The 42,510-nt window shown below is 37.9% G+C and carries 35 protein-coding genes and 1 riboswitch; of the genes, 32 read left to right on the top strand and 3 right to left on the bottom strand.

Annotated elements, in window-relative coordinates:
• The first annotated feature begins 234 nt into the window (after positions 1-234).
• The 10 genes from V7147_RS04870 (at position 235) to V7147_RS04825 (ending at position 11,005) form a co-directional block, all read left to right on the top strand.
• Positions 235-1,803, top strand: coding sequence for a glutathione ABC transporter substrate-binding protein (locus V7147_RS04870; RefSeq protein ID WP_335366736.1), 1,569 nt, complete (start codon positions 235-237; stop codon positions 1,801-1,803).
• Positions 1,804-1,886: 83 nt separating this feature from the next.
• Positions 1,887-2,810 (top strand): nickel ABC transporter permease, encoded by a 924-nt coding sequence (nikB, locus tag V7147_RS04865; RefSeq protein ID WP_335366735.1) that lies wholly within the window; start codon positions 1,887-1,889, stop codon positions 2,808-2,810.
• A gap of 12 nt (positions 2,811-2,822) precedes the next feature.
• Positions 2,823-3,719, top strand: coding sequence for an ABC transporter permease (locus V7147_RS04860; protein WP_335366734.1), 897 nt, complete (start codon positions 2,823-2,825; stop codon positions 3,717-3,719).
• A 14-nt stretch (positions 3,720-3,733) separates the two neighbouring features.
• Positions 3,734-4,723: an ABC transporter ATP-binding protein gene (locus V7147_RS04855; RefSeq protein WP_335366733.1), complete on the top strand. Its 990-nt coding sequence runs from the start codon at positions 3,734-3,736 to the stop codon at positions 4,721-4,723.
• The gene (locus tag V7147_RS04850; protein WP_335366732.1) at positions 4,716-5,684 is read left to right on the top strand and encodes an ABC transporter ATP-binding protein; all 969 of its coding nucleotides are present in this window, start codon (positions 4,716-4,718) and stop codon (positions 5,682-5,684) included. Before V7147_RS04855 ends, V7147_RS04850 begins: the two co-directional genes overlap by 8 nt.
• A gap of 90 nt (positions 5,685-5,774) precedes the next feature.
• The gene (locus tag V7147_RS04845) at positions 5,775-6,650 is read left to right on the top strand and encodes a sugar phosphate isomerase/epimerase family protein (RefSeq protein WP_335366731.1); all 876 of its coding nucleotides are present in this window, start codon (positions 5,775-5,777) and stop codon (positions 6,648-6,650) included.
• Between the two features lie 35 nt (positions 6,651-6,685).
• A complete protein-coding gene (locus tag V7147_RS04840) occupies positions 6,686-7,747 on the top strand; it encodes a Gfo/Idh/MocA family protein (RefSeq protein ID WP_335366738.1) in 1,062 nt (353 codons plus the stop codon).
• Positions 7,748-8,635 (top strand): sugar phosphate isomerase/epimerase family protein, encoded by an 888-nt coding sequence (locus tag V7147_RS04835; protein ID WP_335366730.1) that lies wholly within the window; start codon positions 7,748-7,750, stop codon positions 8,633-8,635.
• A 164-nt stretch (positions 8,636-8,799) separates the two neighbouring features.
• Complete coding sequence (locus V7147_RS04830) at positions 8,800-9,954, top strand: ROK family transcriptional regulator (protein WP_335366729.1); 1,155 nt, start codon at positions 8,800-8,802, stop codon at positions 9,952-9,954.
• 31 nt (positions 9,955-9,985) lie between these two features.
• A complete protein-coding gene (locus V7147_RS04825) occupies positions 9,986-11,005 on the top strand; it encodes an asparaginase (RefSeq protein ID WP_438824547.1) in 1,020 nt (339 codons plus the stop codon).
• A 66-nt stretch (positions 11,006-11,071) separates the two neighbouring features.
• Here V7147_RS04825 and V7147_RS04820 read toward each other — a convergent pair whose 3' ends face one another.
• Positions 11,072-11,308, bottom strand: a complete 237-nt coding sequence (locus tag V7147_RS04820; RefSeq protein ID WP_335366727.1) for an IDEAL domain-containing protein — start codon at positions 11,306-11,308, stop codon at positions 11,072-11,074.
• 136 nt (positions 11,309-11,444) lie between these two features.
• Here V7147_RS04820 and V7147_RS04815 point away from each other — a divergent pair, with 136 nt between their 5' ends.
• Together V7147_RS04815 and V7147_RS04810 are read left to right on the top strand one after the other, a co-directional pair.
• The gene (locus tag V7147_RS04815; protein ID WP_335366739.1) at positions 11,445-11,657 is read left to right on the top strand and encodes a hypothetical protein; all 213 of its coding nucleotides are present in this window, start codon (positions 11,445-11,447) and stop codon (positions 11,655-11,657) included.
• A 185-nt stretch (positions 11,658-11,842) separates the two neighbouring features.
• Positions 11,843-12,394: a competence protein ComK gene (locus tag V7147_RS04810; RefSeq protein WP_335366726.1), complete on the top strand. Its 552-nt coding sequence runs from the start codon at positions 11,843-11,845 to the stop codon at positions 12,392-12,394.
• A gap of 64 nt (positions 12,395-12,458) precedes the next feature.
• Here the strand turns inward: V7147_RS04810 and V7147_RS04805 are convergent, their stop codons facing one another.
• Positions 12,459-12,824, bottom strand: coding sequence for a hypothetical protein (locus tag V7147_RS04805; protein ID WP_335366725.1), 366 nt, complete (start codon positions 12,822-12,824; stop codon positions 12,459-12,461).
• A gap of 163 nt (positions 12,825-12,987) precedes the next feature.
• Between V7147_RS04805 and V7147_RS04800 the strand changes: the two genes are divergently transcribed.
• The 15 genes from V7147_RS04800 to V7147_RS04730 all read left to right on the top strand — a co-directional run bounded on the left by V7147_RS04800 (position 12,988) and on the right by V7147_RS04730 (position 30,111).
• The gene (locus V7147_RS04800; RefSeq protein WP_335366724.1) at positions 12,988-14,979 is read left to right on the top strand and encodes a S9 family peptidase; all 1,992 of its coding nucleotides are present in this window, start codon (positions 12,988-12,990) and stop codon (positions 14,977-14,979) included.
• 148 nt (positions 14,980-15,127) lie between these two features.
• A complete protein-coding gene (locus tag V7147_RS04795) occupies positions 15,128-15,748 on the top strand; it encodes a TVP38/TMEM64 family protein (RefSeq protein WP_335366723.1) in 621 nt (206 codons plus the stop codon).
• Between the two features lie 146 nt (positions 15,749-15,894).
• The gene (gene lepB, locus V7147_RS04790; protein ID WP_335366722.1) at positions 15,895-16,455 is read left to right on the top strand and encodes a signal peptidase I; all 561 of its coding nucleotides are present in this window, start codon (positions 15,895-15,897) and stop codon (positions 16,453-16,455) included.
• A gap of 150 nt (positions 16,456-16,605) precedes the next feature.
• On the top strand, positions 16,606-19,848 hold the full coding sequence (locus tag V7147_RS04785) for a BTAD domain-containing putative transcriptional regulator (RefSeq protein WP_335366721.1): 3,243 nt from the start codon (positions 16,606-16,608) through the stop codon (positions 19,846-19,848).
• A 432-nt stretch (positions 19,849-20,280) separates the two neighbouring features.
• Positions 20,281-21,486 (top strand): substrate-binding domain-containing protein, encoded by a 1,206-nt coding sequence (locus tag V7147_RS04780; RefSeq protein ID WP_438824546.1) that lies wholly within the window; start codon positions 20,281-20,283, stop codon positions 21,484-21,486.
• Positions 21,487-21,551: 65 nt separating this feature from the next.
• Positions 21,552-22,319 (top strand): ABC transporter ATP-binding protein, encoded by a 768-nt coding sequence (locus V7147_RS04775; protein WP_335366720.1) that lies wholly within the window; start codon positions 21,552-21,554, stop codon positions 22,317-22,319.
• Positions 22,303-23,010 (top strand): ABC transporter ATP-binding protein, encoded by a 708-nt coding sequence (locus V7147_RS04770; RefSeq protein WP_335366719.1) that lies wholly within the window; start codon positions 22,303-22,305, stop codon positions 23,008-23,010. Before V7147_RS04775 ends, V7147_RS04770 begins: the two co-directional genes overlap by 17 nt.
• A 48-nt stretch (positions 23,011-23,058) precedes the next feature.
• Complete coding sequence (locus V7147_RS04765) at positions 23,059-23,922, top strand: branched-chain amino acid ABC transporter permease (RefSeq protein ID WP_438824545.1); 864 nt, start codon at positions 23,059-23,061, stop codon at positions 23,920-23,922.
• A 4-nt stretch (positions 23,923-23,926) separates the two neighbouring features.
• Complete coding sequence (locus tag V7147_RS04760) at positions 23,927-24,934, top strand: branched-chain amino acid ABC transporter permease (protein WP_335366717.1); 1,008 nt, start codon at positions 23,927-23,929, stop codon at positions 24,932-24,934.
• A gap of 12 nt (positions 24,935-24,946) precedes the next feature.
• The gene (locus tag V7147_RS04755) at positions 24,947-25,126 is read left to right on the top strand and encodes a hypothetical protein (RefSeq protein ID WP_335366716.1); all 180 of its coding nucleotides are present in this window, start codon (positions 24,947-24,949) and stop codon (positions 25,124-25,126) included.
• A 6-nt stretch (positions 25,127-25,132) separates the two neighbouring features.
• Positions 25,133-26,146, top strand: coding sequence for a 3-oxoacyl-ACP synthase (locus V7147_RS04750; RefSeq protein ID WP_335366715.1), 1,014 nt, complete (start codon positions 25,133-25,135; stop codon positions 26,144-26,146).
• A complete protein-coding gene (gene phaZ / locus V7147_RS04745; protein ID WP_335366714.1) occupies positions 26,146-27,057 on the top strand; it encodes an intracellular short-chain-length polyhydroxyalkanoate depolymerase in 912 nt (303 codons plus the stop codon). The genes V7147_RS04750 and phaZ overlap by 1 nt, the downstream gene beginning before the upstream one ends.
• On the top strand, positions 27,054-27,791 hold the full coding sequence (gene fabG / locus V7147_RS04740) for a 3-oxoacyl-ACP reductase FabG (RefSeq protein ID WP_335366713.1): 738 nt from the start codon (positions 27,054-27,056) through the stop codon (positions 27,789-27,791). Before phaZ ends, fabG begins: the two co-directional genes overlap by 4 nt.
• A 160-nt stretch (positions 27,792-27,951) precedes the next feature.
• Positions 27,952-29,454, top strand: a complete 1,503-nt coding sequence (locus V7147_RS04735; protein WP_335366712.1) for an acyl-CoA synthetase — start codon at positions 27,952-27,954, stop codon at positions 29,452-29,454.
• Positions 29,455-29,571: 117 nt separating this feature from the next.
• A complete protein-coding gene (locus tag V7147_RS04730; protein ID WP_335366711.1) occupies positions 29,572-30,111 on the top strand; it encodes a GNAT family N-acetyltransferase in 540 nt (179 codons plus the stop codon).
• 43 nt (positions 30,112-30,154) lie between these two features.
• Here V7147_RS04730 and V7147_RS04725 read toward each other — a convergent pair whose 3' ends face one another.
• Positions 30,155-30,565, bottom strand: a complete 411-nt coding sequence (locus V7147_RS04725) for a VOC family protein (protein ID WP_335366710.1) — start codon at positions 30,563-30,565, stop codon at positions 30,155-30,157.
• 227 nt (positions 30,566-30,792) lie between these two features.
• A riboswitch (cobalamin riboswitch) is annotated at positions 30,793-30,988 on the top strand.
• A 144-nt stretch (positions 30,989-31,132) separates the two neighbouring features.
• On the opposite strand from V7147_RS04725, the gene V7147_RS04720 reads away from it, so the two are divergent.
• The 5 genes from V7147_RS04720 (at position 31,133) to addA (ending at position 42,322) form a co-directional block, all read left to right on the top strand.
• Positions 31,133-33,421 (top strand): ribonucleoside-diphosphate reductase subunit alpha, encoded by a 2,289-nt coding sequence (locus V7147_RS04720; RefSeq protein ID WP_335366709.1) that lies wholly within the window; start codon positions 31,133-31,135, stop codon positions 33,419-33,421.
• 15 nt (positions 33,422-33,436) lie between these two features.
• Positions 33,437-34,483 (top strand): ribonucleotide-diphosphate reductase subunit beta, encoded by a 1,047-nt coding sequence (locus V7147_RS04715; protein WP_335366708.1) that lies wholly within the window; start codon positions 33,437-33,439, stop codon positions 34,481-34,483.
• A 2-nt stretch (positions 34,484-34,485) separates the two neighbouring features.
• Positions 34,486-34,941 (top strand): flavodoxin domain-containing protein, encoded by a 456-nt coding sequence (locus V7147_RS04710; protein WP_335366707.1) that lies wholly within the window; start codon positions 34,486-34,488, stop codon positions 34,939-34,941.
• A 138-nt stretch (positions 34,942-35,079) separates the two neighbouring features.
• Complete coding sequence (gene addB, locus V7147_RS04705) at positions 35,080-38,568, top strand: helicase-exonuclease AddAB subunit AddB (protein WP_335366706.1); 3,489 nt, start codon at positions 35,080-35,082, stop codon at positions 38,566-38,568.
• On the top strand, positions 38,561-42,322 hold the full coding sequence (gene addA / locus V7147_RS04700; protein ID WP_335366705.1) for a helicase-exonuclease AddAB subunit AddA: 3,762 nt from the start codon (positions 38,561-38,563) through the stop codon (positions 42,320-42,322). The genes addB and addA overlap by 8 nt, the downstream gene beginning before the upstream one ends.
• Positions 42,323-42,510 lie beyond the last annotated feature (188 nt).

Raw genomic sequence — 42,510 nt, 5'->3', positions numbered from 1 at the left:
TAACAATTAATTTCACCAGTGGAGAAATTAATTGTTATTATAACTAATATTTCACCTATATATTAAATATTTTAGGCATTTATTAACCTGGTGAAAATAAATAGAGGTGGCATGTTTAATCGTATTAACTTATGAAGAGTTGATACGAGGAAATTTACCATATTTTATTCAGGGAACAAAATCAATAATTCTATCATGTAAAGTCCTGAAAAGAAAAATAAAGGGGGAAAATTAATGAGTAAATCAAAGTATTGGAAAGTATTGCTACTAGTAGTTTTGTCTGCAGTGTTATTTGTTGGATGTTCTAGTAAAGAAAGTGGGGGTGAAAAGGAGGAGAACGGTAAGAAGGTTGAGCAAGAATTGGTGATCGCGGTAAATGAAAACTTTATTTCTATGGATCCACATAATACAGGGGATACCAATTCTAACTCGGTGCAGTCAGCTATGCTTGAGGGATTACTAGGATCTGACGAGGAAGGAAAAATTATTAAACAACTCGCCGAGGATTACAGTATAAGTGATGACGCTTTAGTTTACACATTCAAGTTACGTCAAGGAGTAAAATTCCATGATGGTGAAGAATTTAATGCTGAGGATGTTAAAGCAAACTTCGAAAGAATCATAAATGATGATAGTCTTCGCCTTAATAGTCGGGGATTTAATCTCATTACGAATATTGAGATTTTAAGTGATTATGAAATAAAAGTAACTTTAAAAGAGCCTTATGCTGGTATGTTAACAAGGTTTGTCTCAGCAAAAATCCTTAGTCCTAAGGTTTTGGAGGCTGGAAGTGAGGAAATTGGAAAAAAACCCGTTGGTACTGGACCATTTAAATTTGTTGAATGGGTACAAGGGGACCATTTAACAGTTGAACGTTTCGATGAGTACTGGGATAAAAAAGACCGCGTAGAGAGAATTACATATAAGCCAGTTCCTGAGAATGGATCACGAGTAGCGATGTTAAAAACGGGGGAAGCCCATGTAATTTATCCATTACCAAGTCAAAATATTAAGGAATTAGAAGGTAATAAGGATGTAGAGGTTCAAAAAATACCATCTACAATTGCTCGTTATGTATCTATTAATACTATGAAAGAGCCTTTTGACGATGTTCGTGTTCGACAAGCTCTAAACTATGCGGTTAGTAAAGATGCATTTATAAGCGTAGTTAATGCAGGATTTGGGTTACCACTAGACTCCATTATTCCAAATAAAACACTTCATTATGAGAAACAAGAAGTATATGAACAAGATATTGAAAAGGCAAAGAAACTACTAAAAGAGGCTGGGTTAGAAGATGGCTTTAAAGCGGAAATCTGGGGTAATACAAATTCGGATACGATGAAAGGTATGCAGTTTATTCAACAACAGTTAAAAGAAATTGGTGTAGATGTTGAAATTAAATCAATGGAAGAAGGTACGCTTTCGGATGAGATTTACGGGGCACAAACACCTGAGGATACGAAGTTACAAATGTGGTACGTAAGCTGGTCTGCTTATCCTTCTGATACAACAAATGCTACGAAACCATTATTCTATGGCGGTTCATTCCCGCCGAATGGTGCAAATACTGCATATTACAAAAACGATCAAGTTGATAAATGGATTGAAGAAGTGAATACAACACCAGATGAAAGCAAACAAACAGCAATTTATAGTGATATTCAAGCAACAATCTATAATGATGCACCGTGGATTTTCCTAGGTGTAGATGAAATTTTAGCAGGAAAGAGAGCAAATGTAGAAGGTGTATTTATTTCACCAACAGGTGGAATTAACGTCCTAGACGCAAACCTAAAGTAAGTAGAAAACGTATGTCGTAAAAAAGAAGTGGAGGGATGCGAATCCCGAAGCTTCTTTCCTTCCTAAGAAAGGGGTTTTCAATAATGCTCCAGTATATCATTAAACGAATTTTTGAAATGATACCCATCTTATTCATTGTTTCAATATTAATCTTCTTTTTTACACATTTAATTCCGGGAGATCCAGCACGACTAGTTGCGGGAAAAGACGCTACTTTAGAAGAAGTTGAAATTATTAGAGCTGAGCTAGGGCTGGATAAGCCAATCTGGGAACAATATGTTACATATATGGGCAATCTATTCCAAGGTGATCTAGGAACATCCCTTAAAACAGGATTACCTGTAATGGATATGTTTGCAGATCGAATTATGCCATCTATTTATTTGACAATGTTTAGTATGGTATGGGCGTTAATTATAGGATTATTAATAGGTACTCTATCGGCTGTTTATAAAAATAAATGGCCAGATTATTTCGGTATGGTTACTGCTGTATCAGGTATTTCATTGCCAGGCTTTTGGTTGGGTTTACTCCTAATACAAATTTTTTCGGTAAAGCTAGGATGGCTCCCAACTGGTGGAATTGATGGATGGAAAAGCTATATTTTACCTTCGTTAACTCTCGGTGCGGGAATCATGTCGATGCTCGCACGTTTTACAAGATCCTCCTTGCTAGATACTTTAAAGGCAGACTTTATTCGAACTGGGCGGGCAAAAGGGTTAAAAGAATCTGTTGTCATTCCTAAGCACGCATTACGAAATTCATTAATTCCAGTTGTTACAATTGCTGGACTTCAATTTGGATTCTTATTAGGAGGTTCGGTAGTTGTAGAAACAGTATTTAGTTTTCCGGGTATGGGGCGGTTATTAATTGATTCGATTGCGTTTAGAGATTATCCGGTTATACAAGCTGAATTATTACTATTTTCAATTGAGTTTATTCTTGTAAATTTGTTAGTAGATATTCTTTATAGTTTTCTAAATCCCAAAATTCGCTATGTATCGTAAAGGAGGATCGGCATGGAAGTATCGAAAGAAGTACCTAATTTGATAACAGTCAGTAATGGAAAACAATATTCTCGAATTAAAGAGTTTTGGAAGAATTGGAAAAGGCAAAAGACTGCTCTCTGGGCAAGCTTCTTTATTCTACTATTAATTATTATTGCGATTATTGGTCCTTACATTGCACCTTACGATCCATATGAGCCAAATTATAATGAAGTTTTACAAGGACCTAGTATGGAACATATAGCAGGAACGGATGAATATGGACGCGATATTTTTAGTAGATTATTAGCGGGTGCCAGAATCTCATTAAGTGTAAGCTTTTCATCTGTATTGCTAGGTGCCATTGGTGGAACAATTTTAGGACTGATTAGTGGGTACTTTGGAGGTTGGTTAGACCGAATTATCATGAGGTCAAGTGATGTCCTTTTTGCTTTTCCGGATATATTGCTGGCTATTGCAATTATTGCTATCTTAGGTCCTGGATTAAAAAATGTGGTCATAGCAGTTGGTGTATTTAGTATTCCTTCTTTTGCAAGGTTAGTAAGGGGTTCTACCCTAGAAGGAAAAGAAACGCTTTTTGTTGAAGCGGCAAAATCAATTGGTGCCTCACATTTTAGAATTATGTTTAAACACATTTTTCCTGAAACCGCAGGTAGCTTAATTGTTTTTATCTCGATGAGAATTGGTACAGCGATTTTGGCAGCCTCAAGTTTAAGTTTTCTTGGTTTAGGGGCTAGTCCAGAAACACCAGATTGGGGAGCAATGCTAAGTCTCGGGCGTGATTATCTGGGTACATCCTCACATGTAGTCATGATGCCGGGAATAGCCATTTTTTTAACAGTTTTAGCCTTTAATCTTGTAGGTGATGGTCTAAGAGATGTGTTGGACCCAAAAACAAAGAATGAATAAGGAGTTTGAAGAGGATGGAAAAGCTGCTACAAGTCAAAAAACTTGAAACTGAATTTACAAAAGATAAACAAAAAATAAAAATTCTCCATGGGGTTACCTTTCACATAAATAAAGGAGAGGTTCTTGGGTTAGTTGGAGAGTCCGGTAGTGGCAAAAGCTTAACGTCATTATCCATCATGAAACTCTTTAAGGGTACTAGTGGAGGGATAAGCCAAGGAACCATTCAATTTCATGAAGAAGAATTAACAACCAAATCAGAAAGTGAAATGAGAAGGATTCGTGGAAAGCAAATAGCAATGATTTTTCAAGAACCGATGACCTCGTTAAACCCTGTAATGAAAATCGGGGAACAATTGTCAGAGCCCATACGTATTCATTTAGGATTAAATGATAAGCAGGCTAAAAAACATGCAATTTCGATTCTAAAAAAGGTAGGAATTCCACGTGCTGAAGAAATTCTGTATGAATATCCGCATCAATTATCAGGTGGAATGCGACAAAGAATCATGATTGCAATGGCCATCTCCTGTAACCCGGAACTTTTAATCGCAGATGAGCCGACAACCGCCCTTGATGTAACAATACAAGCGCAAATATTGGATTTAATAAAACAATTAAAGCAAAGAGAGAATATGTCTGTTTTATTAATTACCCACGACTTAGGTGTCGTTGCTGAAATGTGTGACCGTGTAGTTGTAATGTATTCGGGAAGGGTTGTTGAAGAGGCCGACGTTTTTGATTTATTTGAAAGTCCGAAGCATCCCTATACAAAAGGTTTAATTGGTTCAGTTCCTAAGATTGGTCAAAAAAAGGATAGGCTTGATTCAATAAAGGGGAATGTTCCTGATCCTAGCAATCTTCCAAAAGGGTGTAAATTTTCGCCAAGATGTAAAGATGCGATGCCGATTTGCTCTGAGAAAGAGCCACCAGAATTCATTTTAGAAAATGGCAGAACCTGTAGCTGTTGGCTATACAACGAGGAGAGGGGGGGCATTCGTGTCTAATACTCTTTTAAAAGTATCTGGATTGAAAAAGTCATTTTCTATTCCAGGTGGGATGTTTGAGAAAAAGAAGTCATTAAAAGCAGTTCATGATGTGTCGTTTATGATTCAAGAAGGAAAAACATTTAGTCTGGTAGGAGAAAGTGGATGTGGGAAGTCGACAACCGGAAGACTAATTTCACGATTAATTCAACCGAACAAGGGTGAAATTTGGATTGATGGGGAGGAAATCTCACAAAAAAAAGAAACACAATTAAAAGCAATCAGAAAAAAGGTTCAAATGATATTCCAAGATCCATATGCTTCGTTAAATCCAAGAATGAAGGTTCGTGACATTGTAGGAGAACCACTAGTCATTCATACAAAATTATCAAGGGTAGAACGAAACAAACTAGTTTCAGAAATGCTAGAAATCGTTGGATTAGGTGAATATCATGCAGATAGATATGCCCATGAGTTCAGTGGTGGACAACGGCAACGGATTGGAATTGCCCGAGCCCTTATTATGAGGCCAAAGCTAATTATTGCAGATGAGCCAGTCTCAGCATTAGATGTTTCAATCCAATCACAAATATTAAATCTATTAAAAGATTTACAACGGGAATTTCACTTAACATATTTGTTTATTTCCCATGATTTAAGTGTAGTTGAGCACATCAGTGATCATATTGGAGTTATGTATCTCGGGACGATTGTGGAGTCTGGCCCAAAAGAGACTATCTTTTCAAACCCACAGCATCCTTATACAAAGGCTCTACTGTCTTCTATCCCAATTCCGGATCCGAGGTTAAGAAGGGAACGGATTATATTACAGGGGGACTTACCAAGTCCCGTAAATCCTCCGTCAGGTTGTAGATTTCATACACGTTGTCCAATTGCAATGGATATTTGTAGAGTAACAGAGCCTCCTGCAAAAAATGGTGGTACGTCAGAACACTATGTTGCTTGTCATTTAGTAGAATAGCAAGGTTGTAAATTAGTTTTTTTGAAGAAACTTAAATTCTCAGATTATGCTGGGACTATTTTATCGATTAATATAATAGGAGTGATAACTATGAAGGTTGGATTAAGTACATATAGTTTAGTAAAAGAGCTTAGAGAAGGAACGATGACTGTTTTAGATGTCGTACAATGGGTAGCGGACAATGGTGGTGAGCACGTTGAATTAGTTCCATATGGATATACAGTAGTTGATAATATTGAATTAGCCGATCAAATTAAAGAAAAAGCAGCGTCCGTGGGAATTGAGTTATCAGCTTATTCTTTACCTGCAAATTTTGTTCAAGAAACTGAAGAAGCTTTTTTTGAGGAAGTGGAACGCCTTAAAAAGCATGTCGATATCGTTAATCGTTTAGGAATTAAAATTATGCGTCATGATGTAACAGCTTTTACCTTGCCGAAAGAGCATATGACCATTCATTATTTTGATGAACATTTTTCAAAATTAGTAAAAGGTAGCCAGTTGGTCGCTGATTATGCTGCACAATATGGCATTACGACAACAATAGAAAACCATGGCTTTAATGTTCAGTCCAGTGATCGTGTTCAGCGGGTGATTCACGCAGTAAATCGTGAAAATTTCAAGACAACACTTGATGTTGGCAACTTCCTTTGTATTGATGAGGAACCTCTTGTCGGAGTTAAGAAAAATATCAAATATGCTGCTACTGTTCATTTTAAAGATTTCTATATTCGTCCGTATTACGAAAATCCAGGTGATGGAGTTTGGTTTAGGACAGTGAATGAAAATTATTTGCGAGGTGCAATCGTCGGTCATGGTGACATAAATATTCGTGAGATTATTAAACTAGTTAAAAACTCGGGATATGATGGGTACCTAACGGTTGAATTTGAGGGAATGGAAGATTGTAAGGTTGGATCTAAAATTGGTATGGACAATGTGAGGAGATTATGGAACGAAGTACAATAAATGCTGGAAAACTGTCTGGAAAGGATGGAATAGATGTGGATAAATTACGAGTATGTGTGATTGGAACAGGATCAATTTCTGATATGCATTTACAAGCTTATGCGAATAACTCTAACGCAATTCTATACGGTGTATATGACTATTCAAAAGAAAGAGCCGAAGCAAAGGCAGAACAATATGGTATAAATCGTGTTTTTAGTAGCCTTGAGGAAGTGTTTCATGATCCCGAAGTTGATGCTATCAGCATTTGTACGTGGAATAATACTCACGCAGATATTTCAATTGGCGCCCTCAAAGGTGGTAAACACGTACTAGTAGAAAAACCTTTATCAATGAATGTGGAAGAGGCATTAAAGGTAGAAGAAGCAGTTCGACAATCAAATAAAATTTTGCAAGTAGGGTTTGTACGAAGGTTCGCGACAAATACAAAGGTATTGAAATCCTTTATTGATAATGGCAAATTAGGAGAAATTTATTATGCTAAAGCATCATGTTTACGTCGTTTAGGAAATCCTGGTGGATGGTTTGCAGATAAAGAACGCTCAGGGGGTGGGCCGTTGATTGACCTTGGTGTTCATATTATTGATATTTGTTGGTATTTAATGGGGCGTCCTAAGGTGAAGTCAATATCCGGGCATACCTATCATATGCTAGGTAATCGCGGTAATATTGAAGGGTTAAGCTTTTATAAAGCCGCCGACTATGATAAAGATAAGAATACGGTTGAAGATATGGCTAACGCACTTATTACATTTGAAAATGGTGCTTCTTTAATGGTCGACGTTTCCTTTACGCTTCATGCGAAAAAGGATGAAATTCAAGTAAAGCTGTTCGGTACAAAAGGTGGAGCAGAACTAGAGCCTGAGTTAATGTTGGTAAGTGAAGAAAATAATACAATGGTAAATATTCACCCGCAAATCGATCATTTAACATTTGATTTTAAAAATTCTTTCCAAAATGAAATTGATTCCTTTGTAACAAGCTGTTTATTAGGAACAAAACCAGTTGCCCCTGTAGAGGATGGTGTTGAAATTATGAAAATCCTTGCAGGTATTTATGAAGCTTCAGAAAAGAAAAGTGTGGTGAAATTTTCATAAATGGAGCAGGTAAAAATAACTAACAAAGTCGGAATCATTGTGGATAGTTTGAGATTACCACTTTGGGAAGGGCTAAAAGTTGCAAAAGATATGGGTGCTAACGGTGTCCAAATCTATGCAGTTGATGGAGAAATGGCGCCTGAAAATCTAAGTTCCTCAGCTCGAAAGGAACTGAAAGCTTATATTTCATCATTAGGATTGGAGATATCCGCATTATGTGGTGACTTAGGTGGACACGGTTTTCAAGACCACCAGCAAAATTCGAAAAAAATTGAAAAATCAAAGCGGATATTAGACCTTGCAGTTGAATTGGGTACAAATATTGTTACAACACACATCGGTATTGTACCTGAAAACAAGGACAGCAGTATTTATGAAGCGATGCAAAAAGCCTGCGATGAACTGGGGATTTATGCAAAGAGTATGAACGCATATTTCGCAATTGAAACAGGACCAGAAACATCTGTTAGATTAAAATCTTTTCTAGACAGCTTAAGTACAAATGGAGTTTCTGTCAATTTTGACCCTGCTAATATGGTCATGGTGACAGGTGATGATCCAGTTGAAGGGGTGAAACTTTTAAAGGATTATATTGTCCACACCCACGTAAAGGATGGGATACAAATTAAACCTGTTGACCCGCGGGATGTATATGGTGCTCTTGGTTATGGGGAAGGTACAGATCATGAACAGATTGCCCTAATGGTTGCTTCTGGAGAGTTTTTTAAAGAAGTACAACTAGGTAAAGGTTCTGTTGACTTCCGGAAGTATTTTGAAGCATTAAATGAGATTGGATACAATGGTTATTTAACAATTGAACGTGAAGTGAAAACGAACCCTGTCAGGGATATCTCTATGGCAGTTGAGTTTATAAAAAGCTTTAAGTAATTTAAAAGACAGGCAAGAATTAATTTATTAAAGTACCCTAATGTTGAGTTGTTTTACAATTCAACATTGGGCCCACATTTAACAAATGATGTTTGTTCTTCCACTGGGAGTATAAACATGATTTCTTAAATGATTATTAAATAAGATAAAAAGAGGGTTAAAAGATGGAAAAACAAGACCAGCTATTAATGAAAAAACAAAATAAGAATTTAGTTCTTGAAATCATAAAAAACCAATCTCCGATTTCAAGAATGGAAATTGCCAAAATAACTGGGATGAGTCCCACTACAATTACAAGAATTGTAAGCGAGTTACATATACAAGGGTTTGTAAGAGAGACAGAACTTGTTACTTCGGGGGTAGGAAGGAGAGCAACACTACTTGAAATATGTGGTGATGTTTTATACACAATTGGGATAGAGCTGGATAAAGCAATTATTAAAATTGGCATTGTGAACTTTAATGGGGAAATTGTTGCTTGGGAAAGTGTTTCAAGGGAGGAATCAGAAAAATATGAGGAAACAATGGAAAAGGTTATATTTTTTATGAAAGACCTTATTAGCCAACATCAAATTCCATTAGAAAAGTTTATTGGAGTAGCTGTCGGTCTTCCAGGTTTAATAGATTACCAAAATGGTGTCGTAAAAGTGTCAGATCAGCTTAAATGGAAAAATGTAAGTTTGGCATCGGACCTAAGTGAAAATACTGGCTTTGATGTGATCATTGACAATGAATTGAAAATGAAAATTGTGGCTGAAAATTATGTTGGAAAGGCAAAAGATTCACAAAATGCTGTTCTAGTGGGAATAGGTTCAGGTATTGGTTCAGCCATTATTTTAAATGGCCAAATACATAGGGGAGAGTCTAATAATGCCGGAGAGATTGGTCATACAGTATTGGATCCAACTGGTAATGTGTGCAAATGTGGGAAGATTGGCTGCTTAGCAACCTATATATCAGAAGGGGCAATTGTGTCAGATGCAAGAAAAGTAAAGGACATAACAAGTATAGAAGATGTGTTTAACTCTTATCGTCATGGTGAATCATGGGCAGTTAATATCATGGATAGAACCACAACATATATCGCACTTGCGATAAGCAACATATTATGCCTATATGATCCAGAGGTGATCGTTTTAAGTGGGAGTACCATTCAAAAATTCCCAGAAATAAAAGAAGCGATTGTAAAGAAATTGAACTTATTTATTTGGGAGCCTATAAAAGAAAAAGTAAGAATTGTCTACTCTGAGTTGAGTGATCGTGGAGTAGTGTTGGGGGCAGCTATCCAAGCACAGCATATGCTTCTAAATCTAGAATAGTTGATGAAAATCAATGGATACTGAGAAAGGAATGAAGACCGTGAATTTTAACATATTGGTTGAAGAGACAAGGGCTGGATTACTAGAAAATGTACATATCGGAATGGTTTGTGGTGTAAATAAAAAAATGAATGTCGAGTATCTATTGGGGGATTCAGAGCATTATACTTACTTTAGATCTTCAGCAAAGCCAATACAAGCATTACCAGTATTTCTTTCAAATATAATTACCAAATATGGCTTAACTAACGAAGAGACGGCAATGTTTTCAGCTTCTCATCGTGGAGAGTCGTATCATATTAATGCTCTCGAATCAATGTTACAGAAATTACCTATAAAAGAGGAAGAACTGTATTGTCCTCCCTCATATCCATTAAATACAGAACCAAGAGAAGAAATGCTAAGAAAAGGAATGGAGAAAAGAAGGATTTATCATAATTGCACAGGAAAGCATATGGGTTTCCTAGCCGTATGTCGTGAAATGGGGTATTCAATTGGAGAGTATTGGAAAGTTGATCACCCACTTCAACAAAAAATACTACATATACTTTCACTCCTATCTGAGTTCCCAATATCGAAGATTAAAATAGGAATTGATGGATGCGGTGTTCCAGTATATGGAATCCCACTTAAAAATATGGCAATCACCTATCTCAAATTTGCCAATCCAGATTTAATCGATGACCCCAATTTACAAAAGGCTGTCATCGAAATGACAAACATAATGAATGAGTTTCCCAAAATGGTAGCGTCTAAGCGGTTTATTTGTACAACGTTGTTAGAAGATTACAATATCGTAGCAAAGGGTGGAGCTCAGGGTGTCTATTGCTTTGGACTAAAAAAAGAGGGACTAGGCTTTGCTTTAAAAGTAGCCAATGGTTCTGAAGATAATTGGCCCGTTATTGTAGCAACTATTCTCGAACAAATCGGTTATTCAAATAAACAAACAATCACTAGATTAAGAGATTTGAAGCCTTCAGTTATAAAAAATGATGCAGGGCTTGAAGTAGGTACGATTAAAGCCTCGTTTGAACTTCAGGCACTTTCTTAGGGTAACGAGATACTCATGAAAAAACTGGCTAACTTTTGTTAGTCAGTTTTTTTACGTAAAATAATTCTACATCGTTTTACTAAACAACTTCCGGTATTCTGCTGATGCTTTCATAAACAAACCTTCATTTCTGGCATCAATCGCTTCATTCACCTTTTTTTCCAAAAGCTCTTTTTTTCGCTTAAATAGGCTCTCATCAATAATCATTTGAATATATATGTCTAATACCGATTCCCTAGGTGATTTAATTGTTTTCTTATCTCGTGATTTCATGATCTCAGAGTTGGTTTTTCTATTTTTCATGAAAGCTCACCCCTAAACCTTTTTAATAGTATATTTAGGTGAGTAAAGATAATAAACCGAATTTTTTGACTCTTCAAAAATTTATTTGGAATACTCAACCTTTTTGTANNCATGATAGTAATGGAGGTGGAAAAAAATGAAAGGTTTAAATGAGCATTCAAACAACGATATCCCAATGAATACACCATTAAATCCAGTTTTTGGGATGTCAAACGCACTTGATACAAATAATCCTTTTCTTTCGGAATCTGTCTATGCGGGCAATTCGATTGATGAGCATACGACATTAGAACAAGCGAACGCATACTTAGCCGAAAAAGAACTTGGTCAAATTAATGAAAACTCATAGCAAACAGGGATGTGGAATTCTTTTAAAGATGCTCTTAGTAAAGAGCATTTTAAAAAGAATTCCATTTTTTTTGTGAACAATTTGTGGACGATTTGTGAAATTTATAGTTATAAATACCTATTAATGCTATTATGGAAATGCTTTCATTAATTTAAAAATTAAAATAATTTAAAGGGGATGAATAAATGAAAGTGAAGAATACAAATTATTTAGTGGAATATGAGATTAACCCAGATACAATGGCGGTACTCCCAATTGAAGTAGGAAATAATACCTGTTCAAGGATACTCGAAGTAGAAGGTGAATACGTAGTCGCCATGAAGCCTACTGAGATTGTCGACCGAAGCTGCCGTTATTTTGGAAGTTCACTTAAAGGCAGGCAAGAAGGAACGCGTGAAATTATGGGTGTGACACATAAGGCTCCGATCATTGTAGAGGCCTCCAATAAGATTTTTCTATTTCCGACCGCTTCTCCAACAAAACAAGACTGTGCGTGGCTTTCGCATAATTATGTTTCGGATTGCGAGTATAGTCTACACGAAAAAACAACCGTTATTTTTACAAATAAGCAAGCGATTCAACTGCAAATCTCGAAGGGCTCCTTCCAAAACCAACTCCATAGAACTGCACAGCTTCGGACGATTGTTACCAATCGAATGGATAAACCGAGCAAACGAATTAATTTTGTATTAAATCCTCAACCCAACGAAAGCTTACCTAATAAATCTGATATCTAACCCAAAAAATTAAAAAGGACTATTGAAAAATGATTGTTTTTCCCTGCCCTACATTTGTCATATGCTACTCACTGGCGCTTTTTTCGATAAAATAAGATTCAAGCAGCTGCTGAACTTCATTTCGAATCCGTGGGTTAAAGTAGTTATGCTCCTCCTCATAGCCTCGATACATGAATGAAAATAGAGTAAATGCCTCATCTCTCTGTTTTTCCCATATCTTCATATTTTTCTTTTTCATTTGTTGTTTGATTGAGTAGAGGTCTTTTTGAACTTTCTTCATTGTATGTTCAAGCAAATGAAGATACGGCTTTTTTAACTTAAGGCCAGCAGTTTCTATTGCTGAAAGATCACGATTAAGAATGGTAAGAACCATTGGTAAAAAGATGGCTTTTTCAAAAATATCACGGTCATCCTCAGGTATTCTTGTCATGATTATCCCTCTTTCAAGAACAAATGTTTGTATATATAATAAGATATTTTTTTAGAAGAATCAAGAATGGAGAAGGAAAAAGTATTTCTAGTGTCGAAATACTTTTAAGTGGAGTAGAAGTATCATTTTACTTTGACAATATTGTAATAAAGGCGGGAGAAGGATGACAGAGAAAAAGCGCAGAGGAATTGTTACAGAAGATTTGTATGAATTAAAAACGGTCAATGATCCACAATTTTCTCCAGATGGGCAAAGCTTTGTGTTTGTGGAAACAGAAATTAATAAAGAAAAGCATGAATATAACTCACACTTATATGTTGGAACTGTTGATGGAAAGGTCACACAGTGGACTTTTGGGGATGTTCGAGATGGATCACCACGTTGGTCTCCCGATGGAGAAACGGTCGCGTTTGTATCAAATCGTTCAGGAAAACAACAAATTTATATGATGAATGCAAACGGCGGTGAGCCGAAGCAAATTACATATTGTGTGAATGGTGCCAGAAATCCGATTTGGTCACCGGATGGCTCAAAAATCTTATTTGCAACTTCATTAGCTCCTGATGAAATTATTATGGATAAGGAAAAGAAGAAAACAGATGAAGATGAGAAGAAGCTTGAACCAATGGTTGTTGATCGAATTCGTTATAAATCCGATGCAGCAGGATTTTTAGATAATAAAAATCAACATCTTGCAGTACTTGACGTTGTTTCTGGTGAAATGGAGCAGTTGACATCAGGTGAACATGATTATACAGCAGGCGGTTGGTCACCGGATGGAACGAAAATCACATTCGTAGGTGATATTAGCGAGGATTCAGATTATAATTTAACCTCTGATGTATATGTGATGTCAGTAAAAGATAAAAGTTATCAAAAGATTACGGGCAGTACCGGTAACTTTGGCTTACCATCATGGTCACCAGATGGTAAATATATTGCGATTATCGGGCATGAACAGGAATTTTCAGGTGCAACATTGCCGAAAATCTGGCTACATACAGTTGATAGTTCCGAATTAACTTGCTTAACGGGCGAACTCGATGCTTATGTTGGAGATTGTGTTGCTGCAGATTTTCAATTAGGCGGTTCAAATCCCGGAGTTATCTGGAATGACGATAGTAGAAGTTTTTATTTCTTATTATCTAACCACGGCAGTACAGGAGTTTATTATGGCTCTGTTGAAGGCGAGGTATATCCGTCTTTATTTGAAAATCAACATGTATTCGCATTAACGGTAAAAAGTCATAAGGCAGTGGTTGGCATTAGTACACCAACTGAGCCTGGGGATCTCTATCACTTGGATTTAAGTACTGGTGAATTGAATCGAATAACAAATGTAAATGAAGCCTTTTTACAAGACATTGAATTATCTGAGGCAGAGAGCTTTACATTCAATGCTCCTGATGGCTGGGAAATTAATGGTTGGGTAATGAAGCCATTTGGCTATGAGGAAGGTAAAAAATATCCGACCATTATTGAAGTGCATGGTGGTCCTCATGCGATGTACGCAAATACATATTTTCATGAGTTTCAAGTGTTAACAGGCAAAGGTTTTGTTGTAGTCTTTACGAATCCCCGTGGAAGTCATGGTTATGGTCAGCAATTTGTTGATGCTGTTCGAGGTGACTATGGTGGAAAGGATTATTTAGATGTCATGGCAGCTACAGATTATGCAGTCGAGAATTTTGATTTTGTTGATGAAACAAAGCTTGGTGTCACCGGTGGTAGCTATGGTGGTTTCATGACAAATTGGATTGTTGGTCATACTAATCGATTTAAAGCTGCGGTCACTCAGCGTTCAATTTCGAATTGGCTTAGCTTTTATGGGGTTAGTGATATTGGATACTTCTTTACTGAATGGGAGCTAAAAGGGAATCTACTTGAACATGCCGAGAAACTATGGGATCATTCACCATTAAAATATGTGGGAAATGTGGAGACACCTTTATTGATTATCCATGGGGAGCGCGATTTCCGTTGTCCTATCGAACAGGCAGAACAGTTCTATGTGGCGCTGAAACATCAAAAGAAACCAACAAAATTTGTTCGTTTCCCAGGTAGCAATCATGAATTATCAAGAAGTGGGAATCCAAAATTAAGATTATCGCGTCTAAACCATATTAAAGACTGGTTTGTAGAATATTTAGTATAAGAATAAAAAGGCACTAGTAATCACTAGTGTCTTTTTCTATTCATTTTAAGTGAAAAATATTTTTGGTAGGAATGCCCATATGGGTGTACAATATGAAGTAAGATAAATTTACCGCATCCGCTAAGGGATTATTTTCGAGGAGATACCTATGGACATTGAAACGATCAAAGAACTTATTACATTGCAAAATATTGAAGAATTGTTAAGTGAATACCGATCATTTGGTCCATTGCCTGGAATTGTTCTTCCAATGCTAGAAGCGTTTCTCCCGTTTCTGCCTCTGGTTGCATTTGTTGTTGCCAATGCAAATGCGTTTGGACTTTGGCTTGGATTTTTATATTCATGGATAGGAGCCATTGGTGGATCTTTGCTTGTCTTCTTCCTAGTTCGTAAATACGGTCAAAAACGATTTTTTTCATTTATCAGTCGCCATAAAAAAGTAAAAAGTCTTATTAACTGGGTTGAAAGGCACGGATTTGGACCTTTGTTTCTCCTATTATGCTTTCCTTTCACCCCATCTGCGGCGATAAATTTAGTAGCGGGGCTATCGAGGGTAAGTACCCCTCAATTTGTTTTAGCTGTTTTAAGTGGAAAATTAGTAATGATATTCACCATTAGCTTCATAGGCTATGATATACGAGCTCTTTTTCAACAGCCAGTTCGAACCATTATTGTGGTTATCATTATATTCGTGCTTTGGATTGTCGGAAAAAGAGTAGAAGCATGGTTAAAGGTAAAGCCTACTCTCCTTAAGGAGGATGAGGCTTAACTTTATTCAGATTTGACTGAATAAAGTTAAGCCTCCGGCGGATGCCACAGATTTTCAAAGGAAACTTTTCGAGCAAGCTCGAAAAAATCTGGGCGCAAATACGCCAAGGCGTATTTGATTACCATAAGTTGAAGGGTGGAGTTGGAATGGAGGAAACCTCAGCGAAGAAGAAGCAAAACTTTTCTTTTATTAAATCTTTAGGAATCAGTCTCATCATTGTAGTATTTCTGAGAACCTTTTTTTTTACAAACTACATAGTTGAAGGCGAATCAATGATGCCAACCCTTGAGGACGGTAACCTTTTGATGGTTAACAAGATTGGGATGAAAATAGGGGAGCTTGAACGCTTTGATATCGTTGTATTTCATAAAAATAAAGAAGAGGATTTTGTAAAGCGAGTCATCGGATTGCCTGGGGATTATATTGAGTATCGGGATGACGTGCTTTATGTAAATGGGAAAAGTGTTCCTGAACCATACCTAGACAAATTTAAAGAAGAAATATTCTTTGGACAATTAACAGGCGACTTCACTCTTGAAGAAGTGGCAGGGGAATCGACCGTACCGGAAAATCATATTTTCGTTATTGGCGATAATCGCCTAGATAGCTGGGATAGCCGACATTTTGGGTTTGTAAAAATAGAACAGGTTGTTGGAAAGGTTAACATTAAATACTGGCCATTCGATAAAATGGAATTATTACTTTAAGTATAAAACTCGAAAATAAATAACATTGTCAAGGAACTCTACCGAAATTCGAGTTCTTTTTGGCTTGGATATGATAAAATAATAGCAATATTATGAATTAACTTGGTGTAAATACGAAGAGGCGCATTTCATACGAAGGGAGGTTATGGGATGGGGACTAAGATACAAGTTCTACAAACAAAAATAACTCCACCGAATATAAAGGACATCATCTTACGAAGACCTTCTTTAATGAAGAAAATGAAAACGATTCCAAAATATCCACTAACGATCCTGCATTCTGGAGCAGGTTACGGAAAAACCACTGCACTTGCATCCTTTATTCATGATCAGATAAATACGTCATGTTGGTATAGCGTAGGAATAAATGATGACGATATTATACCTTTTTTAACATATGTAGTCTATGCGATTCGAAAAAATCACCAGGGTTTCGGAACGGAACTACTTCTTTATGTTGAAAATATTGAACGGTATGTACGGGATGAAGAAATAAGAACACTTTGCTCGCTGTTTATCAATGAGATAACGGTACTTAATCAGACTGTTATGCTTGTCATTGATGATTATCATTTGATTCAGCATTCTTCCTCAATTGACCACTGGATGACATGGCTAATACAACATCTACCAATGAATTTAAATCTTGTTATCTCAAGTCGGTTAAAACCAAATTGGGATTTTCTAACTTCGATGATGCTGAAGGGAGAACTTCTTGAACTTAAACAGCGAGACCTCATGTTTTCGTTTGATGAAGTGGAAGTTCTCTTAAGTGATTTATATGAGGGGGATATACCTGATCAAGATATTAAGAAAATCTTTTCATTAACAGAAGGATGGATTATTGCGATTGGAATGATTCGAGGACAGCTTTCCTCTGATGGAGGGTTGGAGGCAATTCTCAATAATAAATCGAAATCACTGGATGAATTATTTCGCTTCCTGGCAATGGAAGTGTTTATGAAGCAACCGCCAATGATTCAACAATTTCTTGAGAATACCTGTATTTTCGATGAATTAAACGGAAAAGTATGTGATGAAGTTTTAGGAATTAGAAGCTCGGCTGAAATGTTAAAAGAGCTTTCTGATCATAATCTCTTTTTACTCTCAATTGGGGAAGGCCAATACCGCTACCATGCGTTGTTTAAGGAGTTTTTGGAGCAGCGCCTTTCCTCGACAAATGAACGGCATTTTTATAATCTTCATATTCAAACTGCTCGATATTATCAAAGATTAGGAGATTTTAATCAAGCAATCTACCATCTTGAGGCAACCCATGATTTTGAAAGAATAGCAGAAATCCTCCACCATTATGGGGAGAAAATGATTCAAAATGGGCAGCTTGAAGGTCTGCTTGATCGGATTAAATATATCCCTGAATTACTTATGAACCATTATTATCTACTATGGCTTTATAAAGGAGAAGCATTGAGATACCGTTGTTCCTATAAGGAGGCTGAGGAATGTTACATAAAAACCATTCACTTTGCTAAATCTGCAAGAGATCTAGTGGGATTAAGCAAAGCTTATGAGGGACAAGCGAAAATATATCTTGATACAATCCAGCCAGGTAAAGCTGAGCGATATTTATTAGAGGCGATTGAAGCACTTGAAGCAAATGAAGCTTCCTCAAGTGAAGACAAAAGTAGAGTATATCAATTAATGGCTGAAAATCTAGCCAATGCAGGACAGGCAAATAAAGCAAAAAAGTGGTTTGAAAAAGGACGCGAGGTCAATATTCCGCTTATAGATGGAAATTTAGAATCAAGATTATATTTGCGGACCGGAAAGCTAGTTGAAACGAAAAAAATTCTGTCCCAAAAGAAAGTAATTGAAAAAGATCATAAAACGGTCCATCTACAGCAATCCCACCGTGAAACAGATTTATTGTTATCGTTAATTGAGTCCTTTATGGGGAATGGGCAAGCCGCCAAAGAACTAGCTGAATCAGGAATTAAACAGGGAGTTCAATTTCAGGCACCATTTGTTGAAGCATGCGGCTGGATGCGCATGGGACATGCGGTGCAATTACTCGATAAATATGACGCCTCACTTGCAACAAAATGCTATGAAACGGCACTCGAAATTATGGATGAAATAAACGTTGCAAGAGGGAAGGCAGAGCCATTAATGGGTTTATGCATTCTATACGGAAACAGAGGCATATATGATCGTGCCATTGAATTTGGAAATAAGGCCTTGGAGGAAACAGAAAAGGTAAAGGATGCCTGGCTATCAGCACTTATTTTACTTTGTATGGGTATTTCTTCAGTTCATAATGAAAAATGGGAGGATGCGAATACATATTTAAAAAGATGTGAAGCCTTGTTTGAAGATTGTGGTGATCAATATGGGATTGTCTTAACACAGCTTTGGTTAGCATTTCTCCACTATCACCGGAAAGAAAAAGCCGCATTTAACGAAGCCATTGCTAGTTTTCTTAAAAAAATGCAGGTTGGAGGCTATGATTTTATTCTCACGAAACGCACTACTTTCGGTCCGTTAGATTTATATAATGTTGTTCCATTGTTACTCGATGCACAGAAGGAAGGAATTCATCTTCCATATGTAAATCAGCTTCTAAATAATTTGGGTTATTCAAATATTACGTCCCATCCTGGCTACACATTAAGAATCCAAACATTAGGTAGATTCCGAGTGTGGCTCGGCAGCCAAGAGGTGGAGGAGTCTGGTTGGCAGCGTGGAAAGGCTAAGGAATTACTTGAGTTTTTTGTTACAGTTCGAAATTCCATGGTTGCTCGAGAAGAAATATATGCTACCCTCTGGCCGGAACATGACGAGGCTGCTGCTGCAAGAGATTTTAAGGTAGCATTAAATGCCTTAAATAATGCATTAGAGCCAAACCGAGTAGCAAGATCTACACCGTTTTTTATAGGGCGGATTGGCTCTTCCTATGGACTTAATCAACAAGCCGGCTATCAGCTTGATATTATTGAGTTTGAAGAATGGGTACATGCAGGCTTGCATGAGAAGGATACAGAGCAGATTATTAAATGTTTAAGACGGGCATTGGAGTTTTATGAAGGGGATTATTTACCAAATCGTAGATATGAAGATTGGTGTTTAAGTGAAAGGGAGAGACTTCAAGTATTGTTTTTACGTGGTGCTGAACGGATCGCACAATGCTTTGTGCAAACGGAGAAGTTTGATGAAGCCATTTATTGGTGTGAACAAATTCTAGCTAAGGACCGAACATGGGAGGAAGCATATCGCTTGCTGATGTTCTGTTATTATCATAAAAACAACCGCCCTCAAGCTATCAAATGGTACAAAAAATGTGTATCAGCATTGGAAGACGAACTTGGTGTTGACCCGATGCAGCCAACAAAACAAATGTACGAAATGGTCCTTCAAACATCTAGAATTGAATAACTATCAAGGTTGAGATTACAGAAAAAGTGGTCTCAGCCTTTTTATTTGTCTAGCGCAAACAGCCTAGCCCCGCGAGGTCACAAGCCAATCGGTTCCGAAGGCAAAGAGCGCATTCTGTCAGCGCTCATTTTGTGCTTGTCGGACTTGCACAGGAAAAGGAAAGCTTCGACAGCATAATTATTGCACGAAGAAAATGCATGGCATTTTCGAGGAAGTGCTGACATCGACGTTTGCCACAGGACGTGGCAGTAGTTAGTCGATGTTCCTCTGTCAAGGCGCTTGCGCTTTTCTTAATATTGTAACTCAGTTGTAACTAGCCTCAAGTAGGATGAATGCACGGAGCTTTTACAGTTTCAAGATCAAAAGGGGGAAGGAAAATTGAAGAAATTCTCATTTCGTAAAATGCTTTTCTTAAGCCTGCTTGCCGTGCTAATGGTTGTTGCGGCAGCATGTAGTTCAGGATCTTCAACTACGGAAGAAGAGAAACCAAGCGCAGGTGATTCAGACAAACCAGCAGAAGAAACAAAAGCAAAGGATCCAATCAAAATCGGGGTACTTGCCTCATTAAGTGGTGGACTTGAATCATACGGTAAACAATCGACACAAGGGTTTGAACTAGGTCTTGAATATGCTACAGAAGGAACAATGAAAGTAAATGGACAAGAAATTCAATTTATTGTAGAGGACACTGAAACAAAACCTGAGGTTGCAATCCAAAAAGCAACTAAATTAATTGAAGAAGACGGAGTAGATTTCCTAGTCGGATCTTCAAGTTCAGCGGATACCTTGGCCGTTCTTCCGCTAGCAGAGGAATATGAAAAAATCATGATTGTTGAACCAGCTGCTGCAGATAGTATTACAGGTGCTGACTGGAACGAATACATTTTTAGAACGGCTCGTAACTCCTCACAGGATGCGGTTGCAGGAGCAGCGGCAATTGCAAAAGAAGGTGTGAAAATTGCAACACTCGCTCCTGATTATGCATTTGGTCGTGATGGAGTCGCTGCATTCAAAGAAGCCGCTGAAAAATTAGGTGCTGACATTATCCATGAGGAATATGCAGATCCAGCAGCAACTGACTTTACATCGAATATCCAAAAGATAATTGAAGCAAAACCTGATTATTTATTCGTTGTTTGGGCGGGTGCAAACTCACCATGGAACCAAATCGCAGATATGAAGGTTCAAGAAAATGGTATTAAAATCTCGACAGGTGCGCCAGATATCCCAGCACTTGCTACAATGGATGCGTTAGTTGGAATGGAAGGATTCACAGTTTACTATCATCAGCTTCCTAAAAACGAGATTAACGATTGGTTAGTTGAAAAACATAAAGAAAAATTCAAAGGAGAGGTTCCTGACCTATTTACTCCAGGTGGTATGACTGCTGCATTAGCGATAGTTGAAGCGATTAAAAAGACAAATGGCGACACGAATGCAGATAAGCTAATTGAAGCAATGGAAGGCATGAGCTTTGATACGCCAAAAGGCAAAATGACTTTCCGCGAAGATGATCATCAAGCACTTCAAACTTTATATGCGATTCGCCTAGAAAAGGTTGATGGTGTGGATTATCCAGTTCCAGTCTTAATGAGAGAGTTAAGTCCGGAGGAAACAGCTCCACCAGTTCGCAATTAACGTTATAAAAGGCTTCGGTAGGATTTCTACCGAAGCCTACTTTTAGAAAAAAGAGGTGAAGTTACGTGAATAATATTATTGAAACGAAGGATCTAACAATTGCATTTGGAGGTCATGTTGCTGTTGATAAGGTTAATTTTACAGTTCCTTCTAATCACTTCAAATCAATCATTGGACCAAATGGCGCAGGTAAAACAACCTTTTTCAATCTGTTAAGTGGCCAGCTTTCACCAACAAATGGTCAAGTTTTTTTAAAAGGTGAGGATATTACAAAGCTATCTCCAACTACACGTACACGAAAAGGAATCGGTCGTTCCTTTCAAATCACAAACGTTTTTCCAAATCTCACAGTATTAGAAAATGTTCGATTAGCCGTTCAATCCGTGGCAGGGGTTCGGTATCAAATGTTTAAGCACTTCCGTAAATATCGACAATTCGAAAAAAAAGCTTTACATATTTTATCGCTTGTTCTTCTTGATAATAAAGCAGATGCAATTGCAAAAAATCTGGCACATGGCGAAAAACGAAAGTTAGAAATTGCCATGCTTTTGGCATTGGAGACCGAGGTTCTATTACTTGATGAGCCAACTGCTGGAATGTCACTTGAGGAAGTTCCTGCAATCCTTGAGGTCATAAAAAAAATTAAAGCGGAAGGGAATCGAACAATCATTTTAATTGAACACAAAATGGATATGATCCTCGACCTTTCTGATAGTGTAATGGTTTTATTTAACGGTAGATTGCTAGCCGATGGAACACCTGAAGAAATTATGAATAATGAAACGGTCCAATCGGCGTATTTGGGAGGTTTGCACGATGACACTGCATCTTAAAGTAGAGGGAATTGAAACGTATATTGACCAATTTCATATTTTACAAGGCGTTTCGTTTGAAGCGAAAAAAGGAGAGGTTACTGTCCTTTTAGGAAGAAATGGTGCAGGTAAAACAACTACTCTGAGGTCAATCATGGGACTCGATCCCCCTGCAAAAGGAACAATCGAATTTAATGGGGAAAACATTGCAGGCCATGCAACCTATCATATTGCTGCAAAAGGGATTGGCTATGTACCAGAGGACCAAGGAATTTTTGGAGAGTTGACAGTTGAAGAAAATATGAAGGTTGCCATTAAAAAGGAAAACGATGAAACAAAGGAGCGACTCGATTACATTTTGAATTTATTCCCTGACTTAAAGAAGTTTTGGAAAAGAAAAGGCGGTAACCTGAGCGGTGGGCAAAAGCAAATGCTCTCTATCGCAAGGGCATATGTCAATAATAATGATTTACTTCTGATTGATGAACCAAGTAAGGGGCTAGCCCCAATTGTGGTAGAAAAAGTGATGGAGTCCATCCAAGAAATAAAGTCAAAGACATCGATTGTACTTGTTGAACAAAACTTTTTTATGGCAAGTACAATTGGAGACCGATTTTTCATCATTGACGATGGAAGAACCGTTCATCATGGCGAAATGAAGGAATTAAAGGAAAATGAACAACTTCGTAGACAATATTTAGGAATTGCCTAACAGGTTAGTAAGTACATACTAAGCGCTGTTCTTTTGAGAGGAGGAGAAATGGTGGATGCAATCATAAATTTAACAATCAATGGACTTGCTACAGGCATGTTGATTTTCCTACTTGCAGCAGGGTTAACCTTAATTTTTGGACTTATGGATGTCTTGAATTTTGCTCATGGTGGTTTATTTGCCTGGGGAGCATATGCTGGTGTTTGGTCTTATGGGCAAACTGGCAGTTTCATCGTTGGAATTATTACAGCACTTATTACCGGTCTAATCTTAGGCCTACTAATGGAAAAATTCATCGTCACCCCGGTTTACGGAAATCATATCCAACAAATTTTAATAACACTTGGGGTAATGATTGTCCTTTCTGAAATGCTAAAGGTCGTTTGGGGACCAAACCAATTAAGTGCAAAAACCCCTTCCTATTTAAGTGGGAGCTGGGAGTTTGGTGGAGTTATTATTATCAAGTATCGCTTGTTTATCATTTTAGTTGGGTTCTTAGTTTTCTTCCTTATTTATTACATTCTAAAAAATACAAAGATCGGTTTAATTGTTCGGGCCGGTGTAATTAACAAGGAAATGGTCCAATCGCTGGGCATCAATATAAAAAAGATTTTTATGCTTGTTTTTATGGTGGGTGCAGCAATGGCCGCACTTGGTGGCGTATTACTTGGACCATATTCCGGGCAAATTTATGCGGAGATGGGAATGGAATTCGCAATTCTCGCATTTATTGTTGTTGTCATTGGTGGAATGGGAAGTATTACAGGGTCACTATTCGCAGCGATTTTAGTTGGGCTTTCGGGTGCTTTCATGGCATATTATGTCCCTGATTTATCACTAGCAGTTAATATGCTGTTGATGGCTGTTGTATTAATTTTTAGACCACAAGGATTATTTGGGGCAAAGGGGTGAGGAAATGAAGCTTCTTACTAATTCTTCAAAAGCGAACATCATATACATTGCGGCAGCAGTATTTCTTCTCTGCTATCCGTTTATTAATGATACAAGAAGTATTTTAATTTTGTTTACACAAATTTTTATCTTTGCTGTCTTTGCTATGAGCTATGATATTTTACTAGGTTTTACAGGAATTGTTTCTTTCGGGCATGCGATGTTTTTTGGAATCGGCGCCTATTCGACAGGTATTCTTATGAAACGATTTGAACCAACATTAATGGTATTTATCCTTTCAATTTTAGTTGGAATGATACTTGCTGCCATTTTAAGTTATCTTGTTGGCCTGCTCTCACTACGGTTAAAGAGCCACTTCTATGCCATGCTAACATTAGCATTTTCAGGTTTGTTTTTAGTTGCCGCGGAGAAATGGAGGTCATTAACACGAGGCAATGACGGATTTACCTTCCGTACACCTGATCTATTAAAAGACCGAATGACTCTTTACTTTGTTACATTGATCCTTATGATTCTCGTGTTTTTAGTGTTAAAAAGATTCACGGAATCCCCTCTAGGAAGGGTTCTCCAGGCCATTCGTGAAAATGAACCCCGAACAGAGTCACTTGGTTATAATGTCATTCATTACAAAATCATCGCGAGTATTGTAGCAGGGGTAATCGCAAGCGTTTCTGGCTCAATGTATGTATTAACACTACGATTTGTAAATACATCGGTATTTACCCTCGATGTGACCCTTGATGCACTTCTTATGACGATTATTGGTGGGGTCGGAACGCTAGTCGGTGCTATCATAGGAGCAGGTCTTATCGAATTTGCTCACCACTGGCTAACGGGACTGGCAAAGGTTCACTGGATTTTTGAGAGATGGATGATCTTCTTTGGCATTTTATATATATTAGCCGTTATGTTCTTCCCAATGGGAATCGTTGGAACTGTTAAGTCATGGGTTTATAAAAGAAAAGGGACGAATAAAACGGAAACTGCGAAAAAAGAAAAAATAGCTGGCTAAGGAGAGAGGACCATGAACGATAATCAAACCATTACTTCTTTCGTTGTCCGTTGTGCACTGGTTGATGTAGATAACAAGACAATGAAAAAGCAATGGCGTATAAAGGTTAGCCATGTACAGGGGGAAGATGAAGTAGTTGTGACAGATTTAGATGATGCCGTTCAGTTTATGAAACGTGTAATAGAGGAGTGACCGACTTTGCAATCAGTTGGAATTTTAAGTACGGGGATATACATTCCAAAAGATATTTTTACTTCGGAAGACATTTCAACAAAGAGTGGGATTCCAAAGGAAATCGTTGAAAAAAAGCTAGGAATTTTGAAAAAGCCAATTCCTGGACCTGGTGACCATACTTGCGAAATGGGAATAAAGGCAGCAAAAGAAGCAATTAACAAAGCAAAAATCGATCCGCTAGACATTGATTTAATCATTTATATTGGTGAAGAACATAAGGAATATCCATTATGGACAGCTGCAATTAAAATGCAACAGGAACTCGGTGCACAGAATGCATGGGGATATGATGTTGCCATGCGCTGTGGTACAACAATAATGGCTTTAAAGGTTGCAAAAGATATGATGAGATCAGATGACTCCATAAACACGGTATTACTAGCGGGTGGCTATCGAAATGTGGATTTTATTGATTACGAGAATCCTAGAACTCGCTTTATGTATAATTTAGGTGCCGGTGGCGGCGCTATTTTGTTACAAAAAGGGATAACGAAAAATCATATCCTTGAAAGTCAATTGATAACAGATGGCGCATTTTCTGAAGATGTCGTTGTGGTTGCAGGAGGAACTAAGAACCCGATAACAAAGGAAGCGATTGACCAAAAATTAAATATGCTCGATGTTCTTGATCCTGAAGGGATGAAACAGCGGCTAGAAGAAAAGTCGATGCAAAATTTTCTTAAGGTGATTCGGGAGGCAGTTAAAAAAAGTGGGTATACCGAAGCAGACATTGACTATTTAGGTATTCTCCACATGAAAAAATCAGCCCATGATTATGTACTTAATGAGTTAGGACTTTCGCAGGAACAATCCATTTATCTTAATGAATACGGCCATATTGGTCAAATTGATCAGATACTTTCTTTGGAATTAGCGGAAAAAAACGGTAAAATAAAAGAAGGGGATCTTGTTGTTTTAGTAAGTGCTGGTATAGGATATGCGTGGGGTGCCACTGCAATAAAATGGGGGGATTGTTAATGTCAGCAATTGAACTAAAAACGGTTAATCTTGCAAATGGAGAAACACTTGGCTACAGGGAACGTGAAGGGGGAGAAAAAATAGTTCTTCTCATTCATGGGAACATGTCTTCATCGAAACATTGGGATGTTGTGATTGATAATCTTGACAGCGGTTACAAGGTATATGCGGTTGACATGAGAGGCTATGGTATTTCAACATATCACAAACGAGTGCAATCTATTAAGGATTTCTCGGATGATATTAAACTATTTGTTGACGAATTAGGCTTAACTGATTTTATAATAGCCGGTTGGTCAACAGGTGGAGCTGTAGGAATGCAGTTTGTTGCTGACCATCCGGGTCTTTGTTCAAAACTAGTGTTAGTGGCATCAGCATCAACAAGAGGTTATCCGTTCTTTGGCTTAGGTGCCGATGGACAGATGGATTTTTCAAATCGATTGATGACGATGGATGATATTCAAAAAGATTTAGCACGTACGATCCCAATTCAAACCGCCTATGACAATCGAGATAAAGAGACATTAAAAGCAATCTGGAATGCTGCCATATACACAAAAATTCAACCGGAAGAAGCTCATTACGACGAGTATCTTGACGATATGATAACGCAACGAAATCTTGCTGATGTTTATTATTCATTAAATACGTTTAATATAAGCCATCTTCATAATGGGTTAACAGAAGGAACTGGTCAGGTTGATGATATTAATATCCCAGTCTTGGTATTGCGTGGGGATCGGGATTATGTTGTTTTAGAAAATATGGCAACTGAAATTATGGAGGATTTAGGAGAGAACGCCACTTTTGTTGAACTAGAGGACTGTGGACATTCTCCGTTGATCGATAACCTGGATTTGTTGTTAAGTGAAATGCATAAATTTATGAAGCAAAAGGAGCCAGCAAAATGAGATTAAGGGATAAGGTGGCAATCATCACTGGAGCTGCAAATGGACTTGGCCTAGAAGCAGCTATTACATTTGTACGTGAAGGTGCGAAAGTAGCATTAGCAGACTATGACACTACAGGTGCTGAAAGAGCAAAAGAACTGAAAGAGCAAGGTGCAGATGTTGAATTTTTTCAAGTTGATGTAGCAAGCAGAGTGAGTGTTGATAAAACAGTTTCCGCTGTTATGGAGCGATTTGGAAAGATTGATATATTAATAAATAATGCAGGGATTACTCGCGATGCGATGCTGACGAAGCTTTCTCAAGAGGATTTTCAAAAAGTTATTGACGTAAACTTAACAGGTGTCTTTAATTTTACCCAAGCTGTCGTGCCGCATATGATTTCGAACGGAAAAGGAAAAATCGTTAGTACATCATCTGTAACTGGTGTATATGGGAATGTTGGTCAAACCAATTATGCGGCTTCGAAGGCAGCGGTAGTCGGAATGACGAAAACGTGGGCTAAAGAACTCGGAAGAAAAGGGATAAATGTAAATGCAGTTGTCCCAGGATTTATTGAAACCGGGATGGTTGCAGCAGTACCCGAAAAGGTGATCAATCAAATGAAACAAATGATTCCTCTGCAAAGACTAGGGAAGCCTTCAGACATTGCGAACGCATACCTATTTTTATCATCCGATGAATCAGATTACGTGAACGGAACAACCTTACATGTTGATGGTGGAATAATGATGTAATTCGATTAGGAGCTGATTTTGCAGCTCCTGATTTTTTTTACCTAAACCTAGATTTATATTCATAAACCAATCCTCACATCAAATCTGATTATGTAACTTCCATGTAACTCCTGTCTTCTATAGTAAGAATAGAATTAAGATGACGTAAGGAGAGATAGTTGTGAGGTGGGAACTGGATTGGATCGCAAATCGGGCTCGACTATCACCTGATTCGATTGCTGTTGTAGACGGGGAAACGGGCATCCGTTTTACTTTTCAAGAATTAAATAAACGAGCGGAAAATATCGCCTCCTATTTCAAAACAATCGGAATCAATAAGGGAGATCGGATAGCACTACTATCTCCAAATGATATTTGTTATTTCGATCTGCTTTTTGCCTGTGGAAAAATTGGAGCAATCTTTGTACCGCTAAATTGGCGTTTATCAAGTGAGGAAATAGATTATATCCTTTCAAATTCATCACCAAGGATAATTGCATTATCAAGTAATTTGGAGCGTTTATTGCAGGATAAAACATCTAGGAAAATAGTGAAAATTGATTCAGAAGAGTATCATCGAATTGCGAATGAATCTAGTAACTCTTATGTTCAAGTGGAATTTATCCAAGAAGATGACCCATTAGCAATCATTTATACAGGCGGAACAACAGGTAAACCAAAGGGAGTGGTCCTTTCCCATCAATCCATGATGTGGAATGGGTTAAATACTATCGTGAGCTGGAATTTGACAGCGAAAGATGTGACTTCGACATATATGCCGATGTTCCATACCGGTGGGCTTAATGCCTTATCAATTCCAATTTTAATGATGGGGGGCAAAGTTGTAATAGCTAAAAACTTTGAGCCTAATCGAGCAATTGAGATTATCAATCAAGAGGGATGTACAGTCGTTTTACTTGTTCCAACGATGTATCACATGATGGTTAACACTTCATCCTTTAAAGATGTAAAGTTTCCAACAATGCATACATTCTTATCAGGGGGAGCACCATGTCCGTTAGAAATTTACCAAGCGTTTGAAGAAAAGGGTTTGTCTTTTAAAGAAGGATATGGCCTAACCGAGGCTGGTCCAAACAATTTCTTTATCGATCCCAAGATATCAAGATTTCGGAGAGGGTCTGTTGGTAAGGCGATGTTTTATAATGATGTGAAAATCATTGCTTCAGATGGAAGAGATGCTAAGGCTGGGGAAGTAGGAGAGCTTTTAATTCGTGGAAAGCATGTATTCCATCATTACTGGAATAATCCAAAAGCGACAAAGGAAGCATACCATGATGGCTGGCTTCATACCGGAGATTTAGCAAGATGTGATGAGGAAGGCTATCACTATATTGTTGGTCGAAAGAAAGAAATGATCATTACTGGCGGGGAAAATGTCTACCCATTAGAGGTGGAACAATGCATTAGTAAGCATCCTGCTATTAATGAGGTTGCCGTTATTGGTGTGCCTCATCAAAAATGGGGAGAAATGGTGATTGCTGTAGTTTCCTTGATGCCGGACCACCATGTCTCAAAGTTGGAGCTAAAAGAGTACTGTCAAGCAAAAATCGGTAAATACAAAGTTCCAAAAGAGTTTATCTATGTAGAGGACATACCAAAAACACATGTTGGAAAGATGGATAAAAACCAATTGCAAAAAACATACAAAGATTTAGTTGGATAAGCAAGGCCCGAAAACGTGGTCTTGTTTATTTATTTTTTGAAGGAAAATAGATTGCTAAAGGGATTTTAGATAAAAAGTTGAATTACTTTAATTAGAAAAAATAAGGGAGTAGTTCAAGTGATTACGTATAATCTTCTAAAAGGAAAAAGAGTTCAACTTGTAAGATTTAAGGATGAGGATGTTCCTACAATTGTAAGTTGGTATGAAGATCAGGAGTTTCTAAGAAATTTAGATACTTTGCCATCCTTTCCAAAACATCCGTCTGATTTCAAAGAATGGGTCGAACAGAAAAATGAGAAAGCATTTGTTTTTGGAATTAAAGAGAGTGCAACTGAAAAATTAGTTGGCTTTGTTGATATTGATAGTATTATTTGGCCACATCGAAATGCATGGCTCGCAATCGCGATCGGTGGTGATGGCAACAGAAAACGGGGTCTTGGGTATGAAGCAATGCAGCTTGTTTTAGATTTTGCGTTTCAGGAGTTAAACCTGCACAGAATCCAATTGACCGTATTTCAATACAATGAAAGGGCAATTGCCTTATATGAAAAACTGGGCTTTGTTAGGGAAGGGACTTCTAGGGAGTTCCTTGAGCGAGATGGAAAGCGGTTTGATATGTATTTCTATGGTCTTTTAAGGCATGAATGGAAAAAGTAAAATCGATCCCCCCAGGTGATTTCAAATGGGGGGATTCACTAACTTATTTTTTTTCAAAGTTTAGGTCCCAAATTATGCCGAAATGATCCTTTACCTTTGCATATTTAGCACCCCAGAAGGTGTCCTGCAATTCCATGAATACAGTGCCTTGTTCCTTTAAATCATTAAAAGTTTTAGTGATTTCTTCTTCGCTTTCAAATTCAAGAACTAAAGAGATATTGTTTCCAAACGTTACAGTTTGGTCTGGAGAGTCATCTGATACCATTAATAAGAAGTCATTCTTTTTAAATTTACCATGAATGAGTCTGTCATTAGCCCAGTCCTGATTCTCATAGCCTGCCTTAGCATATGTTTGAACATCCAAAATTTCACCATCAAATATTTCCTTATAATATTCCAAAGCTTCTTTAGCATTCCCATTAAACATTAAATACGGTGTTGCTTGTCCTTTCATACACAATACACTCCCTTTTAAATTTACAAAATGCCCTACATTTGTTTTCTAATACTTAAGTTAATCATACATGATTGAATATTTTTTTCCCATACCACAATGAATTCGAGATATTTATTTCTTGAGAAATAATTGTCAAAATTTGTCTTGCTAAAAGTCGAGTAGTCATTTATTATAAATCTTACAGCATATATTGATAGAATTTTATTTTTAACAACTACATATTGTGTTTGCCTTGGGAAAAAGATGCCGTACGGCTTAAAAGGGAATCTGGTGAAAATCCAGAACTGCCCCCGCAACTGTAAATGCTGACGAAATGAACAGGCCACTGTATAAGCTAACTTCAAGTAGGTACTTATATGGGAAGGGTTCAAAGTAGAATGACGCATAAGTCAGGAGACCTGTCTTTTCTTAAGTAGTTTCACCTTCCTCGGGGATTGGGAAGATGAAACGGTGGCGACAGGTGAGGCTCTTTATTTCTGCTCTCTTGATGTTATCGTTTCATCCGCTCAATTCGACCTGAGCGGATTTTTATGTTTAGCAGAAAAAATAAAAGGAGAGAAATAAATGAATATTACAACACATGGGGAATTGGATTCAGTGCTGCAGTCGCTTAAGCATGCGGAAAGAACCTATCAGCTTGACACAACTGAAATAAGACATAGATTGCAAGGAATGGATTTCTCTACATTTGAAGCGAACCAACATGCTCTATTTTATTCCTTAAACAAAATTGCCATGGATCAACCAAACTGGACCTATCTAGCAGCTCATCTTTATTTAAATGAGCTTTATGAAAAAGCAGCAAGTAGTCGTAAATATAATAGTGCCCTAAAATACGGACGTTTTTATGACTTAATCGAAGAACTAGCATACAAAGGAATTTATTCGAAAGAAATAGTAAACTCCTATTCAAAAGATGAGATTTTTGAACTTGAAAAGGTCATAGACCCTTCTAAAGATTATCTATTTACATACATTGGTTTATTTTTACTGGCAGACCGCTATCTTGCCAGAGATTATGAGCGTAATATTTATGAACTTCCACAGGAACGCTTCATGATAATCGCCATGACATTAATGCAACACGAGAAGAAAGATGTTCGGCTCGAGTACGTCAAGGAAGCCTATTGGGCATTAAGTAATTTGTATATGACAGTGGCGACACCAACTTTATCAAATGCGGGTAAAAGCTTTGGCCAATTATCCTCTTGTTTTATTGATACAGTGGAAGATTCTCTTGATGGCATCTATTTAAATAATTGGGATATTGCGAGATTGTCAAAGGATGGGGGCGGAATCGGCGTTTATTATGGTAAGGTCCGCGCGTTAGGCTCAGATATTAAAAAATTCAAAGGGAATTCCTCTGGAATTGTTCCATGGATTCGACTCATCAATGATACAGCAGTCAGTGTTGACCAATTGGGACAACGTCAAGGAGCCATTGCAATTTATCTGGATTTATTCCATAAAGATGTAATGAATGGTTTCCTCGACTTGAAAACGAATAATGGAGACGAACGCCGGAAGGCTCATGATATTTTTACAGGGGTCTCCGTTCCAGATCTATTTATGAAAAAGCTTCAAGAGGTAGACGAAGATGGAAGAAGCATTGGAGAGTGGCATACCTTTTGTCCACATGAAGTAAAACAAATCATGGGATGGAAGGATGAGAACGGGAATCCATTGGGTCTTGAAGATTTTTATGATGAAGAAGATGAAAAACACTTCACTCAAAAATATTTAGAAGCCGTCAATCATCCATTTTTACCGCGTAAATCTTATCGAGCAATGGATGTTATGGCGCGAATCATGATTGCACAGTTGGAAACCGGGACACCATACATGTTCTACCGAGATGAAGTAAACCGCAAAAATCCAAATAAGCATCTTCTAGGAAAAGGACGAACAGCGATTTTCTGTAGTAATTTATGTACTGAAATTGCCCAAAACATGTCAGCGACAGCTATTACAAAGGAATATGTGGATGATGAAGGAAATATTGTGATCATACGTAAACCGGGTGATTTTGTGGTTTGTAATCTTTCATCTATTAATCTACCAAGAGCGGTCCAGGAAGATGTCCTTGAAAGATTAATTCGAATCCAGGTAAGGATGCTCGATAATGTCGTTGATTTAAATACCATTTCGGTCAAACAAGCCGATATCACAAATAAAAAGTTTCGCGCGGTTGGATTAGGAACATTTGGGTGGCATCATCTTTTAGCACTTAAGGGGATTTACTGGGAATCAGATGAGGCAGTTCAATTCGCTGATATGCTCTACGAGGATATTGCGTATTACACGATTCAATCCTCTATGGAGCTAGCGAATGAAAAAGGTACTTACCCGAAATTTAAAGGCTCTGAGTGGGAAACGGGAGCTTATTTTAACCGCAGAAACTATACATCTGAACGATGGAACAAGCTTCAAGAAAAGGTGACTCAACACGGAATGCGCAATGGCTGGCTCATGGCGGTAGCACCTAATTCATCGACGGCTAAAATTGGTGGCTCGACTGATGGAATTGACCCAATTTATGCGGCCGAGTATGCGGAGGAGAAAAAGAATTTTAAATTTAAAGTAACCGCACCGGATATCAACCATAGAACCTATGAATTTTACCGAAAAGCAAGACATGAAGTTGATCAAATTTGGAGTATTAGACAAAATGCAGCACGTCAGCGTCATATCGACCAGGGGATTAGCTTTAATTTGTATGTAAGACATGATATTAAAGCGAAGGATCTCTTGCAGCTCCATTTGGAGGCTTGGAGGCAAGGGTTAAAAACAACTTATTATGTTAGAAGTACTTCCCAAGCTGAAATTGAAGAATGTGAACTATGCCATAGTTAAGGGGGAACCGAACCAATGATCATAAATCAGACATTAACAAAAATTAAATTATTTAATCCGGAGTTTCCAAATAAATCAACAGGAATCATTAACGGGGAAACCTCGGGATTATTGAATTGGAATGATATTGCCTATCCACAAATGTATACTTTGTATCAAACCTTGCTTTCGAATTTTTGGAAAGCACAAGAAATTAATATGCAGGATGACATCAAACAATGGGATCATTTAAGTGATACTGATAAGGATGTGTTTTTACGAATAAACACTCAACTCGCATCTTTGGATAGTTTGCAAACACCTACAATGAACCAGGTAATGGACTATGTGACGGATTCTAGTTTTAAGGCGATTTTCGCGGTTATTTCACAGCAAGAAGCCGTTCATAATGAGTCGTATTCCTATATATTGAGTTCACTTGTCCCATTGCATGAACAAAAGGAACGGTTTAGTCAGGCAAAAGAAGACCCGATTGTTCAAAAACGAAATCAGGTAATTCTTAAAGCTTACGAGGGATTTAGGGAACGACCGAATCCAGAAAATTTATTTAAGCTTGCGATTAATTCAATTAATTTGGAAGGTATCTATTTTTATGCAGGCTTTGCCTTTTTCTATAATCTTGCCAGACAACAAAAAATGCTGAAGACGAGTACAATGATTAGCTATATACAAAGAGATGAGATGCAGCATGCGTATTTCATTGCTCAATTTGTACGAATCCTTTTATCAGAGAATCCTGAGCTAAATACCAATGAAAACAAGGATTACGTCTATAAGGCAATAGGGCAGGCTGTTGAACTTGAAAAAGAGTGGGCACGCTATATTTTAAAAGATATTGATGGAATTGATCTACGGGAATTTGAAGAATATGTAGAATATCTTGCAAACAAAAGGCTTCGTCAGCTTGGGTTCCAAAATTTATATGAGGAGAAGGAGAACCCAATGCCATGGATTCAGGTGTTTAGTGATGAAATGATGAATGATACTAAATCTGACTTCTTCGAACAAAAATCACGAACTTATACAAAGGTATCCCAATCTAATGGGTTTGATGAGCTATAAGTATGAAAGTTGCAATTGTGTATACATCGATTACAGGGAATACAGAGGAGACAACTAGAATCGTCAACAGTTATATGAAAAGATACTCGAGTCATTGCTATGTTTTTCAGGTCGAATATTTTCCTTTTTATAAATTGGAATCATTTGATGTCATAATTATCGGGACCTATACATGGGGAAATGGAGATATTCCTCAAGAAATGATTCCGCTTTATCGTGCATTCGAGAAAAATCCCACAAAGGATATTGTAACAGGGGTTTTTGGTACTGGGGACCAATGCTATCCCCATTTTTGTGGGGCTGTTGATGAATTTCGCGATATGCTTTATGTGCAATCAAACTTAGCAGCAACTTTAAAAATTGAATTAATGCCACAACATATCGATGAACATCGGTTTGAGCGCTTTGCTCAGGTAGTAATGGAACGAGTAAATAGTAAAAAGGGTATCACTGTCTAAATGTGATACCCTTTTTGCCGTAAAATTTTATCTAATTCTAGAATTTGGATTGCTTAAGTCTCCCCTGTTCGACAAATTTTTTGATACAATTAGAGGATAAGAATGAACGCAATTTTACTCTCTGAAGGAGGTTACAATATGTCACTTCAATTTATATTGGGACGTGCTGGTACTGGGAAATCATACACATGTCTTGAAGCTATACGGACAAAGCTTCTTGAAGACCCAACAGGTTCTCCGATTGTGTATTTAGTTCCGGACCAAATGACATTCCAATCTGAATATGATTTAATCAGTACTCCTGGAATTGGTGGAATGATGCGAGCCCAAGTATTCAGTTTTACACGTTTGGCATGGCGAGTTCTGCAGGAAACAGGGGGGATGAGCCGCTATCATGTGAATAATGTTGGGGTGAATATGCTTCTTCGCAAAATCATTGATTCCAAAAAACAGGATCTCAAGGTCTTTTCTCGAGCAGCCGATAAAAATGGGTTTATTACTCAAATGGAGGAAATGGTCGCAGAGTTTAAACGGTATTGTGTTACTCCTGAAATCCTAGAAGAACAAAAGCAAACCATTGCATCAGAAAACAAGGTACTTTCCGATAAATTACATGACCTACAGCTTTTATATGATGAATTAGAAAAACATCTATTTGAGAAATACATCGATTCCGAGGATTATTTACGACTATTAGCAGAAAAAATTCCTCAATCTTCCTATATAAATGAAGCAGAAATATTAATTGATGGCTTCCATAGCTTTACCCCTCAAGAGCTTGAAGTAGTAGGTCAGCTTATGAAAGTCTCAAAAAAAGTAACAATTGCTTTGTCTGTTGATAAAGCTTATGATGTTCCACCACATGATTTAAGTCTTTTCCGTATGACTGGAAAAACCTATCAATCTATTTTTCAATATGCCATTGAAAATGGAATTAGGGTCGAGGAGACAATTTTGTTAACAAACCAGAATCGTTATTCCTCCGAACCGTCGTTAGCTCATTTAGAAAGATATTTTGATGAAAGACCAACTGTTCCATATCATGGGCGGGCAGCCATTACATTGGGCCAAGCGGTGAATCTACGAGCCGAAATAGAAGGGGTTGCTCGTGAGATTCAAAAATTAGCAAGGGATAAAAACTATCGTTATCGAGATATCGCGATTATGATTCGCAATGCGAGTGATTATCATGAAATCATAGAAACGATTTTCGCAGATTATCACATTCCATTTTTCATTGACCAAAAGCGTTCAATGTTAAATCATCCATTAATTGAATTGATACGTTCAAGTCTTGAGGTCGTAAGCAGTAATTGGCGCTACGAGTCTGTTTTTCGATGTGTGAAGACAGATCTGTTATATCCGTTTGGAGAGGAAATAGCTGCACTTCGAGAGGATATGGACAAGCTTGAAAACTATGTGCTTGAGTACGGGATTCAAGGTTATAAATGGACAAATGGTGAGCGTTGGAAGTATAAGCGGATAAGGGGATTAGAGGATTCAGACCTACCCCAAACAGATAAAGAACGTGAATATGAAGACAAGCTTAACGATCTTCGTACTATGATTGTGAAACCCTTAGTTGCACTCGGGAAACGTCTTCAAAAGGCAAAGGATGGCAGAGCGATGTGTGAGGCACTCTTCCTTTATTTAGAGGATCTTGAAATTCCCGCAAAAATGGAAGAAATGAAGCTAAATGCTGAGCTTGCTGGAAGACTTTCAGAAGCAAGGGAAAACGATCAAGTGTGGAATGCTGTTTTAGAGCTGCTTGATCAATATGTTGAAATCATCGGTGACGAAAAAGTATCGCTAACTTTGTTCAGCAATATGCTGGAAACAGGACTAGAAAGCATGAGATTTGCACTTGTTCCACCTGCGATTGATCAAGTGCTCGTTGCAAGCTTGGAGCGTTCTCGATTTTCAAACATTAAATGTACCTTCATTATCGGTGCGAATGATGGCGTCCTACCTGCCCGTCCAAATGAGGAAGGTGTGTTTTCGGAATCAGACCGGGAAAAATTAGGTAATGCAGGACTACAGTTAGCACCTGGAAGCAGAGAAACATTGTTAGATGAAAATTTTCTTGTTTATTGTGCGCTCACGAGTCCTCAGGAAGCTTTATATATTAGCTATCCGTTAGCAAATGAAGAAGGAAAATCATTGATACCATCACCAATAATCAAGCGTCTTAAGGATATTTTCCCCGATGTGGAAGAAACGTTATATATGAATGAGCCTTCAGAGCTCACCAAATCGGAGCAGCTAGAATATATCACAAATCCCGATGTCGCTTTATCCTCTTTGGCTACCCAATTGCAGGCGTGGAAAAAGAAATATCCAATTCAGGATTTATGGTGGGATGTCTATAACTATTTTGCTAACCACGATGAAATGAAATACAAAAGTCAGCTTGTATTAAGTAGTTTATTTTATAAAAATAAACCGACAAAGCTATCAAAAGAAATAACAGAGGCCTTATATAGTGACCATATTCAAGGTAGTGTCTCACGAATGGAAGTGTTCCAGGGATGTCCATTCTCTCACTTTGCAAGCTACGGGCTTCAGCTAAAAGAGCGTAATGTATTTCGTTTGGAATCGCCAGATATTGGTGATTTATTCCATGCGGCCCTTAAGAAGATTGCCGACTCTTTAAGAATCAATGGAATTGACTGGCGTGACTTAACAAAAGAGCAATGTGACATGCTCGCTGCCAAAGCAGTAGAGGAATTAGCACCAAGGTTACAGAAGGAAATTTTATTGAGTTCAAATCGCTATCACTATATCATGCATAAGCTGCAAAAAATTATTAGCCGTGCATCAAAGATTTTAAGTGATCATGCAAAAGCAAGCGGCTTTGCTCCAGTTGGAATTGAGCTCGGCTTTGGTAAGAAGGGACCACTTCCGCCAATTCGTTTAAATTTAGATAATGGCAGCACGATGGAGCTTGTTGGTCGAATTGACCGTGTTGATAAAGCAGAAAGTTCAAAAGGTGTACTTTTACGAGTAATCGATTATAAATCAAGTCAAAAGGCACTTAATCTTTCAGAGGTATACTACGGGATCGCCCTTCAAATGTTAACGTATTTGGATGTCATTATTACACACTCTAAGGATTGGATTGGCACGACTGCAAAACCTGCAGGTGTCCTTTATTTCCATATCCATGATCCATTAATTCATTCAAATAAAGTACTGCCTGAGGATAAAATCGAAGAGGAAATTTTTAAGAGATTTAAAATGAAGGGACTCTTACTAGGTGAAGAGGAATCTGTTCGTCTAATGGACCAATCACTTGGAACAGGTTACTCTCAAATTGTCTCTGCTGCGATCAAGAAGGACGGAAGCTTTTATTCCAATTCACAGGTAGCGAGTGAAGAAGAGCTTAGTTATCTTCGTAATCATGTACGAGGCGTTTTTAAAAACACCGGAAACCGGATTACGAATGGTGAAATTGATATTGCCCCTTATAAACTTAAGGATAAAACACCTTGTACGTTCTGTTCGTTTAAATCTGTTTGTCAGTTTGACCAAAGCTTAGAAGAAAACAACTATCGTGTATTACCAAATGAAAGCAAAGAGATAATCCTCGAGAAAATTCGGAATGGAGGTGTAAAAATTCATGGCTAATCTCATCTCAAAACCAGAAGGAAGTCAATGGACAGATGACCAGTGGAAAGCTATCGTCTCAAGTGGTCAAGATATTTTAGTTGCAGCTGCAGCGGGCTCAGGTAAAACCGCGGTACTCGTTGAGCGGATTATCAGAAAAATATTAGCTAAGGAACATCCAGTTGATGTCGACCGTTTACTCGTTGTAACTTTTACGAATGCGTCTGCAGCTGAAATGCGCAATCGAATCGGGGAAGCATTGGAAAAGGCATTAAAAGAAGATCCAGCGTCTTTACATGTCAGAAGACAGCTTAGCTTGCTTAATCGTGCTTCAATCTCAACCATTCACTCATTCTGTTTGGAAGTTATTCGAAAGTTTTATTATTTAATTGATATCGACCCAGGCTTTCGAATTGCCGATTCAACTGAAGCCGAGCTTTTACGAGATGAGGTAATGGAGGAGCTATTTGAAAAACACTACAGTAATCTGGAAAACTCAAAATTCTTTGATTTAGTTGACCGTTTTACCAATGATAGAACTGATGTTGAATTACAGAATATGATCCGGAAACTTTATGAATTTTCAAGAGCACATCCAACACCTAATGAATGGCTAAAGCAAATTGTAGAGGATTACCAAGTCGATGATCAGACATTGGATCAAACACCATATATTCCATATTTACTAGCGGATATTTCGCTTCAGCTCGAGGGTGCAAAAGCCAATTTACAGCATGCAATGGATTTGATTCGAATCCCTGGAGGCCCGGCACCTCGTGCAGAAAATATTGAAGCGGATCTAGAACAAGTTAATCGACTCCTACAGGCAAAGAAACACTCATGGGCAGCCCTTTACCATGAAATGCAAACTCTTGTTTTTGGAAGAGCGAAGCCTGTCAAGGGTGATGAGTATGATGAAAATCTGAAGGATCAGGTAACAAAACTAAGAGATGACTCGAAAAAGCTTGTTGAAAAAATAAGGGAGGATTTGTTCAGTCGAACTCCTGAGAGCTATTTAGACAATATAAAAGAAATGCAGCCTTCCATTGAAATGCTTGTTCAGCTTGTGATTGAATTTGGTGATAGGTTTCAAAAGGTTAAAGAAGAAAAAGGGCTAGTCGACTTTTCGGATTTAGAGCATTATTGTCTTGAAATCCTTCGAAAAGCAGGCACATCAACAGACGATCTTGTCCCTTCAGAAGCGGCCCTTGAATACCGCATTCAGTTTGAAGAAGCTTTTGTTGACGAGTATCAGGATACAAATATGGTGCAGGAATCCATATTAAAGCTTGTCACAAAAGACGGAGAATCGACTGGGAATATGTTCATGGTTGGGGACGTGAAGCAGTCGATTTACCGTTTCCGACTTGCAGAACCAATGTTGTTTTTGAGTAAATATAAACGGTTTACCCAATCAGGTGAAAATACAGGATTAAGAATCGATTTATCTAAGAACTTCCGTAGTCGTGCAGAAGTCTTGGATGGAACGAATTTTTTATTCAAACAAATTATGGGCGAAGCAGTTGGTGAGATTGAATATGACGATGATGCCGAATTAAAGCTTGGTGCGGATTATCCACAAAGTGATCAAATGGCTGCTGAATTAGTATTAATTGATAAAAATGGCCAAGAAGCCGAAAACTATGAACCAGATGAAGATTTCGAAGATGAAGAACGAGTCGTTCTTTTTGATGAAGCGGAACTTGAAACAGCACAACTAGAAGCTCGAGCAATGGCAAAGCAAATCAAGGATATGATCTCTTCCGGGTTCCAAGTATTTGACCGTAAAGAAAACCGGATGAGAATCATTACGTACCGTGATATTGTCATTCTGATGCGTTCGATGCCATGGGCTCCCCAAATTATGGAGGAGTTCAAACAACAAGGTATTCCTATTTATGCGGACCTATCTACAGGCTATTTTGATGCAACAGAGGTTGCCATTATGATGTCTTTGTTAAAGGTGATCGACAATCCTTATCAGGATATTCCACTTGCATCTGTTTTACGTTCACCGATTGTTGGACTTGAAGCAGATGAGTTGGCAAAAATTCGAACCTATGAAAAAAACAGTCCTTATTATGAGGCATTGAAGGTATTCTTAACGGAAGCATCTTCTGATGATGCAACACATGGGAAGGTAGCCGAATTTTATCATAAATTAGAAAACTGGCGTACGAGAGCGAGAACAGGTTCCTTATCTGACTTGATTTGGCAACTTTACCGGGAGACATATTTTTATGATTTTGTTGGGGGGATGCCAGGTGGAAAACAACGCCAAGCAAACCTCCGTGCACTGTACGACCGTGCTCGTCAATATGAAGCGACTTCCTTTAGAGGTTTATTCCGATTCTTACGGTTCATTGAGAGAATGCAGGACCGCGGTGATGATTTAGGAACGGCAAGAGCGCTTGGAGAACAAGAGGATGTTGTTCGCCTAATGACGATTCATAAGAGTAAGGGACTTGAATTCCCGGTTGTATTTGTAGGTGGACTTTCGAAACAATTTAATATGATGGATTTAAATAAAAAATATTTATTAGATAAAGAGCTTGGATTTGGTACGAAATATGTGAACCCGACGCTTAGGATTACGTATCCAACCTTACCGATGCTTGCCATTAAGAAAAAAATGCATCTTGAACTGATTTCTGAAGAAATGCGTGTTCTTTATGTTGCTCTCACAAGAGCAAAGGAAAAGCTTTATCTTGTAGGTACTGTAAAGAATTTAGAAAAGCAGCTTGGTAAATGGCAAGCGACACTTCAAAACAAAGAATGGCTGATTGCCGATCATACAAGAGCTGGGGCTAAATCTTATTTAGATTGGATTGGACCTGGATTAATTAGACATCGAGATGCCGAATTACTTCGGGGAGATGAAACAGTCGACGGGCTACCAACAGACATTGTGAATCACCCAACAAAATGGGGGATTCGAACTATCTCTGCTGTAGAACTACAAAAGATTGAGGTTGGAGAAGAAGGCAAACATGAACAAATGGAGGCAGCACTGAAGGAAGGAAAACCAATTCCAGTTAGTAGTGATGCTTCTGAAAGAATCGAACATCAATTAACATGGCAATATCCATTTACATCTGCAGCAAATAACCGCTCAAAACAATCTGTCTCCGAAATTAAAAGACAGCGAGAGAATATGGATGAACATAGTGATGTTGCTTTTCTTCCGCGATTCCGTTCTGCAAGTGCGGATCGACCAAGATTCATGCAGAAAAAATCATTAACACCTGCTGAACGTGGGACAGCCATGCATATGGTGATGCAGCATGTTGATATTAAAGCATCTATAAGTGAAGAGTCCATCCGTGAACAAATTCAACGAATGGTCCATAATGAGCTTTTAACGCAGGAGCAAGCAGATGTGATTGATGTAGCAAGTATTCTCGGATTTTTTGAATCTGGGATTGCTCAGCGTATGTTGACTGCTGAACATGTAAGACGGGAAGTACCTTTTAGTGTTGCAATTCCTGCGTCTGAAGCCTATGCAGATTGGTCTGATGAGCAACAAGAAAATGTCCTTATCCAAGGGGTTATCGACTGTATCTTTGAGGATGAACAGGGAATTGTTCTAATTGACTATAAAACGGACACCATTACTAGTAAGTTTAATAGCTTTGAAAATGCAAAGCCTGAACTAGAAGACAGGTATCGCGTCCAGCTTGAATTATATAGTAAGGCAATCGAACATATTTGGAGAAAACCACTAAATGAAAGATATTTATACTTTTTCGATGGTGGACATTTATTAGAAGTGTAACTTTATTCAGCATAGACACTACTTTTATAGTGGTGATGAATACAAAAAGCGTATCTAATTCAGTGGGGTTCAAACCTTGACTGAATAAAGTTAAAGCCTCCGGTGGATGCCACAGATTTTCAAAGGAAATTTTTCGAGTAGTAAGATCAAAGACTAAGTACGCCACTTCATGTGGCAACGTCTTTATG

The organism is Bacillus sp. JJ1521 (genome assembly GCF_036965165.1).
Lineage (GTDB): Bacteria > Bacillota > Bacilli > Bacillales > Bacillaceae_L > Ferdinandcohnia.
Note: the sequence above shows the minus strand (reverse complement) of the source record. Positions and strands in the feature narration are given on the sequence as shown.

What these genes read in the sequence shown, in the direction of transcription:
- V7147_RS04755 (WP_335366716.1), top strand. Translation starts at nt 24,947, where the DNA reads ATGAACGATAATCAAACCATTACTTCTTTCGTTGTCCGTTGTGCACTG.
- V7147_RS04725 (WP_335366710.1), bottom strand. Translation starts at nt 30,565, where the DNA reads ATGAAAGGACAAGCAACACCGTATTTAATGTTTAATGGGAATGCTAAA.
- addA (WP_335366705.1), top strand. Translation starts at nt 38,561, where the DNA reads ATGGCTAATCTCATCTCAAAACCAGAAGGAAGTCAATGGACAGATGAC.
- V7147_RS04760 (WP_335366717.1), top strand. Translation starts at nt 23,927, where the DNA reads ATGAAGCTTCTTACTAATTCTTCAAAAGCGAACATCATATACATTGCG.
- V7147_RS04855 (WP_335366733.1), top strand. Translation starts at nt 3,734, where the DNA reads ATGGAAAAGCTGCTACAAGTCAAAAAACTTGAAACTGAATTTACAAAA.
- fabG (WP_335366713.1), top strand. Translation starts at nt 27,054, where the DNA reads ATGAGATTAAGGGATAAGGTGGCAATCATCACTGGAGCTGCAAATGGA.
- V7147_RS04830 (WP_335366729.1), top strand. Translation starts at nt 8,800, where the DNA reads ATGGAAAAACAAGACCAGCTATTAATGAAAAAACAAAATAAGAATTTA.
- V7147_RS04715 (WP_335366708.1), top strand. Translation starts at nt 33,437, where the DNA reads ATGATCATAAATCAGACATTAACAAAAATTAAATTATTTAATCCGGAG.
- nikB (WP_335366735.1), top strand. Translation starts at nt 1,887, where the DNA reads ATGCTCCAGTATATCATTAAACGAATTTTTGAAATGATACCCATCTTA.
- V7147_RS04800 (WP_335366724.1), top strand. Translation starts at nt 12,988, where the DNA reads ATGACAGAGAAAAAGCGCAGAGGAATTGTTACAGAAGATTTGTATGAA.
- V7147_RS04815 (WP_335366739.1), top strand. Translation starts at nt 11,445, where the DNA reads ATGAAAGGTTTAAATGAGCATTCAAACAACGATATCCCAATGAATACA.
- V7147_RS04770 (WP_335366719.1), top strand. Translation starts at nt 22,303, where the DNA reads ATGACACTGCATCTTAAAGTAGAGGGAATTGAAACGTATATTGACCAA.
- V7147_RS04820 (WP_335366727.1), bottom strand. Translation starts at nt 11,308, where the DNA reads ATGAAAAATAGAAAAACCAACTCTGAGATCATGAAATCACGAGATAAG.
- V7147_RS04785 (WP_335366721.1), top strand. Translation starts at nt 16,606, where the DNA reads ATGGGGACTAAGATACAAGTTCTACAAACAAAAATAACTCCACCGAAT.
- V7147_RS04720 (WP_335366709.1), top strand. Translation starts at nt 31,133, where the DNA reads ATGAATATTACAACACATGGGGAATTGGATTCAGTGCTGCAGTCGCTT.
- V7147_RS04710 (WP_335366707.1), top strand. Translation starts at nt 34,486, where the DNA reads ATGAAAGTTGCAATTGTGTATACATCGATTACAGGGAATACAGAGGAG.
- V7147_RS04765 (WP_438824545.1), top strand. Translation starts at nt 23,059, where the DNA reads ATGGTGGATGCAATCATAAATTTAACAATCAATGGACTTGCTACAGGC.
- V7147_RS04810 (WP_335366726.1), top strand. Translation starts at nt 11,843, where the DNA reads ATGAAAGTGAAGAATACAAATTATTTAGTGGAATATGAGATTAACCCA.
- phaZ (WP_335366714.1), top strand. Translation starts at nt 26,146, where the DNA reads ATGTCAGCAATTGAACTAAAAACGGTTAATCTTGCAAATGGAGAAACA.
- lepB (WP_335366722.1), top strand. Translation starts at nt 15,895, where the DNA reads ATGGAGGAAACCTCAGCGAAGAAGAAGCAAAACTTTTCTTTTATTAAA.
- V7147_RS04825 (WP_438824547.1), top strand. Translation starts at nt 9,986, where the DNA reads ATGAAGACCGTGAATTTTAACATATTGGTTGAAGAGACAAGGGCTGGA.
- addB (WP_335366706.1), top strand. Translation starts at nt 35,080, where the DNA reads ATGTCACTTCAATTTATATTGGGACGTGCTGGTACTGGGAAATCATAC.
- V7147_RS04780 (WP_438824546.1), top strand. Translation starts at nt 20,281, where the DNA reads ATGGTTGTTGCGGCAGCATGTAGTTCAGGATCTTCAACTACGGAAGAA.
- V7147_RS04835 (WP_335366730.1), top strand. Translation starts at nt 7,748, where the DNA reads ATGGAGCAGGTAAAAATAACTAACAAAGTCGGAATCATTGTGGATAGT.
- V7147_RS04870 (WP_335366736.1), top strand. Translation starts at nt 235, where the DNA reads ATGAGTAAATCAAAGTATTGGAAAGTATTGCTACTAGTAGTTTTGTCT.
- V7147_RS04805 (WP_335366725.1), bottom strand. Translation starts at nt 12,824, where the DNA reads ATGACAAGAATACCTGAGGATGACCGTGATATTTTTGAAAAAGCCATC.
- V7147_RS04795 (WP_335366723.1), top strand. Translation starts at nt 15,128, where the DNA reads ATGGACATTGAAACGATCAAAGAACTTATTACATTGCAAAATATTGAA.
- V7147_RS04860 (WP_335366734.1), top strand. Translation starts at nt 2,823, where the DNA reads ATGGAAGTATCGAAAGAAGTACCTAATTTGATAACAGTCAGTAATGGA.
- V7147_RS04845 (WP_335366731.1), top strand. Translation starts at nt 5,775, where the DNA reads ATGAAGGTTGGATTAAGTACATATAGTTTAGTAAAAGAGCTTAGAGAA.